Origin of the sequence: Porcibacter vitabionis (genome assembly GCF_046263795.1) — a bacterium.
Lineage (GTDB): Bacteria > Bacillota > Clostridia > Lachnospirales > Lachnospiraceae > Lachnocurva.
This window is the reverse complement of sequence record NZ_JBJYZD010000018.1, coordinates 1-42,574: the sequence shown is the minus strand read 5'-3', so window position 1 is coordinate 42,574 and position 42,574 is coordinate 1. Positions and strand designations below refer to the sequence as shown.

General features: G+C 48.6%; 34 protein-coding genes, 3 pseudogenes and 1 other annotated feature. Of the genes and pseudogenes, 17 read left to right on the top strand and 20 right to left on the bottom strand.

Annotated features, from left to right (window positions below; all coding sequences use genetic code 11):
• Positions 1–145 precede the first annotated feature (145 nt).
• The 8 genes from srtB to trpD form a co-directional block, all read right to left on the bottom strand.
• Positions 146–1,129 (bottom strand): class B sortase, encoded by a 984-nt coding sequence (gene srtB, locus ACKX2L_RS11085; protein WP_497551811.1) that lies wholly within the window; start codon positions 1,127–1,129, stop codon positions 146–148.
• Between the two features lie 126 nt (positions 1,130–1,255).
• The gene (locus tag ACKX2L_RS11080) at positions 1,256–2,995 is read right to left on the bottom strand and encodes an O-antigen ligase family protein (protein WP_497553307.1); all 1,740 of its coding nucleotides are present in this window, start codon (positions 2,993–2,995) and stop codon (positions 1,256–1,258) included.
• A gap of 129 nt (positions 2,996–3,124) precedes the next feature.
• Positions 3,125–4,858, bottom strand: a complete 1,734-nt coding sequence (locus ACKX2L_RS11075) for a hypothetical protein (protein WP_497551813.1) — start codon at positions 4,856–4,858, stop codon at positions 3,125–3,127.
• A 199-nt stretch (positions 4,859–5,057) separates the two neighbouring features.
• Positions 5,058–5,561 (bottom strand): DUF2798 domain-containing protein, encoded by a 504-nt coding sequence (locus ACKX2L_RS11070; RefSeq protein ID WP_497551814.1) that lies wholly within the window; start codon positions 5,559–5,561, stop codon positions 5,058–5,060.
• A 278-nt stretch (positions 5,562–5,839) separates the two neighbouring features.
• The gene (gene trpA / locus ACKX2L_RS11065) at positions 5,840–6,616 is read right to left on the bottom strand and encodes a tryptophan synthase subunit alpha (protein ID WP_497551815.1); all 777 of its coding nucleotides are present in this window, start codon (positions 6,614–6,616) and stop codon (positions 5,840–5,842) included.
• 35 nt (positions 6,617–6,651) lie between these two features.
• Positions 6,652–7,842, bottom strand: a complete 1,191-nt coding sequence (trpB, locus tag ACKX2L_RS11060; RefSeq protein ID WP_497551816.1) for a tryptophan synthase subunit beta — start codon at positions 7,840–7,842, stop codon at positions 6,652–6,654.
• Between the two features lie 16 nt (positions 7,843–7,858).
• Positions 7,859–9,274, bottom strand: a complete 1,416-nt coding sequence (trpC, locus tag ACKX2L_RS11055; protein WP_497551817.1) for an indole-3-glycerol phosphate synthase TrpC — start codon at positions 9,272–9,274, stop codon at positions 7,859–7,861.
• A 12-nt stretch (positions 9,275–9,286) separates the two neighbouring features.
• Complete coding sequence (gene trpD, locus ACKX2L_RS11050) at positions 9,287–10,309, bottom strand: anthranilate phosphoribosyltransferase (RefSeq protein ID WP_497551818.1); 1,023 nt, start codon at positions 10,307–10,309, stop codon at positions 9,287–9,289.
• A gap of 102 nt (positions 10,310–10,411) precedes the next feature.
• Positions 10,412–10,651, bottom strand: a binding site (T-box leader).
• Between the two features lie 592 nt (positions 10,652–11,243).
• Between trpD and ACKX2L_RS11045 the strand changes: the two genes are divergently transcribed.
• Both ACKX2L_RS11045 and ACKX2L_RS11040 read left to right on the top strand, forming a co-directional pair.
• A complete protein-coding gene (locus tag ACKX2L_RS11045; RefSeq protein WP_497551819.1) occupies positions 11,244–12,251 on the top strand; it encodes a carbon-nitrogen hydrolase family protein in 1,008 nt (335 codons plus the stop codon).
• A 90-nt stretch (positions 12,252–12,341) separates the two neighbouring features.
• Positions 12,342–13,226: a LysR family transcriptional regulator gene (locus ACKX2L_RS11040; protein ID WP_497551820.1), complete on the top strand. Its 885-nt coding sequence runs from the start codon at positions 12,342–12,344 to the stop codon at positions 13,224–13,226.
• Positions 13,227–13,232: 6 nt separating this feature from the next.
• On the opposite strand, the gene ACKX2L_RS11035 is transcribed toward ACKX2L_RS11040, so the two are convergent.
• Entirely contained in the window at positions 13,233–14,399 is a 1,167-nt protein-coding gene (locus ACKX2L_RS11035; RefSeq protein WP_497551821.1) for an MFS transporter, read from the bottom strand.
• 500 nt (positions 14,400–14,899) lie between these two features.
• On the opposite strand from ACKX2L_RS11035, the gene ACKX2L_RS11030 reads away from it, so the two are divergent.
• The 8 genes from ACKX2L_RS11030 to ACKX2L_RS10995 all read left to right on the top strand — a co-directional run bounded on the left by ACKX2L_RS11030 (position 14,900) and on the right by ACKX2L_RS10995 (position 26,603).
• The gene (locus ACKX2L_RS11030) at positions 14,900–15,838 is read left to right on the top strand and encodes a DUF4430 domain-containing protein (RefSeq protein ID WP_497551822.1); all 939 of its coding nucleotides are present in this window, start codon (positions 14,900–14,902) and stop codon (positions 15,836–15,838) included.
• Positions 15,839–15,972: 134 nt separating this feature from the next.
• On the top strand, positions 15,973–17,010 hold the full coding sequence (locus ACKX2L_RS11025; protein ID WP_497551823.1) for an energy-coupling factor transporter transmembrane component T: 1,038 nt from the start codon (positions 15,973–15,975) through the stop codon (positions 17,008–17,010).
• A complete protein-coding gene (locus ACKX2L_RS11020; RefSeq protein WP_497553306.1) occupies positions 17,007–18,821 on the top strand; it encodes an ATP-binding cassette domain-containing protein in 1,815 nt (604 codons plus the stop codon). Before ACKX2L_RS11025 ends, ACKX2L_RS11020 begins: the two co-directional genes overlap by 4 nt.
• A complete protein-coding gene (locus ACKX2L_RS11015; protein ID WP_497553305.1) occupies positions 18,818–19,696 on the top strand; it encodes an ECF transporter S component in 879 nt (292 codons plus the stop codon). Before ACKX2L_RS11020 ends, ACKX2L_RS11015 begins: the two co-directional genes overlap by 4 nt.
• 92 nt (positions 19,697–19,788) lie before the next feature.
• On the top strand, positions 19,789–21,465 hold the full coding sequence (locus ACKX2L_RS11010; RefSeq protein ID WP_497553304.1) for an outer membrane protein assembly factor BamB family protein: 1,677 nt from the start codon (positions 19,789–19,791) through the stop codon (positions 21,463–21,465).
• Positions 21,462–22,160, top strand: a complete 699-nt coding sequence (locus tag ACKX2L_RS11005; RefSeq protein WP_497553303.1) for a vitamin B12 dependent-methionine synthase activation domain-containing protein — start codon at positions 21,462–21,464, stop codon at positions 22,158–22,160. The genes ACKX2L_RS11010 and ACKX2L_RS11005 overlap by 4 nt, the downstream gene beginning before the upstream one ends.
• Positions 22,161–22,229: 69 nt before the next feature.
• Positions 22,230–24,758: a homocysteine S-methyltransferase family protein gene (locus tag ACKX2L_RS11000; RefSeq protein WP_497553302.1), complete on the top strand. Its 2,529-nt coding sequence runs from the start codon at positions 22,230–22,232 to the stop codon at positions 24,756–24,758.
• A gap of 12 nt (positions 24,759–24,770) precedes the next feature.
• Complete coding sequence (locus ACKX2L_RS10995) at positions 24,771–26,603, top strand: bifunctional homocysteine S-methyltransferase/methylenetetrahydrofolate reductase (protein WP_497553301.1); 1,833 nt, start codon at positions 24,771–24,773, stop codon at positions 26,601–26,603.
• A 94-nt stretch (positions 26,604–26,697) separates the two neighbouring features.
• On the opposite strand, the gene ACKX2L_RS10990 is transcribed toward ACKX2L_RS10995, so the two are convergent.
• From ACKX2L_RS10990 to ACKX2L_RS10980, 3 genes are all read right to left on the bottom strand, one after another.
• Positions 26,698–27,258: a transcription repressor NadR gene (locus ACKX2L_RS10990; protein ID WP_497553300.1), complete on the bottom strand. Its 561-nt coding sequence runs from the start codon at positions 27,256–27,258 to the stop codon at positions 26,698–26,700.
• 81 nt (positions 27,259–27,339) lie between these two features.
• On the bottom strand, positions 27,340–28,194 hold the full coding sequence (gene nadC, locus ACKX2L_RS10985) for a carboxylating nicotinate-nucleotide diphosphorylase (protein WP_497551831.1): 855 nt from the start codon (positions 28,192–28,194) through the stop codon (positions 27,340–27,342).
• A 22-nt stretch (positions 28,195–28,216) separates the two neighbouring features.
• On the bottom strand, positions 28,217–29,596 hold the full coding sequence (locus ACKX2L_RS10980) for an L-aspartate oxidase (protein ID WP_497553299.1): 1,380 nt from the start codon (positions 29,594–29,596) through the stop codon (positions 28,217–28,219).
• Between the two features lie 391 nt (positions 29,597–29,987).
• On the opposite strand from ACKX2L_RS10980, the gene nadA reads away from it, so the two are divergent.
• The 3 genes from nadA (at position 29,988) to ACKX2L_RS10965 (ending at position 32,209) form a co-directional block, all read left to right on the top strand.
• Positions 29,988–30,914: a quinolinate synthase NadA gene (nadA, locus tag ACKX2L_RS10975; RefSeq protein ID WP_497553298.1), complete on the top strand. Its 927-nt coding sequence runs from the start codon at positions 29,988–29,990 to the stop codon at positions 30,912–30,914.
• Between the two features lie 97 nt (positions 30,915–31,011).
• Positions 31,012–31,638 (top strand): chromate transporter, encoded by a 627-nt coding sequence (locus ACKX2L_RS10970; RefSeq protein ID WP_497553297.1) that lies wholly within the window; start codon positions 31,012–31,014, stop codon positions 31,636–31,638.
• Between the two features lies 1 nt (position 31,639).
• A complete protein-coding gene (locus ACKX2L_RS10965) occupies positions 31,640–32,209 on the top strand; it encodes a chromate transporter (protein ID WP_497553296.1) in 570 nt (189 codons plus the stop codon).
• A gap of 8 nt (positions 32,210–32,217) precedes the next feature.
• On the opposite strand, the gene ACKX2L_RS10960 is transcribed toward ACKX2L_RS10965, so the two are convergent.
• The 4 genes and pseudogenes from ACKX2L_RS10960 to ACKX2L_RS10945 all read right to left on the bottom strand — a co-directional run bounded on the left by ACKX2L_RS10960 (position 32,218) and on the right by ACKX2L_RS10945 (position 34,907).
• Complete coding sequence (locus ACKX2L_RS10960; protein WP_497553308.1) at positions 32,218–32,691, bottom strand: GNAT family N-acetyltransferase; 474 nt, start codon at positions 32,689–32,691, stop codon at positions 32,218–32,220.
• An 87-nt stretch (positions 32,692–32,778) separates the two neighbouring features.
• Positions 32,779–33,327 (bottom strand): annotated as a pseudogene (locus ACKX2L_RS10955) (PrsW family glutamic-type intramembrane protease); the annotation flags it as partial.
• Between the two features lie 225 nt (positions 33,328–33,552).
• Positions 33,553–34,045 (bottom strand): annotated as a pseudogene (locus tag ACKX2L_RS10950) (peptide deformylase).
• A gap of 4 nt (positions 34,046–34,049) precedes the next feature.
• Positions 34,050–34,907: a hypothetical protein gene (locus ACKX2L_RS10945; protein ID WP_497553295.1), complete on the bottom strand. Its 858-nt coding sequence runs from the start codon at positions 34,905–34,907 to the stop codon at positions 34,050–34,052.
• 126 nt (positions 34,908–35,033) lie between these two features.
• Between ACKX2L_RS10945 and ACKX2L_RS10940 the strand changes: the two genes are divergently transcribed.
• Positions 35,034–35,270 carry a transposase gene (locus tag ACKX2L_RS10940; protein ID WP_497553294.1) on the top strand — a complete coding sequence of 79 codons (237 nt, stop codon included), beginning with the start codon at positions 35,034–35,036 and terminating at the stop codon, positions 35,268–35,270.
• Positions 35,271–35,307: 37 nt separating this feature from the next.
• Here the strand turns inward: ACKX2L_RS10940 and yaaA are convergent, their stop codons facing one another.
• Both yaaA and bcp read right to left on the bottom strand, forming a co-directional pair.
• The gene (gene yaaA, locus ACKX2L_RS10935) at positions 35,308–36,102 is read right to left on the bottom strand and encodes a peroxide stress protein YaaA (protein ID WP_497553293.1); all 795 of its coding nucleotides are present in this window, start codon (positions 36,100–36,102) and stop codon (positions 35,308–35,310) included.
• Positions 36,099–36,554 carry a thioredoxin-dependent thiol peroxidase gene (gene bcp / locus ACKX2L_RS10930; protein ID WP_497553292.1) on the bottom strand — a complete coding sequence of 152 codons (456 nt, stop codon included), beginning with the start codon at positions 36,552–36,554 and terminating at the stop codon, positions 36,099–36,101. The genes yaaA and bcp overlap by 4 nt, the downstream gene beginning before the upstream one ends.
• A gap of 170 nt (positions 36,555–36,724) precedes the next feature.
• Between bcp and ACKX2L_RS10925 the strand changes: the two are divergent.
• From ACKX2L_RS10925 to mnmL, 3 genes and pseudogenes are all read left to right on the top strand, one after another.
• Positions 36,725–36,859 (top strand): annotated as a pseudogene (locus ACKX2L_RS10925) (IS256 family transposase); the annotation flags it as partial.
• A gap of 503 nt (positions 36,860–37,362) precedes the next feature.
• A complete protein-coding gene (locus tag ACKX2L_RS10920; RefSeq protein WP_497552078.1) occupies positions 37,363–38,907 on the top strand; it encodes an ATP-binding cassette domain-containing protein in 1,545 nt (514 codons plus the stop codon).
• 357 nt (positions 38,908–39,264) lie between these two features.
• Complete coding sequence (gene mnmL, locus ACKX2L_RS10915; RefSeq protein WP_497553291.1) at positions 39,265–40,173, top strand: tRNA modification radical SAM protein MnmL/YtqA; 909 nt, start codon at positions 39,265–39,267, stop codon at positions 40,171–40,173.
• Positions 40,174–40,208: 35 nt separating this feature from the next.
• Here the strand turns inward: mnmL and istB are convergent, their stop codons facing one another.
• Entirely contained in the window at positions 40,209–40,970 is a 762-nt protein-coding gene (istB, locus tag ACKX2L_RS10910) for an IS21-like element helper ATPase IstB (protein WP_410042591.1), read from the bottom strand.
• On the bottom strand, positions 40,963–42,246 hold the full coding sequence (gene istA / locus ACKX2L_RS10905; RefSeq protein ID WP_497553290.1) for an IS21 family transposase: 1,284 nt from the start codon (positions 42,244–42,246) through the stop codon (positions 40,963–40,965). The genes istB and istA overlap by 8 nt, the downstream gene beginning before the upstream one ends.
• Positions 42,247–42,574: the final 328 nt, after the last annotated feature.

Below are 42,574 nucleotides of genomic sequence, written 5' to 3'. Positions count from 1 at the left end.
GTATACTCTTATTCATAGAGAACATCTCCTTTGCAAGGTTTTTTGGTTTTCCGCTTAATACCTTATCACAGGTGATGTTCTCTTTTTATATTTTTTCCGACTAAAACTTTACGCTAGCATTTCTTGTGGCTGGGAGCACAGCTGCTTAGTTCTTCGAACCGCTCTCCTTCCTGGCTCCTTCAGCAGCCATATTCTGTGCATCGTTGGCATGATCGATGCCTGCTTTTTTTGCCTCATCCTCTGTCAAGAGTACCCCCTGGACAAGAAAGCGCTCTGTCTCCACACTATTACAAGTCGAAAGTGTCAGGATCTTATCATCCGAAACCAGGGAAGAAGCGATTGCATTATCAACATTCCCCTTGTAGAGTTGCTGGAAAGATTTGAGATAGGTATTCCAGACATCGTCCTCCTTAAAGTCATTAAAATACGCAAGGATCAGGCGATCATCATAATTATAGGCTGCAAAAACCTGGTAGACATACTTGGCATTTGGCGTATAGATATAAATATAGGGATTTTCCTTAAAGAAATTCTTATCTTCATACTTATGCAGGCTGGTAAACATAGTTCCATTCTTCATGTTGTGTCCGTAAAGTACGGTCATGCGGTCAGAAAAATCTTTGGCATTTCTTTTCTGAGAATAGATCGCGCCCGGATATCCGGATGCCTTATTCACCTGATGCATGAGATAGAAGTCTTCTTTCTCATTCTCAGAAGATTGCAGAACCGGATAGTTGACATTACTGTTCGGAACAACGATCCAAGCGTAAATGTCCGGGTTCAAAGCCTGTAGGGCCTTCCAGTCGATTTCCTCCGGAGCCGACTCGGCCTGTTCCTTCTGAGTGGGTACCACTTTTGAAATCTTCTGAACTTTGCGATTGGTCCGGTCCTTATAATAGCGGTATCCCTGGTAGCCGGCAAAAGCCAGAACCATCACTGCCACGATCAGAATAAAGGAAAGAATAAGATGCTTTTTTCCCTTTTTCCGTTCGGAAGCATCATTTTCTCCAGGATTCCCGCCAGAAATTCCACCAGTTTCCATCTTCTCAGCCACATTCTTATTCGCAATCGTCTCATTCATATCTCTAAGATCCAGATCCGACATCTTTGCCTTTTTATTCTCTTCCATGAAAATTTTCCTCCCGAATTGCATTATATCGCATCCGCTTGAATCTTGTCATTTGTCTTAGTCGAAAAAGCCCTTCCTGACAGCTTCCGACTTATTTGCTGAAATCCTTACATAAAAGCCTCTGCTTTATTCAGCATATGCCCTTAATATCTTCTCTGCATCCTCTGTCAATGTGAATTTTGGTTTGTCTTTGATCCTCCAAGCCAAAGGATTGGTCGAAGCTTTGGTATCTATCAGAAGCTTCTTTATTTCTGAAACCGCAGTGATTGCCTTGTCGCACTGTGCTGTCTCCCCGCTCTCCTTATAAGAATCAATCGCCTTTCCCAGTTTCTCCACATAATTGGAAAGGATCTCATTCTGATAAGGCGAAAGTGCTGCCGCCTTCTTCCCATATCGGATCATGGCCTGGTAATCCCCCTTCGCGTTCGCCTCATTCATATATAGCACATAGACGGAAGAATTGTATGGATCCAGTTTTAACACAGATTCTGCAAATTCCTCTGCTGTGTCATAGTCCCGCGCCGCATAGACCTGTGCCATGGCATACTTATAATCCAAGGGATAAATCTTCCAAGCGACATCCGGATGGCCGGCATAGTCCAGGGCATCTCCGATGCCGATCCATGCCGACAGGCAAATATAGACAAAACATGCCATAGTCAGGATACTCTTTGTCTTGAATCCGGACCACTCCCAAGAAAAGCACTTGCCATCTTCCCAAGGAAGCTCGAGTAAAAGGATCCAAATCATGGGGAAAAACTGCAGATCCCAGTCCATGATCATATGAAGTGAAATCAAAACCAAAAGCAAGCGCTGCAAACCCCGGGACTTCCTCAAACCATGTATGATCATGGTCACAAAACCGATCCCGCCGATCCATCCGTAATCCAGGAATGCCTGGAGATATTCATTATGGACAAACTTCACCTCATAATATCCATGCTGGAAAAGCCCCTCCATCTGATGATAGCCGAGATAGCCTAAGCCGAAAGGATGCCGGACGATCACCGGAAGTGCATCCATCCAGTAAAGAAGGCGGCCTACAAAAGTACTTGATTTCCCGGAAATGGTCACAAACCGCCCAATGGAAGTAACATTTCCTGTGACCAGGACATAAACAATCGCTGCTGCCAAGAGCAGACCGGTCAAAACAGCCAGCGTTTTCCTGGTCAATGGATACTTGATCAGAGACCATACGACAACAGCCAACGTCAGGAGAAATGTATACCGGCTCCCGGTCCACAGGATCCCGCCCATCAATGCAGCCGGCAGAAGAAAGAGGCGGAAAGCTTTCTTTCCCTTGCTTCCATCCTCATGGGATCGGTCTCCATTTTGCCAGAGCAAAACCGACAGGCAAAGCAAGAGATAGAGGGCACAGACATTGGCATACTGGAAGAGACCGTTCAAACGCCCGCTCAGAATAACAAAATTTCTTGTTTTGGGAAAAGCGCATAGAAACAAAGAGACAAGAAGAAGGGCAAAACCGGTCTCCGGCATGGTATGAAGTGCAGTCTTTCTCGTCTTCGGATCCACTTGCATCAGGAGGAAGCCAAATACGGCAGCTGACAAGATAACAGCAAAGCCCTCTAAGCCAGTTCCATAATCTACACCGAAAAAGATCGACAGGAGACTGCCCAGAAGAATCAATCCGCCGGCTAATGTCGTTCGATTCCAATAGAAGCGACACTCTTTTCTTGTTGCTATCAGGATCAGAAAACTTACTGCAACAAGGATCCCTGCAAAGAGACTGGTGTAGATGGATGCCAGGCCCAGAAGGAAGGGGCTGATCTCAAATAGGTAAACCAGGAGATTATCTCCGCCGGCTATCGATTGTGATTTTTTTGAATGTTTCTGTGAAGTTTTCATATTTTCATTCCAGAATAATGTACTGCATTTACAAGCATAGTATATCCCTGCAAGCTCATAAAAAAACTGCTCTGCAATCAATTCACAGAGCAGTTTTTCCTTCAAAGCAATCAGGGATGATAGAACATATTAAAATTCTCCGGTCTTCGGGGATTTCGTTGCCGGCTTAGCCGATTTTGTCTTGAGCGTCGTTGCCTTCGTTGCTGTAGAAGTTACTGTTGTCTTAGTTGTTGCAGAAGCTGTCGTTTCTGCAACTGTATTCTCAGCAATCTTCTTCTCAATAATCGTATCATTGGCAGCGGTCGCATCCTCTGCTCCCATGGGTTTGTCCGAAAGCACGATTACATAGTCGGATGCATGGGTGAACTTGAGTTTAGCATTTCCATCCTTGTCAATTTCAGATCGAGAGATGTATTCAAAGGTTCCATCCGGCTTATACCAATAGAGGTTAGCAAACTTGTCCTGATTTTCTTCTCCGACATTCCAGGTAAGGGTTGCATCGAAGCCAAGAGGGCCCTCATGCGCAAGGGAGATTTGCTTGGTAGCTTTTGAGCCTGCAAGGCTTGCAACAGCATCACTGGGAACAGCATTTTTCACACTGACTTCCAGATTAATATCAGATGTTTCCCTGATTTCCTTTCCATTAATTGTCCAATTGTATGCGCCCATATCCAGGTCAAGATCTATATCATGACCCTTGACTGCCTCTAGATATTCCTTCGGAACAACCGTAGCAAGTCCCATTGGAACATAGTATGGTATTGTTCCCTGGTTCGGATGACTCTTCAAATATTTCACTGTCGATTCTATGGAGCTAATATATTCCTCTTTCTGCTCCTTGGTCACTTTAAGCGGTTGATCTGTTTCCCAAACTGCCTGAAAAGACATATTGGAATGAACCGTATAAGTTGTGCCCGAAATCAATGTGTTTGATGGTTTAGAGCCATTGAAAGAAGTCACATTCAACCATCTTACTGCTTTTCCACCAATAGAAGATGGAAGGGTAATTTTCGAGCCTTCTTCAACAATCTGAGATTTCAATGTTTCAGAATCAGCCTTTGGTACATTCTCCAAGATAGTTTGCTGCGGATCATATACTTCATTCGGATCCAGAATATCATAGATTACCTGGAAATTTGTGGTTTTTGTATATACATATGGTAGCTTTGCGTCAGCAGTCCAGCTATAATTCAGGCCTGATGTCATATCATTCGGTGTGAAATTTTCCATTCCTTTAACAAAAGTCTGAGGATCATTTATATCCTTGTCTAGCAGGAAATAGTTCCAATCCTCTTTATATCCAAATCTGGCTTCTGCCGGATACACATAGTTTACGCCCCACAAAATCTTATCCCCATATGTAGGGTATGCAGAAAAATAATAATCTGGCAGAAAATCTTGGTCTGATTCAACGATTTCTCGTTTAAGTACATCCAAAAGCCCATTTTTATCTAAGAATCCACTATAATTACCCGTGAAATACATGGAAGGACTGTATACAAATCCGGTGAATTTTTCACCCTGATACGTCTGTGCTACTTCTGATTCCATTTGGTCTATTCCGAGCGCTTTATACAGATCCTCTGCTGTCATACCTTTCGTATAAGTAACATGTTTTTGATTCGAGGGTGAAATACCAACATTCCCACTCTTATCTACATAATATACATCCATGATTAGCGACTTATGCTTCGCGGGTCTATCTGTATTATCTGTCGGTGTATTGTACGTACTTCCTGTTGGCGTATTGTATGTACTTCCAGTCGGTGTTTCTGCATTTGCACCCGTTACATTAAAAACAAGGGTCAAAGCAAAAACAGCAGCCAGGAGCAAGGCAAAACGCTTTTTCATTCCTTCTTTCATCCTATCCTCCTTTTAAATGAAAAAATCTCATCCCTGAAAACGCTTTGTCAACATATGTATATTAGCCCCTCAGATAGTAATTTTCAATCGTTACTATGTAAATTTTTTCTACCTCTACCACTAATGGGAATCTTCTGTAAATAATGTCTAAAAAAAAGAACCTGTTCTACATTCCTTGTAGAACAGGCTCTATTTATACTCAATCTTCGATTTCTAAACTCTCCTGCCTTGCTGCAGTTTTGGCATCGGTCTGTCTTTCGCGGAAGATCAGGCGGAAAATCAGGCGAACCAGCGGGCCGCAGTAAAAGAGCTGATAGAGAATTGCCATCGGGAAGTTCATGCCCCAGGTCTGGATCCAGGTGGCAAAATTTTTGGTGTCTTTGAAGAGGATGGTTGCAATCAGGCTCATGGTCGGGCACATGATGCAGCAGATATTGATGGAGATCGCATAGGTGATAAACTGAGGGCGATCGGTCGGCCGCATAACGCGAAAAGCCAGTATGCGAGCAATTTTTCCTACGACAAAGAATTCCAGCACAAAGGCAATCGGCACCATGATGGGCATTTCATGAAATGCGGCAAGAAATGTCTCTGCTTTGACTCCTCCCATATTGAGGGCGACATTATAAACGATCATTCCATAAACCATGATTGTTGCCATAATGGCTGTGAAAACGACATCCTGAAATTTGTTTTTCGGCATAGATTCCTCCTTAGAAAATAACATTACACACGACTATGTGTTGTTCGTTATCCCTTAAGAGAAGGTCGTTTCCAATGAGACCATAGTCAAACGACAGAATGATAACACAATTTTACTTTCCTTGTAAGTACTTTTTTCTTACACCGCTCAATTTCACAGCAAATCAGTTCCCATCCTTGCTCTCACATGGGAAAGATTCCCACCGGCTTTAATCGGCGCAAACTTCAGCGCGTCCCATCCTTGCCCTCACATGTGAAAGATTCCCGGAATCACCGTCCTTATGCCCCATGCACAGCCTCTGCCATGGACCGGACATATTCCCGAATGGGGTCTGCCGCATCCCTGCCGTATTTTGCCAAAAGTTTCACAACTGCGGATCCTACAATGGCGCCATCGGAAAGACCTGCCATCTCCTTCGCCTGTTCCGGTGTCGAGATGCCGAAGCCGACGGCACAAGGAATCTTTGTCGCAGAACGGACCAGCTTTGTCATAGCTCCGATGTCCGTTGTGATCTTGTTCCGTGTGCCCGTAACGCCAAGAGAAGATACCATGTAAACAAACCCTTTTGCCTCTTTGGCGATCATAGAGATCCGGTTTTTTGACGTTGGCGCCACCATGGAGATCAGGTCGATCCCGTACTTTTTTGCCAGAGGAGCGAAATCCTCCTTCTCTTCATAGGGAACGTCCGGCAAAATCAGTCCGTCGACGCCGGCTTCCTCTGCCTTCTGCATGAATCGCTCCGTCCCGTAGGAGAAGACAACGTTGGCATAGGTCATATAAACCAGTGGAATATCGACCGTTTCTCTCAGTTTCTTTGTCAATTTGAAGACGGAATCCGTCGTGATTCCACCATCCAGGGCTCTCTTGTCGGCTTCCATGATGACAGGGCCCTCTGCTGTCGGATCGGAGAAAGGAATACCAAGCTCTATTAAGTCTGCTCCTCCCTCAACAGCCGCATGAACAGCCTTTTCAGTGGTCAAAAGATCAGGATCTCCTACGGTAAGGAAAACGATGAAAGCCTTCTTATTATTAAATGCGTTCTGAATTCGATTCATATCTGCTCCTTTTTTTGGTCTGCATTTCCCCTGAATCAATCGTGAATATCCTGGCCTCTGTAGCGGGCTATGGCGGCGCAGTCTTTATCGCCGCGGCCGGAGACCGTCACCATCAGAATCTGATCTCTCGACATTGTCGGTGCCAGCTTCATGGCAAAGGCCAGGGCATGGGCAGATTCGATGGCAGGAATGATCCCTTCGGTCCGGGAGAGATATTCGAAGGCATTGACTGCCTCGTCATCTGTAATAGCAACGTACTCGGCCCGACCGATCTCATGGAGATAGGCATGTTCGGGGCCAATGCCCGGATAGTCCAGGCCGGCGGAAATCGAGTAGACAGGAGCGATCTGGCCATATTCATTCTGGCAGAAATAGGATTTCATTCCATGGAAAATACCAAGTTTTCCTGTATTCATGGTCGCTGCGGTGTCACCTGTGTCGATCCCGCGCCCTGCTGCCTCGCAGCCGATCAGGCGGACCCCTTGATCCTTGATATAATGATAGAAGGAGCCGATGGCATTGGATCCTCCGCCAACACAAGCAATGACAGCATCCGGCAAACGACCTTCCTTCTCCAGGATCTGTGCTCTGGATTCTTTGGAAATGACGGCCTGGAAGTCCCGGACAATGGTCGGGAAGGGGTGGGGTCCCATACAGGAGCCGAGACAATAATGGGTGTCCTCGATCCGTGAGGTCCATTCTCTCATGGCCTGGGAAACGGCATCCTTCAGCGTTCCGGTTCCGTCTGTGACCGGGACGACATCTGCGCCCAAAAGCTTCATTTTATAGACATTCAAGGCCTGTCGCTCGCAGTCAACTTTGCCCATAAAGATCACACAGTCCATCCCGAGAAGAGCCGCTGCCGTTGCGGTGGCAACGCCGTGCTGGCCGGCACCGGTCTCCGCGATCAGTCTCGTCTTCCCCATTTTTTTCGCCAGAAGAGCCTGGCCCAGGCAGTTATTGATCTTATGTGCGCCGGTATGATTCAGATCTTCTCGCTTGAGATAAATCTTAGCTCCGCCCAAATCTTTGGTCATCTTCTCAGCATAGTAGAGTCGGGATGGGCGGCCGGCATATTCATTCAAAAGCCTGGTCAACTCCTGATTAAATTCCGGATCATCCTTATATTTCTGATAAGCTTCTTCCAGCTCTATAACAGCATTCATCAAGGTTTCCGGTATATACTGACCGCCGAAAATTCCAAATCTTCCTTTTGACTTTGTCATGTGTTTCCTCTCTTTCCTATTTTTCCCTGACCGCTTTTACAAAGCGCCGGATCTTTTCCTTATCTTTATAACCGTCCGTCTCCACAGAACTGCTGACGTCCACCCCATAGGGATGCAGTATTTTTATCGCCCGGTCTACATTTTCCGAACTAAGGCCACCGGCCAGAAGATAGGGCCGCTTCATTGTTTGGGCCAGGTTCCAGTCGAAGCTCCGTCCACTGCCGCCAGGCCCGTGATCCAGTAACACCAGATCCGCGGAAGACTTGTTTGCAGCCAAAAGATCGGCCGGGCTCTCGATTCGAAAGGCCTTGATGATCCGAATCTTTGGAAGCTTAGCGCGAAGATCTGCAATGTCCTTCTCGCTCTCCTGTCCATGCAGCTGAATGGTTCGGATCCCGGTCACCTGAACAGCCTTTCGGATCTCCTCAACGCTTGCATTGGCAAAAACGCCGACCGGCTCGATCCTTCGGTCCAAGTGTTTTATCAATTCGCATGCTTTCTCATATGAAATGAATCTCCGTCTCCCCGGGACAAATATAAACCCTGCCCAGTCGGGACACATCAGATTTACTGCTTCAATATCAGAGGGTCTTTGCATACCGCAGATCTTGATCTTCGTTTGGGCTTTTACGTCTGTGCCCAGAAGCTTTTGGATCTCCGCTCTCTGGTCTTTCGCCCGCATCAGCTGTTCGCCGATCAAGGCGGCATGGATATGATCCGCTTCCAGAGCCTCAATATCTTCTCTCGTATGAATCCCGCTTTCTGCCACAAAAATTGCACTTTCCGATGCATATTTCCTTAATCGTCCGGCATTATGGATATCCACGGTGAAATCTTTCAGATTCCGATTGTTGACGCCGATCACTCTGGCTCCTGCCAGGCCTGCCATTTCGACTTCTTTCTCATCATGGGCTTCGACCAGGGCGCTTAGCCCAAGAGAATCCGTGATCGCGATCCATTCCCGGAGGGTCTCTATTTCCAGAAGGGAACAGATCAAAAGGACGGCAGATGCGCCGAGCGTCTTTGCCTGGTAGATCATATAAGGATCCACCGTGAAATCTTTCCGCAAAACGGGAATTGAAACTGTTGACGCAATCTCTGTCAGATACCGGTCTTCCCCCAGAAACCACTTTGGTTCCGTCAGGCAGGAGATTGCCGATGCCCCGCCTTCTTCATACCTTTTTGCGATTTCCAGATATGGAAAATCCGGGGAGATCAAACCCTTGGAGGGGGAAGCCTTCTTACATTCGCAAATCAGCTGCATGCCGGGTCTTTTGAGATTCTTCTCAAAAAGAAACTTCTTTTCTTCCGAAGTCTTTTGTGCCATATCCTCTGCCTGTCGTCTGACTTCTTCCAACGGAAGGCTTTTCTCGGCAAGTCTTACTCTGTATCTGGCATGATCCGCCAGCTGATCGAGAATTGTTTCTGCCATGTCTCTGTCCTCTTACAAATTCGACTCACGAATGACATTTTCCAGAGTTTCCAGCGCTTTTCCGCTATCGATCTGATCAGATGCCAATTTGACTCCGGAAGCAATACTATCAGCCTTTCCTGCAATATAGAGTGCTGCACCCGCATTCATAAGAACAATGGTCCTCTTAGTTCCCCGCTCTTTTCCAGACAGGACCTCTCTTGTGATCCTGGCATTCTCTTTGGGACTTCCGCCGATGATGTCTTCCTTCCTGCCTCTGGTCAGACCGAAGTCCTCCGGCTTTATCACACTGGTTCGATAAAAGCCTTCCCGAAGCTCACAGACAGTTGTCGGAGCGGATGCGGAGATCTCATCCATCTGATCCTGACCATGGACGACCAGAGCCCGCTTCACTCCAAGGGAAGAAAGGACCTTGGCCACCGGCTCAACCAGATATTCATCATAGACACCAAGAAGGAAGAATTCCGGTTTTGCGGGATTGGTCAGAGGTCCGAGAATATTGAAAACCGTACGAATGCCAAGTTCCTTCCGAATCGGACCGACATATTTCATTGCGGAATGATATTTCTGGGCAAAGAGAAAACAGAAACCGGTCTTTTCCAGCATTTCCCGGCACTTGTCCGGATCTTCGTTGATATTGATTCCCAAAGCCTCCAGGCAATCGGCGGTTCCGGAAAGAGAACTTGCTGCCCGGTTTCCGTGTTTTGCGACCTTGACTCCAGTAGAAGCAATTACCATGGCGCTTGTGGTGGAAATATTGAAGCTATGAGATCCGTCTCCGCCGGTTCCGACGATATCCAGAACCTCCATGCCCGGATGCTCCACCGGAGTTGCAAGACTCCGCATAGCTTCTGCACAACCGGAAATCTCATCGATGGTTTCTGCTTTTGTTGACTTGGTGGAGAGCGCGGCAAGGAATGCGGCATTTAATACCGGTGTTGTTTTGCCGCTCATAATTTCCAACATGACCTCTTTCGCCTCGTCATAGGTCAGATCCTTTTTGTCGACGACTTTCTTAATTGCTTCTTCAATCATTTTGCTGCCTCCTTTGAAATAACGATCCAAGGGTCAGCTGGTATTTTCCGCCGCTGAATTTTCCCAATAAAAAAGTCCCTGACAGAAGTAGCCAATACTTCTGTCAAGGACGAATAAATTCGCGGTGCCACCTTGATTCACGGATCACCCGTGCACTTAGCAGGATACCAACATATCCCTGACCCTTAACGCAGGTCCTTACGTCACAACCTACTTCCGCAAAAATTACGATTCGGCCGTGCCCTCAGCGGTCCATCCACAGTCGGGTGTTCTGCCCGTTTCCATCCTCCGGGCTCTCTGTCAGATCCTCTTTCTGCTTCTTCTCCGCTTCAACGGTTTAAAGTGTTTCTGTTGTTGTCGCCTATTCTAGACTCCTTATTCGAAAAATGCAAGGGGAATTTTAAAAAGTTTAGTGAAAGCCAAAATGCGAAAGCCAAAATTCGGCTCGACTAATGTTTCGAATTACATTTGCTTCGAATGGAATTCGGTGCTTTCTTTTATGTTGCTATTACATTTTTATACTTCTTTATCTTATTTTATATTGATTTATATTAATTTGTATTTTCAGATGGTTTTTTATTTTTTATTTGGATTCTACTTCTGTTTTATATTAAATTTTATAAGCATTAACAAGAGTATTCATTACAAAGGATACTGTTTGCCATTCAAAGATGGAGACCGGTTCACACCACCAGAGACATAATTCAGTGGGCTATTATAGTCTTATCTGTCGATTCGAATGACTAGAATGAAACTAAAAGATGACAGGCATCAATCATTCGTTGCTTGAATTTTCCGAGAATTGAGATTATTTTTAAGTCAGTAAATGACAAAGGCGTCGGGAAGAGGATTTGAATTCCTCTTTGCGGCGTCTTTTTTGTTTCACCCCGGGGAGCAGATGGTTTTACTTTCTAAGAAATGGAGGAAGCGTCCTATGGCATCATATCCCAAGTATAAAGTAGCAGCAGTACAGGCAGCTCCGGTTTATCTCGATCTTCCGGCTACAGTTGACAAGTCCGTAAAGATTATCACGGAGGCAGCAAAGAACGGCGCTAAGCTGATCGGCTTCCCGGAAGGATTCCTCCCCGGCTATCCCTGGTTTGCATTTCTCGGAAGAGCACTGGATTACGTACCGAGATTCTATCATCAGCTGTATCTGAATGCGGTTGAAGTTCCCAGCGACGCACTGGCAAAGATCAGCCAGGCAGCCCGCGATAATGACATCTATGTCTGCATTTCCGGTTCCGAAAAGGATGGCGGATCTCTTTACCTGACCCAGTTCTGGTTCAATAATAAGGGTGATCTCATCGGCAAGCACAGGAAGATGCGTGTTTCCGTTGCCGAGCGTCTGATCTGGGGCGACGGTTCCGGTTCCCTGATGCCGGTATTCGATACCGAGCTCGGCAGACTCGGCGGATGCCAGTGCTGGGAGCATGATGTTGCTCTCGATGTCGCTGCCATGAATGCTCAGAATGAGCAGGTTCATGTTGCTTCCTGGCCCGGTTATTTCGATGACGATATTGCAAGTAAGGCATACGCCATCCAGACCGGCACCTTCGTTCTGATGACAAGCTCCGTCTATGATGACAGACTCTACACCATGCTCTGCACTGACGAGGATGGAAATCTTGAGGAAGACCGTCTGGCTTACTTCAAGACTCTGAAGCAGGGCCACACCGCCATCATCGGGCCGGACGGAAATCTCCGCAGTGACTATGTTCCTTCCGGCCAGGAGGGCATCGCCTATGCAGATATCGATCTGGAGGATATCATCGATTACAAGTACGGATTCGATGCAGCCGGCCACTACCGCAATCAGTATCTGACCCTGAACTTCTACCGCGAGCCGCATCCCTTCTGCAATTATGTCGGCGACGGCAAGCAGGAGCCGATTCCCTATGATGCACTGCAGCCCGGCAGCACAGAAGATTCTCAGGAATAATTGAATGAAAAGTAAAAAGTACTAGAATAAATGGGGAAGTCTGGAAACAGGCTTCCTCTTTTGTCATCTTAAAAAAGGAGGGTCAGACATATGAACCTATCGGATCTACGCTATTTTGTGCAGGTCTGCGACGACCACAGCATTTCACAGGCAGCGGAGCATTTCTTCATGACACCCCAGGGCATCAGTAAGGCTGTCCGCCGTATGGAAGAGGAAGTGGGTACGGATCTTCTGCTGCGAAGCCAAAGCGGTGTTCATATGACAGAATACGGGCAGATTTTCTACGACCATGCCATCCAGATTCTTCAGGAATCTGATCAGGCCCAGCAGGAAATTGACAGTCTGAAAGCGCAGAATCTAGGCCTTTTAAAACTTGTCTCGGCCTTCGGCATCCTCCGCTATCTGACCCCGGCCTTTATTCATGCCTTTACGGATGCAAATCCGGCCGTTCACCTCGACTATACGGAATTCCCGGATTCCTATATTGAAAATAAGGTTCTGGACGGAGAATACGATATCGGCCTGACGCCATTCAAGACGGAAAAACCGGACCTGGTCTATCTTTCCCTATTCTCCAAGGAAATTTACTTCATCGTTCATCCGGGGAGCCGCTTCTATGACAGAAAGGAAGTCTCGATTCGGGAGGTCCTTTCCGAGCCTCTGGTTCTAGAAAATGACCATTTTCTGATCCATCATCTGCTTTTTGATACTGCAGCCAGGGAAGGAGTCACCATCAATCCCTATTTCAACACCAGCGGATTCAGCCTCTGCTATAAGCTCTGCCTGAAAGGTGAGGCAAATACGGCCTCCATGGATTTCATCTTTGACGATATGGCTCAGGACGGCCTCCGCAGGATTCCTTTTACGGAGCATCCCATGTGGCCGGTCGCCCTGATTCATAAAAAGGATCTGCCGATCTCGGAGAGCATGAAGGCCTTTATAATGCATACGACGAAGTGGAAGGAGTGGCTGTAAGCTTAATCAGGCCTTCTCTTTTACTTTGATCATCCGATAGGCATACTCCAGCATGCCCAGATTCAGAACTGCAAAGATCAGAAGATAAACGGGCATAATCCCAATGCCGATCCACTGCTGGAGATTTCCGAAGGCCATGGGCATAAAGGTGCTACCGACATAGGCCGATGCCATCTGAAGGCCGATGACTGCGGCGCTGTTTCTTTTTCCGAAGTTAACCGGCGCCATATGCTGAATGGCCGGATATACCGGTCCCATTCCGGTACCGATCACTACAAATCCGACAGCCGCCAGCTGATAGCCCTGGACGGGAACCATGACCATCAGAATTCCGGCGAGCTCGATTGCAATACCGATCCGAATCCTTGCCTTGTCACCGATCATATTCGAGATAAAGCCGCAGATCAGCCGTCCCAGCATCAGGCCTCCGAAAACAAGAGACCCAAAGGATGCAATCTGCCCCTTGCTGAGTCCCTGCTTAACTCCGGCAAAATAGCTGGAGGTCCACAGAAAGCTGGTGGCTTCTCCGGAGCAGTAGGCAAAGAAGGCAATCAGGGTAGGAATGACGCCCGGAATGCGGATGGCCTCCCGGATGCCGCTGCTTTCTTCGACTTCTTCTCCATCTTTCGGATCATTTTTCTTCCAAAGGGGAAGAGATAAAATGCAGACCAGAAGGATACCTGTCTGAATATAGGCCGTCCACCAGTAGCCCTCATTCCATCTGGCCACCCGGAGAGCCTGACCCATGATCATCGGGCTGATGACGGCTCCGATCCCGTAAAAGCAGTGAAGGAAATTCATAACCGACCCGGAGAAATTGCTGGCCACATAGTTATTGATGGAGGCATCAATCGCACCGGCACCCAGACCATAAGGCACAGCGAAAAGGAAGAACATCCAGTAGGCATTGCATACAGAAAATCCCAGAAGCCCAAGAATGGTAAGAAAGATGGAGATGATCACAATCCACTTGGTATGAAGCTTCCTCATGATTCTCGGACTTACCAGTGCCGAAATAATGGTCATAAAGGATATGGTCATGGAAATATAGCCCGCATAGGACGAAGGCACTCCCAGATCCACATGCATGGCCGGCCAGCCGGAACCCAGAAGCGAATCCGGCAGTCCCAGACTGATAAAAATCAGATAAATAACCGCGATCAAAAGTCCCATAATCTTTCACCTCAAATTGATTATAAAGGAAATGTCTACCCGTATCATAATAAATTGAACTTCTCTGCCTAATATTGTTATAGTTGGAATTACTGATAGAAGGACAGCGACAGCCGTAAAAATTCTAATTTTGTGAGGGCTTTCATGATTAATTTTGAATCAATTACATCGCTGAACTCTTATGTACGCACAAACGAAATGACCAGAAAATGGTCAGAAAAGAAGATGACCGCAAAGGATGCGTTGGAACTGTATCAGCGCCGTGATGAATCCAAAAAGTTGTTCAGGGGAGATAAGTCATAAAACACGCATGATTTTCAAAAGATTTCATATATCGATTTTCCATACCAAAAAACATTCTTATGTGCTAACCTATATGATTAATAGAAACAGGTTATCTGCAAGGATCCCTGGATTTCTGCATCTTCGGATATCTTCGGGTTTCTCGGACTTGCATGAGAAATATAGACCACCCCTTCAATCATAGAAAAGGACAGCAATTGTTGGATCATTGGAAAAAGCAACTACAATTCATCTTACATAAAATCCCCTTTCGTCCCCTGATCATCATTCTCGTTCTTGCCGTATGCCTTGGATTTGGCATATCCAATATGAAGATCGAGCCGAAAAGTCAGGGAGAGAAAAACCAAAATCAGGTTGAGATCCTGAAAGGGCAAAATGACACGACTGGAAAAGACAAGAATACTGACAAAAATTCCAAAGGTATAACATCTGGTAAAGATAATAATAAAAACAAAGAAAATAAAGACAATAAAGACAATAAAGAGTCCTCTAACTCTGCAAATTCTTTGACCGAGTCCTCTAACTCTACAAATTCTGTGGCCGAGTCTTCTAACTCCACAAAATCTTTGACCGAATCCTCTGCCTCAAAAGGCTCCTCAAAAAGTGCCTCAATCTCTGTCCCTTCCGCTTCTTCTCCTACCCCTTCCGCTGCTTCTGCCGCCTCCCTAGGTTCTGACTCAAGTGTCTCCCCTCAAGCCCCAGGCAGTGCCAAACAAAGCGGATCCTCTGCCGAGACAAATGACTCTTCTCCTCAGGTCCCTGCCAGTTATCAGGTCAGTCTGGAGATCCAGTGTCGGTCCGTCAGCGGTGATAATTCACCAGTAACCGATCCGACTGCTCTGGAACGAATCCATGCCCTGAACCAGGGGGAGATTTTGAATGCCAATGTCACACTGTCTTCCGGCGAAAGCGTCTATACGGCCCTGGTCAAGGCCACGCAGGCAGCCAATATCGAAATGGGAGCCCGCGACACCCAATACGGGGTCTATATTTATGAAATTAACTATCTCCGGGAAAAGATGGCAGGCCCAGGCTCCGGCTGGATGTATAGTGTAAACGGGAAAATACCGAACAAGGGCTGCGGAGCTTACTATCCATCCGCCGGCGACCGGATCGTTTTCTTTTATGTGACCTGATGATAGCGGGGTATCCTATTCTGTGATAGGATTTTTTTATCTCCAATTTCATAAAATAAAAACGGGTGACAAAAGTACCTTTTGCAACTCATTGATGATCATTCGTAGTCTCCCACGCTGACAAGGGGATTTCTATGTCGACTTTGGAAAATTCTGCAAAAACAATAATTTCAAACCGGGATATCCACCCTCTCTCCCTCTTTTTCTTCTATCTCTTTGTCATTCTCTGCCCCATGTTCTCCCTCCACCCCCTTCTTCTATCCCTCTCCTTCGTCATGGGCGCAATCTATGTAAGGGTCCTCTTCGACCGGCAGACTCTGATGAAAAGTCTCCTTTCCTTCCCGCCTTTCGCCCTTCTTCTGGTCCTGATCAATGGCCTGACCAGCCACTATGGTGAAAGCATTCTTTTTTATATCAATGGAAACCGTATCACTCTGGAAGCCCTGCTTCGCGGCTTTTTCATGGCCCTGGCTCTCTGGGCCGTCCTGCTCTGGTGTCTGAACTTTCAAAAAGTTCTAAGCCGGGATAAATTGATCTGGCTTTTTTCTGCCTGGGCCCCTCGCCTGGGCTTAACCATCTCTATGGTCCTCCACTATCTGCCCAATCTACGAAGACGTTTCCAGGAGGTCCATGATGCAGAGCTTGCCATGGGCCACGAAGGTCATAGCCGGATGCAGAAGATCCGCCAGTCCTCGATCGAATTCTCGACAGTTCTAAGCTGGTCTCTGGAAAGTGCCATCGAAACCGGTGATTCCATGGATGCCCGGGGCTATGCCCTCCACCATAAGACAAGCTATAACCGCTTTCACTGGAATTCAAGATCCCTTTGCTTTCTGATCCTGACCCTGATCCTCGGCCCTCTTTCTCTGACGGGCACCATCCGCCTTCGCAGTGCGATCCGTTTCTACCCCACCTTCGCCTTATCCAAAGCCGGCCCCGGCATGGTTTTCACGGCCTTGGTCTATTTTTGCCTGACTGCCCTGCCCCTGCTTACGAGCCAGATGCCTCTTAGAGCCCAGACTGCCCTGCCCCTGCTCTCGAACTCCAGACAGGAGAAAGGGCCGGTCGATCCGGGCCTGCTTTCCAATCTTACCCGGGCAGACAGCCAGTCCACCCCTTCCCACAGATCGGATCGGATCCGACGGAAACCGCAGAAAGGAGGCCATCAATGAGTCTTCTGGAAATCAAAAACCTGACCTTCACCTACCCTGACCGTGACCAGCCGGCTCTTCGAAATATAGACCTCTCCTTTGATTCCGGCGAGTTCGTCCTTCTGACCGGACCATCCGGATGTGGGAAAACCACCCTCCTTCGTCAGATGAAAAAAGCGCTGATTCCTTATGGAAGAAGCGAGGGTTCGGTGACCTTTCATGGCGTTCCAATCAGCCGGTTAAGGGATCGGGAGGCAGCCGGTCAGATCGGATATGTCTTCCAGGATCCCGAAAATCAGATCGTAACCGACCGGGTCTGGCACGAGCTGGCTTTCGGCTTGGAGAATCTCGGTTTCCCAAAGGATGCTATGGATCGAAGGATCGCGGAAGTATCCAACTATTTCGGGATTGCCTCCTGGATGGAACGCGAAACTTCGGATCTGTCCGGCGGGGAAAAGCAGATCCTGAATCTGGCCTCGGTTTTGGCTATGGAGCCAAAGGTCCTCCTTCTGGACGAGCCTACCAGCCAGCTGGACCCCATTGCATCGGCCCGTCTCTATGATATGCTCCATCATATTCATGCAGAACTCGGTCTGACCATCCTTTTGTCCGAACACAGGATCGAGAGTCTCTATGCGATGGCGGATCAGGTGGTGCGAATGGAAGATGGAAGGATCCTTGCCCAGGGCCGGCCGGAAGAATTAGCAAGGTCCTGCAGGGAGGATTCTCTTGACTTTCCGTCCGCCACACGGATCTGGGCGGGGGTAAAAAATACCGGGTCATCTACGATGCCGCCCCTGTCCACCCGTCAGGGACGTGCCTTTCTCCGTGCACTCGCTCCCGAAGAAAGGCGAACTGCCGGAAGCGACAATAATAATGATCCAAATGTTCCAAATGTTCCAAATGTTCCAGATATTCCGGATGTTCCATCGAGAGAAATGGGTCCTGCTGAATCTTTTCCGGCGGAACGAAAGCAAGCGGTAGAAAAGCAGCAACTGACTTCCAAGCGGGCAAAGCTGGATCGGCCCGTCCTCCAGGCACGGGGCCTCTATTTCTCATACCCGAATTCACCTGTCGAACTTCTCCGCGGCTCTTCCCTGTCCCTTTCGTCCGGGCAGATCTATGCCATCGTCGGCGGTAACGGCTCCGGCAAGACTACCCTGCTCCGGCTCCTGTCCGGCCTGCTTCCGCCAAGCCAGGGGAAGTACTTCTGCTTCGATAAGAGAATTCGGTCGATTCGAGATATCAAGAGAGGTTCGAAAGGCCTGGTCCTGCTTCCGCAGGATCCAAAGGCTCTTTTCCACGGAATTACGGTAGAAGAAGAGCTGCGAGAGATGCTTCCAGTACCGGGGAGCGAAGAAGAGGCGGATCGATACCAAAAGAAGATCCAGGCCCTTCTTTCTTCTCTGGGACTTTTCGAACACTCAGAGGCCCATCCCTATGATCTGTCCGGCGGAGAGGCCGAGCGGCTGGCGCTGGGAAAACTCCTTCTTCTGGATCCCCGCCTCCTTCTTCTGGACGAACCCACCAAGGGCCTGGATCCCTGGAATAAGAAAATGCTGGGCCGGCTTCTTCGAGATCAGGCTTCCAAGGGAAAAAGTATCCTTCTGGTGACTCACGATCTCTCCTTTGCCGCGCATTACGCCGATTGCGTCTCCCTGCTCTTCGACGGACGGCTGACACCATCAGAAAAGCCCCGTGACTTTTTCCTCCGAAACCACTTTTATACCACAGCCCCGGCCCGCATGAGTGCCGACTGTCCCTTCCAGGGCATCACCGTCGAAGAAGTAGTCGAAAACATCAAAGCTCGGCGGAAAGGATGGACTCCATGATCTTACGAAATATAGACCATAGCGCTTATCTCTGTATCAGCCTCCTGGTCCTGGCCGTAAGCGTCCTTCCCTTCATTATTCACCTGGAAGGCCGGAGGATCCGGGCCCGCGAAGTAGCCATGCTGTCACTCCTGTCCGCAATGACCGTCCTTGGGGACCTCCTTTCTCAGACGGTGCTGCCCATTCAGATGGGAACCGCCATGGTCATTCTCTCCGGTATCGCCTTTGGTCCGGAAACCGGCTTCCTGGTTGGCTCTCTCAGCCGTTTCCTGGTGAATTTCTTCCTGGGGCAAGGAATCTGGACCCCCTGGCAGATGTTTGCCTGGGGACTTTTGGGCTTTCTTGCCGGGCTCTCCTTCAACAAGGTTTCTCCCAGCCTGAAAGACCCTTATGACCGCTGGAAAGCAAAAAACCAAAGGAACACCCGGTCTTTCCGCCTTCTGACGGGGCCCATGCTAAGCCTTTTTTCTTGTGAGCTTTTGGGCTACATTTCTTATCTGATCCTGCCCTTGGGAGATCATACTTTCTGGGGCTGGCGGGTCTATGCCTTCGGATTTCTCGGCCTTCTTCTCGGATTACTCTTCCAGCACAAGCGGCTGCCTGCGGATTCTGTCACCCTGACAGCCTTTTCCTTTGTAACCGTTCTCATCCTTTACGGAGGCATTATGAACCTGTCGACCGTATTGACGGCGAATACCCTGTCAGAACTCACGCCACGGGAGTTTTGGGACAGTGCCCGGGCTTACTATCTTGCCGGTCTGTCTTATGACTTGTGGCATGCCTTCCGAACTGCATTGATTGTCTTTCTCCTCGGAAATCGCGTGCTTTCACGACTGGAACGCGTTAAAATCAAATATGGCTTTTATCGAATTTAACTACTTCCGGTGCGAAAGAAAATAGAGTAAATTGGAAGCCAAAGGAAAAAGAAAAAAGATGATCAACACAAAACTGGAAAGGAAACTTGAAAATGAATCTTAGAATCGACCCAAGAACGGACTGGAAAAAGAAAACAGGAAGGGCAAGGCCAACTTTCACTACCCTGCTCCTGACTGCCCTTCTGGCAGTCAGCTTGTGCCTTGGAAATGCAGGACTTGCGAAGGCAGAAAGTCTTTCTTATCCCCGCGAACCTGAAAAGACTGAAGTAAAATGGCAGCAGACGATCAATTCAGATCCTTCATCCTATACAAACAATCCCAGCCAGGTTGTGGAACTCAATGGATTCCTCTATATTGTTGGGGGCGAATCCCTCTATAAAATAGATCCCAAGGATGGTAAGATCATTTTCAAAAAAGATCATGTAGCAAATGGTTACAATGTCTTTCTGACTTCGAACGGAAAGGATACGATTTTTGTTCAGGATAGTGGCTACGATTCCAGTGGGAATCAATACTGTAATCCTGTTCGTGCATATCAAACATCGGATCTTTCACTAAAATGGACCAGTGACATAAATAAATCCACTTCCTATTGCAACTCGCCATTAACTTATGCAGACAACTGTCTCTATGGGAACAACGTTAAAACCTTCTTTGCTCTTGACGCCAATAGTGGTAAAACTCTTTGGAGCGTTCAACCAAGTTCCGATATCAAGAATTCTGCTCCTCTGGTAATCGGCAATACCGTCATTTTCGGCGACAACTCCGGTACTCTCTATTCTTATAAAACAGATGGAACAAAGCTTGACACATTGAGCATCGACGCAAATCAAGCCATCTACTCTTCCTTCACCTATGATGATGGCAAACTCTATTACATCACCCATAATCCAAATGCCGGATGGGGTAATAGTGCCAGTCCTGAACTCCACCAGACTATGATCAATTCTACCACCGGTGTCTTTTCCAAAGATCGATCTGTTACGCTCAATGTCACTGATTCCACAACCACTCCCCTGGTAAAAAATGGAAAAATCTACGTTGGAGGATCCTATGGAAGCGATGGCATCGTAGCTTTGTATGATACAGATCTGAATCCTCTGGGATCCAAAACGATCTCCGGCATGGGAAAGACCTTTAATATCCAGGCCTTCGATGATCCCGATGATCCGGACAATACCCTCCTCTACAGTGCTGTCTTCGGTTCTTCGAACCCTTCTGACTATAGCGTCAAGGATCCAGGCACAGCGATCAGCCTGACCGAGAAGAATGGAAAACTTTCTAATCCGATAACCTATAGTTCTCTGACCGTATCTAAGGCTCCAAACTTCTCCGACGCCCAGATCACCCTGGGTTCCGATGGCACCCTCTACTACTCCAATGATTCCGGTGTCCTCCTCGCCCTCAAAGCCAAGGAAAGCCCTGCTTCTGCCAGCCAATCTGATCAGGAAAACGAAAATGCAAATGAAAAGCCGAAGACTTCTTCTATGAACGGCCAGGTGACAGATCCTAAGTCCGTATCTTCGACTGGAAACTCCGCTTCCGCTAACTCAACAGCCGGCCTATCAACGGCAGATTCCAAAGCCAACTCCCCTGCAGCCAAATCCCCTGCGACCGGAGAGACTCCTTCCTTCCCGCTTCTTTCGCTTGTCCTCTTCGGTCTGGCTGCCGCTGTGTTCGCGGCTAACGGCGCCAAAGGGTCCGAAAAGAAGAACGAAATAAAGGACGAAATGAAGGACGGAAAGAAGAACATGAGGAGATCCCTATGATCCCGATCGTAGATGACCGCATCCGATCCGTCCGGCTGACCAGGGAAGACCGAAGCGAAGTGCTCCGCTATCTCGGCTACCGGGGGCAGACGATCGGACCGGAATTAGATGCACTCTTTTCCGAAGCGATCAATAAAGTCAACCGGGCAGTCGATCCGCGTCTCATCTACTGCCGCTATCAAAGAAAAGCGGATGAGAGTCTCCCGGATGATCTATATTTCCTCACCGGGCGAGATATCACAGAGCATCTCAAAGGCTGTCAGGAGATCCTTCTCATTGCAGCCACGCTCGGATCCGGTCTGGATCGGGCCATCCATGTGGAGGAAGTTCGGGATACAACGAGTGCCCTCATTATGGATTCCGCCGGTTCGACTCTGATTGAAGCTGTCTTGGACAGTTACGAAGCAATGCTTCGGAGGGACCTTAGAAAGCAGGGGCTCTACCTCACCAGCCGTTTCTCTCCGGGCTACGGAGACCTGCCCCTGGCCAGTCAGAATCCTTTCGGGCAGGCGCTGGAGGTCCACCGGATCGGTCTCACCATGACCGCGGAACACATTATGGTGCCAAGGAAATCGGTGACTGCCGTTCTCGGCATCGCCAACCGGCCGCTTCATGAGAAGAAGAAAAGCTGCGCCAGCTGCAATCTGAATGCCAGCTGCCGCTTCCGTAAAGCCGGCGTCTTTTGCGGCGAATGAATAAAGGAAGTGCCTTTTTGAGAAGCCGGCATTCCATAAAAAACTGAAAAAGGCAAAAGAGAGATTGTTTTGGAAGAAGGACAGAATAAAAAGATGAAAAAGATCACTCTGCTGGACGGTGGCATGGGAACCATGCTGCAGGCCCGGGGACTTGCCCCGGGAGAACATCCGGAAGTTTTTGGTTTTAACCATCCGGATATCATAAGAACGGTTCATATGAGCTATATCGATGCCGGCTCCCGGATCATTTATGCCAATACCTTCGGCGCGAATCCGCGGAAACTGGCCGGCCAGCCGATCGACACCAGGACGGCCATTACGAATGCCATTCATTCTGCCCGGCAGGCTGCCGACACCGGAGCCGAACGCTATGGAGAGAAGGTTTCTGTTGCCCTGGACCTCGGTCCCATCGGAGAACTCCTGGAACCCTTAGGTACCGTCACTTTCGAGGATGCCTACGAAGCGTATAAAGAATCCGTTCTGGCCGGGAAAGAAGCCGGCGCAGACCTCATTCTATTCGAGACCTTTACGGATCTCTTAGATGCCAAAGCCGCTGTCCTGGCTGCGAAGGAGAATTCCGACCTTCCGGTCTGGATCACCATGACCTTCGAAGCATCCGGCCGGACCTTCACAGGAACAGCCCTCGGCGCTTTCGCTATGACCATGGAGGGCCTAGGCGTTGATGCACTTGGCATCAACTGTTCTCTCGGTCCTTCCGAGATCCTGCCCCTGGCCCGGGAACTCTCGGAATGGACCAGTCTTCCTCTGATCATCAAGCCTAATGCCGGTCTGCCTGATCCGGAAACCGGTGAATACCTCCTTTCGGCGGAAAATTTTGCAGAAGAAATGAAGGCCTATCTGGACCTTCCCCTGATTGCCATGGGTGGCTGCTGCGGAAGTAATCCCGACTTCATTCGAAGTCTTTGTCAGATGCTGGACCGGGAAGGGGTGAAAAGAGTCTGCTGGGACGACCACCGTCCGGAGGAATTCTTACGGTCCAAACCCATTCGTCGAGGCATCTGCTCTTCTACCGACATCTGTGAATTCGGCGGCGTCCGTGTGATCGGCGAGCGGCTCAATCCTACAGGTAAGAAGAAATTCCAGGAAGCCCTGCTTCGTCACGATATGGACTATATTTGTAAAATCGCCCTGGCAGAAGAGGATGCCGGAGCAGACATTCTGGATGTCAATGTCGGTGTCCCCGGCGGAGACGAAAAGGCTCTCATGGTCGAAGTCGTAAAGGCTCTCCAGGGCGTGATCTCTCTCCCCCTCCAGATCGATTCCGGCGATGCCGATGTCGTTGCCGCTGCCCTCCGCGTCTATGCCGGCCGGCCCCTGGTGAATTCGATCACGGCCGATAACGAACGGCTGGACCGCTTCCTGCCCGTTTTGAAAAAATACGGAGCCGCCACCGTCGGCCTCTGCCTGGATGAAGACGGCATTCCGCAGACGGCGGAAGGGCGATTCCAAAAAGCCCAATACATCCTGGATCGCTGCATGAGTTTCGGCATCCCGAAGGAAGACCTCTTGATCGACTGCCTGACTCTGACCGTTTCGGCCCAGCAGGACCAGGCCCGGGAGACCTTGGCTGCCCTCCGTATGGTTCACGAAAAGCTCGGACTCCATGCCTGTCTCGGTGTCAGCAATATCAGCTTCGGCCTGCCGGCCAGAAGTCATATCACAGAAAATTTCCTGATACAGGCCATGCAGTGCGGTCTGGATTTTGCGATCATTAATCCAAACACCCTGGCGCTCATGGATGCGGTCTCTGCTTTCAAGGTCCTGTCCGGTGAAGACAAGAACTGCGAAGCCTATATCGAGCGCTTTGCCAACCGGATTGAGCCGGCTGCGACAAGTCCGGGGCAAAACGGAAGCGGAAATTCTCCTGCAGGCGCATCTTCCGGGTCAGGAGCCGGCAAAACTTCTGCTGCCAGTCAGGCTGGCGGAGCCTCCACAGTTTCCGGCCCATCCTCCGAAATGACCGTGGAACAGGCGGTTTTAAAGGGCCTGAAACAGGAGACCCGGACCCTGTCCGAAGCTCTGTTAGCAGACCACAGCGAAGAAGATGTGATTAACAATTATCTGATCCCCGCCCTGGACAAGGTAGGCGACCTCTATGAGAAGCAGGTCATCTTCCTGCCCCAGCTCATTTCTTCGGCAAACGCCGCTACAGCTGCCTTCGACATGATTAAGGAAAGGATCCAGGCTCAGGGCAGCGGCGATGTCTCGAACGGCACGATCGTGATCTGCACGGTCAAGGGCGATATCCATGACATCGGAAAGAACATTGTAAAAGTTATTCTGGAGAACTACGGCTATCGTCTGATCGACCTGGGCCGGGATGTACCTGTCGAAAATGTCGTAAAAGCAGCCAAAGAATCCGGCGCCGGCCTGGTCGGCCTGTCTGCCCTCATGACGACGACCCTTCCGGCTATGGAGGAAACCATCCACGCCGTCCACGCGTCCTGCCCAGGCGTCAAAGTCTTCGTCGGCGGGGCTGTTCTGACACCGGAATATGCCCGGAAAATGGGTGCTGACTATTATGCAGCCGATGCCAGAGAATCCGTAGAAGTTGCGAAGAAGGTCTTCGGGAAATAAGGAGGAGACAAATTGACCGACATCCGAGACTACTTAAAGCAGAAGATCCTGGTTTTCGATGGTGCCTTTGGCACCTATTATCAGGAAGAGCTTGCCATGAATAGGCCCTGCGAGATGGGAAATATAGACCGGCCCGATCTCGTGAAGAAGATCCACAAGGACTATCTCTTCGCAGGTGCCCGGGCCATAAAGACCAACACCTTTGCCGCTTATTCTTTGAATTTGAAGGGAAAGGATGAAGCAGAATTCGTTATACAAAAGGGCCTTTCTCTGGCCAGACAAGCCATCTTCGAATGGAGAAAAGAGTCCGGTCATATATCAGAAGACGTAGATCCGGTCTACATTTTCGCCGATCTCGGTCCTGCTCCCGGGGACGGACCGAAGCAGAAGGCTTCTCAATATATCGAAGCCGTGGACACATTTTTAAAGGCCGGGATTTCATGTTTTCTCTTCGAGACACAGAGAGACAGCGAGGGCATCTTAGAGGCAGTTCAGTATATCCGAAAAGAAAACAGGGATGCCTTCATTGCCGTAACATATGGTGTGCTGCCCGATGGCTATTCAACCGAGGGCCAGTTCTATATGCGCCTGATCCAGGAAACTCTGGCCAGTGGCCTGGTTGACCTGTCCGGCCTGAACTGCATCTCCAATCCGGGATCCATGTTCCGGCTCCTGGAGAAGCTCCCTGCCTCGATCCGGCCCCGCCTGCTTGCCATGCCAAATGCCGGTTATCCGGTGGTCCGGGGATTCCGATCTTTCTTCGATGGAAATCCGGACTATTTTCAGACATCCATGCAGTCGATCCTGGATCTTGGCCTAAGGGCGGTCGGCGGCTGCTGTGGCACAAGTCCGGCCTATATTCAAAAGCTTTCTGCGATCTGCCAGGGGCGGAAACTGAAAGAAGTGGACTACAAGAGCCCAGGAGGCAGCTGGACGATCCCTTCGATTCCCGGCACAATCAAGAATCCCCCCTCTTCCAATAACCGCCTGCTTACAAAACTTCAAAGGGGCGATAAAGTAATTGCCGTAGAATTGGATCCCCCGAAAAATGCTGACCTCTCCAGCTTCATGGAAGGAGCCCGGGCCTTAAAGGCTGCCGGCGTGGACACCCTGACCATTGCCGACTGTCCCATTGCCCAGGCCCGGATGGATTCGACGCTTCTTGCCTGCAAGGTCAAGCGGGAACTCGATCTGGATGTGATCCCCCACATGACCTGCCGGGACCGGAATATCAATGCTACCAAGGCTCTACTTCTCGGCGGCCACGCCGAAGGCATTCGAAATGTTCTGATCATCACGGGAGATCCCATTCCCACTGCGGAACGGGATGAAGTTAAGACGGTCTATCAGTTTAACTCCCGGAAACTGATGGCCTTTATCGATTCTTTGAATCAGGAGGTCTTCGCCGGCGACCAATTCGGCATTTTCGGGGCATTGAATGTCAACGCCCGGAATTTCACTGTAGAATTGGGACGTGCCAGAGAGAAGATGAATCAGGGCTGTATCGGTTTCCTGACCCAGCCGGTTCTGACGGAGGAGGCCATGGAAAATCTCCGTCTGGCCCGCCGGGAACTTCCGGATGCCTATCTCCTCGCCGGTCTGATTCCGGTAATCAGCGAACGGAATGGGCGTTTTATGGATCAGGAGATCAACGGGATCTCGGTTCCCGAAGACATGATTCGATCCTACCACGGTCTGGACCGCGCAGAAGGAGAAGCCTTGGGACAAAAGTATGTGAATTCTATCTATGCCCGGATTCAGGATCTGGTCGATGGGGTTTACCTCATGACTCCCTTCCACAGATATCAGCTCATGACTCGGATCGTAAAGGATCTGAGAGGTTGAAAACCGTGAAAAACAGCCAGCCCCTGATATGTGTCCGGGATTCCGGGTACCTGTCAAGGGCTGACTTCTTTTTCATAGTAAATGCTTGTCTGTTTTAATTCTGCTTGGGCTTGGACCAGAAATCAACCGGCTCATAATCCTGTAACTTAGCCAGGAAACCTCGATCCGCCAGTTCCTTCTGAATGATATCCAGGATCTCTTCGCTGTCTGCCGTAACGGTATGATAATGATATCCGGCAGTGATATTGGAAAGCGGGGAACTCTTGCCTCCGGAGATCTCTTCCTCATAGCGCTTCACATCCAGGCGGGAACGGATATGCATGGGCGCCCGGATAATGCCATAAACCCTGTGATAGACAAAGACATCTTCGATCCTGCCTCCGCAGTCAACGATCAGATTCATCTCTTCCGAAGCTTCTTCCGGCATATGGTGAACCTTAAAAACACGGCTCTTCTGTGCCTTCACCTGATGGTCCAGGACATAACCCCTTGCAGCCGAGAGGATCGGACTTCCCTCTGCCCGAAGCAGGGCGATGTCCTGTACGATCACCTGCCTGCTTACTGCAAACTTTCTGGCAAGCGCACTTCCGGAAACCTGCCTGTCGCTCTCCTGTAAAATTTTAAGAATTGCCTCCCGGCGCTCTGTTCCCGTCAATTTCCTTTCACCTGCCCTTATTTACTCTGTTATCACAATCATCTGATTCGATACGAAACAGAAATATCCGAATGATGTTCTTCAGATCGCGTGAAGATGCTTCATAGAAATATCCAGAATCGGAGCCGAATGGGTCAAGGCTCCACTCGATATATAATTTACACCAAGATCCGTGAGACTTGCAATCTTTTCACATGTGACATTGCCGGAAACCTCGACCTCTGCCCTCTTATCAATGATCTTCATGGCCTCTGCCATCAGGTCATGACTCATATTATCCAGCATGATGATATCGGCGCCGGCTTCTACTGCTTCCCGAACCTGATCCAGATTTTCTACCTCGATTTCAATTTTTCTTACAAAGGGTGCATAGGCACGCGCCATCTCTACTGCCTGCTTCACACCGCCGGCTGCTCCGATATGATTGTCCTTCAAAAGGACTCCATCGGACAGATTATACCGGTGGTTATGACCATTGCCAATTCGAACCGCATATTTTTCAAAGATCCGATTGTTTGGCGTAGTCTTTCTGGTATCCAGAAGCCAGATATCCGTTCCTTCCAGAAGTGCAGCCGCCTGATGCGTATAAGTTGCTATTCCGCTCATGCGCTGCAGATAATTCAGTGCTGTCCGCTCCCCGGACAGGAGGACCCGGATATCGCCTTCAATGCAGGCGATCTTCTCTCCGTTTTCTACTTCATCGCCATCCTTTGCAAAAAAAGTCACTTTGGTCTCGGGATCCAGAATCGTAAAAACTCTTTCAAAGACGGGAAGTCCGCAGATGATCCCATCCTCTTTTGCTATCAGATCTACCGTTCCGGTCTTTCTATACGGCATGACACAATTTGTGCTGACATCCTCACTCGTAATATCCTCACGAAGGGCGCTTTCAATCAGAGGATCCACCTGCAATTTCATCGTAATCGGGTCTAACATTTTTCTCTCCTTATTTCCTTTCTTATACCGCCGCCTCGCCGCTTTCTTCCCGGAAGTCTTCCCGGTAAGCAATCCGGGCAGAAGACGGGCCTCCCAGAGCCTCGATCTCATTCCGGATCATAGCAGCATAATGTCTCTCCAGAGAAATCGGATCCTTGTATTCCGACAGATCCGGCGTGGCCAGGACGCTATTTTCTTTTTCATAAGTTTTTTCCATGTCACGTGCCGCCCTGCCTGCAAAGACCAGAGCCTCCAAAAGAGAATTGGATGCCAGCCTGTTTTTCCCGTGAACTCCGTTGCAGGCACATTCCCCGATGGCATAAAGATGCGGCATATCGGTTCTGGATTCATGATTTACCTTCACACCACCCATGAAATAATGCTGGGCCGGAACGACCGGTATACATTCCTTCGTCACGTCATAACCATTGTCCGCACAGTGCTGAATAATATTCGGGAAATGTCGAACCAGCTCGTCATGTGGAATGGTTCTAAGATCTTCCCAGACAAATTTGCTTCCATCCTTTTTCATCTGCTTTAAAATCTCCTGCGTCAGAAGATCTCTTGGCAGAAGCTCATTCGTAAAGCGCTGCATATCCTTGCCATAGAGCTTGGCACCCTCTCCACGTACCGATTCCGAGATCAAAAAGCTCCGCTCTTCCTCACGTTCTGTGTAAAAGGTCGTCGGATGGACTTGAATATAATTGACATGTTCCGTCGCAATCCCGTGTTTTAATGCAATCGCAACAGCATCACCGGTCAACTGGCGGAAATTGGTCGAATGACTGTAGAGACCGCCGACTCCTCCGGTTGCCAAGATGGTATAATCGGCCTCGATCACATCCAGTTTCCCGTCCGGAAGACGCACGACGGCACCACGGCATGTTTCCTTTCGCCCTACATTTCCCCGGGCCTGCCCCCGGTTCGCATCCGTCACGATATCCACCATCGTTGTATATTCCATCATCGTCACATTGGGAAGACGCTTGACCGCCTCCATCAGATGGCTGGTGATCTCTTTTCCCGTGATGTCCTCGTGAAAAAGGATCCGCTTATGGCTGTGGGCCCCTTCCCGTGTGAAGGCCAGGGCGCCATGGTCATCTCTTGCAAAGCGGACCCCGAATCCTATCAGGTCGCGAATCACGTCCTGGGAAGATCGGATCATAATATCGACCGAGACCGGGTCATTTTCATTATGACCTGCCTTCATGGTGTCCTCGAAATAGGATTCATAATCGGATTCATCCCGCAGCATGCAGATTCCACCTTGTGCCAGATAGGAATCGCTGCTTTCGAAGTCCGCCTTCGTAATGATAAGCACCTGCCTGTTTTTCGGAAGCTGCAAGGCGAAATATAAGGCTGCGCAGCCACTGCCGACGATCAATATATCCGTTTTCTTCATTTTTTCTTCTTTCCGCGGTCTCAGCCGCTTCTTTCGTCCATGATTTTTACTGATCAAGAACAATACCTTTACCGGCAATTTTACTGTTCATGAACAATGCCTTTACCCGCAATCTTACTGTTCATGAACAATATCTTTACCGGCAATTTACAATTTAGTGATGAGTATAACACCTGTTTGGATATATGACAAGACATATATTAACACATGTCTTGACAGTTACAGGATTCGTGCTATACTTTCGGACAAGACCTTGCGGAAATATGGCAGGGAAAGAAAATCCGGATGTACAAGAATCAAAGAGGGATTCAAAGAGGGATTAAAAGAAAGCCTGGGAAATCAAAACACCAATTTGCAGAAATCCCTCAAAACACTTGAAAAGGACTAAAATATGAAAACCATGACAACACGGGAAATGCAGGACCTCATTATTGAAGAAAAGAAGAAAAGGGATATCTGTATTCTGGCTCATGCTTATCAGAGCCAAGATATCTGGGAGGTTGCAGATTACATCGGAGACTCCTACGGCCTCAGTAAAGAGGCAGCAAAAGCGCCGCAGAAAACCATCCTGATGTGCGGAGTACGTTTTATGGCCGAGACCTGTAAGATCCTCTCTCCCGATAAGAGGGTTTTTCTTGCAAATCCCATGGCTGGCTGTCCTATGGCCATGCAGATGAACCGCGAACAAGCCTTACATTTGAAGAAAGAAAATCCGGGGCTGCCCCTGGTGGCCTATATTAATACGACAGCAAGTCTGAAAACGGTTTGTGATGTTGTCGTCACCTCCTCTTCCGCTGTTAAGATCATTCAAAATATGCCGGAAAAGGAGATGCTTTTTGTCCCGGATTGTAATCTGGGCGGCTGGATCAATGAACAAATTCCGGACAAGAAACTGCATCTGATTCAGGGAGGCTGCCCGACCCATATGCGAATGTCTGCAAACGAGGTCAGAATTGCTAAGGCCCAGCATCCCAATGCCCTGCTTCTGGTACATCCGGAGTGTCTGAAAGAAGTGGTCGACCAGGCCGATTATGTCGGATCCACAACCGGTATCATGAAATATGCCGAATCTTCCGATGCCAAAGAATTTATTATCGGTACTGAGAGCAGTATCGTAGAACATCTGCAGTTCTCCTGCCCTGAGAAGCGTTTCTACCTCCTGTCCAAGCAGTGCGTCTGTCACAATATGAAAATGACCACTCTTCCGGATGTGCTTCGCGCAGTGGAAGGAAAAAGCCCGGAAGAGATCCTTCTCCCGGACGAAACCATTCGTGATGCAAGAAAATGCATCGACCGGATGATCGAGCTCGGGGGTTGAGCTTTGTCCCGGATCCAACTGAATCCGCCGATAATGTTTTACACGGGAGATTTCCTGTCTTACAATAGGAATGATGCATAGGAGGAAAATCCTAACCATGGATGAGAAAACACTCAATGGAATTCATTCCACAACATCTCCCAAGAAGAAAAGCGCTGTTCTGAAGAAACTCTTCTTCGCAACGCTCTATCTTTCCACCTTTACTTTTGGCGGAGGATATGTAATCGTAACCCTTTTGAAAAAGAAATTTGTTGATGAGCTGCACTGGATCGATGAAGAGGAAATATTAGACCTCGTTGCCATTGCCCAGTCATCTCCCGGTGCTATCGCCGTAAATGGAGCGGTCGTCGTCGGCTACAAGCTCGCCGGTATCACAGGCGTCATGGTCTCCGTGATCGGTGCCATCCTTCCGCCCTTTGTCATTTTGACTGCCATTTCCTTTTTTTACGATGCATTTAAATCGAACTTTGTAGTACAAGCGATGCTGAAGGGCATGAATGCCGGTGTCGCCGCAGTCATCATCTCAGTTGTCTTCGATATGGCATCCGGCATTATAAAGGCTCGGGACGGACTGCTCCTTGCCGTCATGATAATATCCTTTGTCCTGAACTACTTTCTGCATGTCAATGTCGTCTGGATCATTCTATTCACTGCCGGCTTTGGTGCCCTCATGACCTTGATCCGCGAACACCATGCAAAGGATAGAAAGGATCCGGTATCGTAGGATGATCCAAACATATCTCGAACTTTTTCTCGCCTTTCTTAAAATCGGTGCCTTCTCTTTCGGCGGCGGATATGCAGCCATGCCCCTGATTCAGGCACAGGTGATCGACAAATACGGCTGGCTGTCCACCAGGGATTTTACAGATCTCGTCACTATCTCCCAGATGACACCGGGCCCGATTGCCGTCAATGCAGCAAGCTTTGTCGGAAATCTTGTCGGCGGCATTCCCGGCGCGATCTTCGCAACGCTTGGTGTTATCCTCCCTTCCATCCTCTTTGTCACGGCCCTGGCCTATCTCTATAATAAGTATCGTAACCTGTCCCTGATGCAGGGGATATTAAGTTTTCTTCGTCCAACCGTAGTCGCACTGATTTTCGCGGCCGGGATTGACATCCTCCTGCCCGCTGTTTTTCCAAAAGGCATGGTCTCCTTCGTCTCGGGCAATGTCGACGTCCGTATTGTCATCTACTTCATTGCAGCCCTGATTGCCTTGCGAAAATTCAAGGTCGGTCCGATCAAAGTAATGGTCGCCTGCGGACTCGCAGAACTTTTGGTGGAATGGATCCTGTGAACAGGGATTTATAGGATATACTCCATCTGCCTTTCCTTGGTCTTCATTCCCATTTTTTCATAGAACTTCTCCGCAGAAGTGTTGCCTGCCCATACATTCAGGGTCACCTCGTAGCAGCCCATTTTTTTCGCTTCCTGCTTCACATGCTCAAAAAGCGCCTCACCCACGTGTCTGCCCCGTGCGCTCTGATCCACGCACAGATCATCGATGAACAGAGATGTAAAAGGAACCATATTGTTCGAGAACGGCTGCTCCTTCTTCTGGCAGAATGCATAACCAATGCAATGATCCTGCTCGTCAGTCGCCACGTAAACCGGCTTTCTGTCATCCTTCAAAATCTCTCTCAGCTCATCCACCGTGTACTTCGTCGTTCCCGAAATAAAAATATCCGGCCGGATGCCGGCATGGATCTCCAGTACCTGGTTCAGCAACCCCAGCACTGCCGGTATGTCCTTCTCCTCAGCTCTTCTGATTTTTACCATTGTGTGACTATTCATCTTCCTGGTGCCTCCATTCTCTGATGTTCCGGCTGTATACACTTCCGGACTTCTGAAAAAAATGATTACTGGCAGTACAACCGCCGCTGCCAAAATTGCATTGAACAAATTTATATTTCCGATCGGTGAATCATACAAAAAATGATCTGCCACAACAAGGAGAATCCAGCCGATCCCCTTTCTTCTGTGGTTTCTTCCACTGGCTCTGACAATCAGATAGAGTCCAGCTGCGGTCACTGCGGAATAGCACCAGTGTGACCCAAGCGCGCCGGAGATCCGGTCCAGTGCCGTTGGAAACGCGTCGTTTACATTTTTGAATCCGCTTTCTGTAATGTACGAGATATCTTCCTCGATCTGAAAGCCCATGCCAAGGCACATTCCAACAAGGAGGTACTGTCTGAACGTTTTTCTGTTCCACACATACACTAGCAGTGCTATTGTGCCCAGTTTCAGAACTTCCTCTGCAATTCCCGCTTCGAGTGAGCCCAGCCATGCCTCGGAATAGGAATGGCCCATCATGGATTTCATCAGATGGTCAAAGCTGTCGTTCAACTCTCCGACAAATGCGGCGGGAATAAATGCTCCACAGAAAACAGCAGCCAGCAGTTCCCGGTTGCTCATCTCTTCCTTTGCACCGATCTGTTTCACAAAAATCCCAAAGGGTACAATATAGATCAGAAGCGGAAGAAAAGCGCTGTATACCTCCAGATACTGAAGCGCCGTCGTGTGACTTGTGCCCATGTAATCCGTTTCATTGATAAGAATTCCCAACCCTGCCAGCAGGATCAGTGCACCAGTCACAATCAGCTGCCGTCTCTGTTTCTTCTCATTCATTCAATTCTCCTGTCATATGATAATCCCCTCCAGATGATCGCACTCATGCTGGATGATCTGTGCAGTCCAGCCAGAAAATTTCTGAACATGCTTCTTCATGTCCAGATCCTGGTATTCCAGTTTAATTTCACGAAACCGCTTCGTCTTCCGGGTTCCAGTAAGAGAAAGGCAGCCCTCTTCCGTTTCGAATGGCCTGGTCTTCTTAAGAATGGCCGGATTCAGCATAGCTACGTTGACAAGGCCCATATTAACGGCGATAATTTGTTTCTTCACGCCGATCACCCATATGCTACGCATATGGGTCGCGGGCGCGCTCGAGAGCGTCCATGCAAGCATGGCGCTCTCTCACTTTGCCTTCGCGAATATTGGCCGCCATTCCGACGCACTCGTTTGCATGCGCTTCCAGCGTATCCAAAAGATCACGTGCGACCTGAAGATCAGCTTCCGTCGCCGGCTCCGATTTCTGTGCGAGGAAGAAGACATCCCTCATGATTTCTCTGACCATTCGTTTACTCCCTATTCTTCCCATGGTCTATATTTACCTGAATACATCTCTTGCCTTGGCTATATTCAAATGATTCCGGTTCTTTCCCGTCCTCGACATACCTCTCATATTCCTCCGGTGTCAGTTTTCGGATCAATTTCTTGGTCTTCTCCACCGGGAAGGGAGCCTCCTCCGGCTGCAGATACTCCACGTCCGTCACCCGAACGATCCTCTCCTCGTTGTCCTTTCCGGCCGGAGCCCAGGCAAAATCTCCCTTCTCATAGATATCCTCATCTGCGAGATAGGTGTACTCCTTCTCCGCATCTTGGAAGATCACCTTGCAGAAAATAAGATCCGACTCGCGGCGCTTTTTACGGCTATAGGCATCCTCATCGAAGAATTCACCCAGCTCCTCGATCCTGTCAGGACAGCCATCGAAGGCAAAAAGATCCTCGATCCCGGTTTCCTCTCTCACCAGATCCGACAGTTCATTGACTCCCGGGAAGGAATCATCCAGCAGGCTTCCGCTCCACCTGAACTTCTTTCCCTCTTCATTCGTCAGCTCCAGGTTCCAGCATCCGGCATCGCAGGCCATAATGATCTCATCTCCCGGATTTGCAAATGTCGTCTCAAATGCTTTCATGATATGCTCTGCATTTTCCGGATTGATCTGGAATCTAGATCTTCTCTTATCCTCATCTCTCCAGGCACTGATATCATCAATCGCCGGGCTAAATATAAACCGTGTCAGATATCCCCTGCCATCCCTCGTGATGGTCAGCTGCTGTCGTACCTCGGTCCCAGCATCCGGCATACAATAAAGGGACAACTCTGAAACGAGCCGTATTGTCTTCAGCTTTCCACAAAAATTCTCCGATTCCATAGAGTTATCCCTCCCTTAAAGATTAAACGCATCCGGCACAAGTTCCGTCGTTTCCGCGACAAGTTTTTTATCTCATCTGCAGATACGGGCTTTCCATTTTTCCGTCAGGCTGTTTGCGTTTTCCTTATGTCTCGTATTTTGCCACCGTACTATAAATTCATGACCGGTTTGCCTCGATGGTGTCTTCGTTTTTCTTTTGTCTCGTATATTGATACAGCAGTCTTTTGCCATAGATTGAACACCATACGGCTTGGCAGGAGCCACGCAAGGATCGAAGCAACCAACAACAAGATCAAGCTGATCATCCGGAAAACATATGGATTTTGCAGCATCCAGAACATGCTGGGTATGGTCTATTTGTAAAACATCCGGTAACAATGTGCATCTCTTCGATATATTTCTAGTGTTCCCTGTCAGCTGCATGGTTCTTAGCTGCTTTCTTTCCGGGAATTTCTGTGCGCACGAAAACAAATTCTGTATCCGACGAGCGGTCAGGATCAAAATGATAGCCGCTCCAGTTAAATGCTTTCATCTGCTCCGGGGCTTCGGCATGGATGCCTGCCATAAATCGAACCATTTCGCCCCTGGCCATTTTAGCATATACGCCCTTCTGGACAATCTTGCCTCCCTCCGGCTCACCGAAAACACAGGTAATAAACCGGTCCTCAGGCTTCAGATATTTTTCCAGACACCTGGAATATTCCTTCGAAGCCAGATTAATGATGATCCCGCTCTCGTCCCGCACTTCCCGATAAAGACTGTCACCCCAGAAGTCATACAGATTCTTATATTGGTCAAATGATACCTTTGCCTGCATTTCCAAACGGTACGGTACCACACCGTCCAGAGGCTTTATGACACCATAAAAGCCGGACAGGATGCGCAGATGCTCCTGTACATACGCATACTGACCATCTTCGAATACAGCAGGTGCCATATAAGTGTACTGAATCCCGTCATAAGCAAGAATCGCAGGCGTAAGATTCTGCCGCAGATCCATATGATGAAACCGCTCGGAGTTCTGAAGGGCGATCTTATCGTTACAGGCCCAGAGTATCTTCTGCTGCTCATAGGAAAGGCCGCTGATCCAGTCCTTTAATCTTCCTGCTTTCTCAAGAAACGGCGGAAGCTCTGTACACGTGAAGGAATCCGTGTCCACCCGCATCTGCTTCGCCGGAGAGATGATGATCCTCATGACAATTCGTCCAGCATCTGTGCAGGATTCTCGGCAGCCTTCACCTTACCGAAGGCTTTCACAATGATGCCATTCTCATCGATCAGGTAGGTCGTCCGGACAACACCCATCGAGACCTTGCCGTAGTTCTTCTTCTCTTTCCAGACATCGTACGCCTGGATCACTTCTTTTTCGGGGTCCGAAAGCAGAGTGAACGGCAGGCCGTACTTCTCCTCAAATTTCTTATGCGAAGCAACACTATCCTTGCTGACGCCGAGAACGACGGCACCCTTCTCCCGAAACTGCGGATACAGCTCGCCAAACCCGCAGGCCTGCCTGGTACAGCCTGCCGTCATGTCCTTCGGGTAAAAATACAGAATTACCTTCTCTCCACGATAGTCCGAAAGGCTGTGCATCTCTCCATTCTGGTCCGGCAGAGTAAAATCCGGTGCTTCTGTTCCAATATTCAACATCTTACATTCCTCCTATTGCATAATAAAGTCAGCTTACTGCTCCTGAAACTGCGATCGTGTAAAATATCTTGTGTAAATGTTAAAACATAAGTTCCTTGGGTCTGGAAAAAGGAACCGTTTTCTTGTAACGTCTTAAGCACCACCAAAACACAAAGAAAAGAGGTTCCTTTATATCTGACCATAACACAGAACTTACTGCAGCACTATTGGAAAATGAATCTTTGGATGAGTTTTTTCGTTCTCATCTCGAAACAGCCATGAATGACCTGCTAAAAACTGAACTCACTGCATTTCTCGGATATGAGAAAACAGCGTGTAATAGATGTGTTAAAGGTTCGTTCCATTATTTTAAATCAGAGGTGCCCGTGAAGAGCGAATGGGGATGAAGAATAATACTTTTTCAGCGCTGCAGTCAAACTCATTTCACAAATTTGTCCACACGCTTTCCGGGGGATCAGGATTGACGAAACCGCTTTGTTGTGATATAGTCCAGATGATTTTTTGAAAGGCACATGATCCTCATGTGATGGTGAAGCAATGATTAACAGATGATCGAATTCAGCATATGTAAACGATGGATGTTTTATGGGCGCAGTGTGTCCATAGCAGGTTTGCGTAGACTGAAGTGGGATTATCTGTTATTCGAGCGGATCTTTCGAGCGAATCTTTAAGGAAGAGATACCGATCGCAGTATACACACGGTTGCCGTTGATCTGTGCTCTTTCACGTCTTTTACGCAAACCAGGAACGCCCCGCTCTGACAGACAGACTCTTACCGGTCTATGCGTGTCAGAGAGGGGGCGTTTTTTTGTTACAAATCAAATCACTTACCATAACACACAGAAAAGACCTGAGAACGATTATACAGAATTTTGATTTTGTGTTGAATCGTGGGGACAAGGCAGTTCTGATCGGTGAAGAAGGGAATGGGAAATCCACCTTGTTAAAGTGGATCTATGATCCCAAACTTGTGAACTCCTATGCGGAAGCAGATGGGATCCGGACCCTTCAGGGCGAGCTGATAGGATATTTGCCGCAGGAACTTGCAGATGAGGAAAAAGAGAAAACCGTTTATGACTATTTTTCCGAGCAGCTGATGTTTCAGGAAACAAATCTGTACGAATTGGAAAAACTAGAGGCAGAGATAGGTCTTCCCAGCACTTTCATTTACACCGACCAGAAGATGCAGTCGCTTTCCGGCGGGGAGCGGGTCAAGGTTCAGATGGCAAGGCTGCTGCTTGTCCATCCGGACATTCTGCTGCTTGATGAGCCGTCCAATGATATTGACCTCTCTACCCTCCGGTGGCTGGAGGATACGATCAACCGCTTTAAAGGCAGCGTTCTTTTCATCTCCCACGATGAAACGCTGATTGAGCGAACTGCAAACCGGGTGATCCTGCTGGAGCAGCTGCGGCGTAAATCAATGCCCCGGGTGACCGTCGCCAATATGCCTTTTCGGACATTTATGGAAGAGCGGCAGCGGGCGTTTGATAAACAGAAACAAGAAGCCTGCAGCGAGCGGCGCGAAGAGAAAAAAGCCATGGAACGGTTCCGACGCATCGAACAGACGGTGGAGTCGGATCTTCGGAACATTTCCAGGCAGGATCCGCACGGCGGCAAGCTCCTAAAGAAAAAGATGAAGGCAGTCAAGTCTCTGGAGAAACGCTATGACAGGGAGCGTGGGGAAATGACCGAAATTCCGGAAATGGAATCCCCCATCACGATCCGATTTGAGCATCAGAGGCCCATGCCTGCAGGCAAAAATGTACTCGAATATGATCTGCCGGAGTTAATAGCCCCGGACGGCAGACGCCTGGCAGAGAACATTAGTCTGAAGGTGAGCGGACCGGAGAAGGTCTGCATCATCGGAGATAACGGAACCGGCAAGACAACCCTGATCCGAAAGATCGCGAAAGAGCTTCTCCCACGGCGGGATCTTAACCTCTTCTATATGTCACAGAATTATGAAGAAACCCTGCCTTTTGACCGGACTCCGACAGAGTATCTCGCGCCTTCCGGGAAGAAGGACGACGTAACGATGGTACGGACATACTTAGGATCCATGAAATATACGGCAGACGAAATGTCCCATTCGATCCGGGAACTGTCCGGAGGCCAGAAGGGGAAGCTGCTCCTCTTGAAGATCAGTCTGACAGAAGCGAATGTCCTGATCCTGGATGAACCGACGAGAAATTTCTCCCCTCTTTCCGGAGCGACTGTCCGGGCTGTTTTGAAACAGTTCTCCGGGACCATTATCAGTATCTCCCATGACCGGAAATATATCTCTGAAGTCTGCGATACCGTATACCGGCTGACATCGAAAGGTCTGGAAAAAGAGGAAAAGAGCAGATAATCCGCCCGGATTTTGCCCGGAAATACTCCTATTAAGCTTCTCTGCCGCCTCCGCAAATTTCTCCTCCGGACCACATAGGTGGAAAGAACAAAATGACGGAACTTTCTTTCCGCCTTCATGTCCACGGCATTGAACGGGATATGATGGTGTACCTTTTAATTGTTAAATCTACATCATTATAAGGGCATTACCCTCTTATAAGAGGCCGAGCGGGAAATACCGAAACATCTGGTGACAGGCACCAACTTGTGTAAGAAGTATTTCATGATACAGAGATGCCTCCGAAGAAGATTTGCATGTACTGTCACGATTGATATAAGATGAAAAAAACAGACCGCCGGTAAGATAGGATATCACATGGAAATCAGGACCATTTCAGAAGAGCTGAAAAAAGAATACGGGCAGAAGATTTACAAGCTGTCTCTTTCCTCCGGCTGCAGCTGCCCGAATCGGGATGGAAAGATTGGTTTCGGAGGCTGCTCTTTTTGTTCGGAGGGAGGCTCCGGTGATTTTGCCTCACCATTTCTGCCGATCGATGAGCAGATTCGCCTTGCCAGAGCACGTGTCGACCGGAAAATTCCGGCCAACATACCAGAAAACAAGAGGCGTTACATCGCCTACTTTCAATCCTTTACAAATACCTATGGTGATCCCAAGCGTCTGAAGGGTCTATATTTGGAGACAATCAATCGTCCGGAAATCGTGATCCTATCCATCGGCACCCGCCCGGACTGCCTGTCCGATGAAATCCTCCAAATGCTTATCGAGCTTTCCGAAATCAAGCCGGTATGGGTTGAGTTGGGGCTGCAGACGATTCATGAGAAGACAGCACAGAGAATCCACAGAGGCTATCCCCTTCCGGTTTTTGAAGATGCAATGCAAAAGCTGAAAGCCGCCGGACTGACGGTCATCGTGCATGTGATCATGGGGCTTCCCGGAGAGACACATGAAGATATGTATGAGACCATACGATATCTTTCGAATCTTGAGCCAAGACCTGATGGTATCAAACTGCAGCTATTGCATGTTCTGAGGGGGACTAAACTGGCGGACGAATATCAGGCGGATCCCTTCCACATCATGACACTGGAGGAATACACCGAGGTTTTGGTTCACAGCCTTCAAATACTGCCTCCGGAGATCGTCATTCACCGGCTCACCGGCGACGGGCCGAAAAATCTCCTGCTTGAACCGAAGTGGAGTGCGAATAAGAAAAAAGTTCTAAATACTTTGCATCAGGCAATCCGGGTGTTAACTGTCAAGTAAAAATGTACAAAAAATCCTAAATAAAAATGTACAGTTTACGGTGATGGTTCCTCCTGTTCAAAGTCCTTCAACCGATAGGATTTTCCTGTGATCGATATGACATGGGAATGATGTAGAACACGGTTCAGGATTGCATCTGCAACGACTGCATCATAAAAAATGCTGTCCCAATCTCCGAAATTGATATTCGTCGTCAGGATCGTACTTTTCTTCTCATAACGCATATCGATCAATTGGAAAAACAGGTTGGAATCCTCCTTGTCAATCGGAAGGTACCCGATCTCGTCAATAATCAAAAGTTTGTAGTGATTGAAATGCTTCAGCCTCGCTTCCAGACGGTTCTCCAGCTTTGCTTTTTTCAGTTGCTGCAGAAGATCGCTGCATTTGATGAAATAGGTAATGTTATGGTGTTTTGCTGCAGCAATCCCGATGGATGTTGCCAGATGGGTCTTACCGACTCCGCTTGATCCGAGAAAGACGATATTCTCCGCCTTCTCCATAAATCCAAGAGTGCAGAATTCCTGCATCTGGGCTTCGCTCACGGAAGGCTGGAAGCTGAAGTCAAAATCCGAAAGTGTCTTTACGAATGGAAACGCCGCCGCATGAATCGTACTCTGCGCTGCAGACTGTTCCTTGAAGTCTACTTCATAATTCGTTAGTTTCAAGAGTCCCTCCGTAAAAGAAAGATTCTTTGTTCCCACATCTCCGGCGACTTCTTCCAGATGAAGTTTCATCTGGTTCAGCCGGAGTGTTCCAAGGTTCTGTATCGTCTGTTTGTAGATGCTGCTGTTATTCATACACTGCTCCTAATGCCTTAAGATTTTCCTTTGCCCGTGCTGCGATATTTTCTTCTGCAAACGAATGCGTCCTGCAGATGAGATCCCGGTAATGGTCCTCTTGATAGTTGATCTTCTTTTCCGACAAGGGCTGCAGTGCGATGAGTTTCATGTTACAATACACATGGATGTAGTCATCGTAAACCTGCAGGGTAACGCTTTTTCCAATGTATTCCGGCGGTACGGAATACTGTTTTCCGCGATAGCGGAAGAGGCTGGCGTTGTCTATGCGGACTTTATGATCGACCAGCTGATAGGGATTCCGGATGGTCTGCTGTGGTAACGGGCTGAAGGAATCCCTTTCTTTTTTCAGATACATCAGCGGAATCTTCCCGGTCCCGGGGTGTACTTTCGAGTTTTCCCTGTCGTTGATCTTTGCCAGAAGTTCCACGAATCCAAGGTAAGTCAGTCGACCGTTGTATGCGCGGAGTTCATCGAGAATCCGCATCGGCGATTCCACTTTTCCTTTTGTCTTTGGCGTGGCGGCAATACATGGCTGGACTCGGAATCCATAATCATCGGCGAACTGCTGGAAGCGAATATTTATTTTTCCTTTCGATCCTCTTGTCCTTGGCTGATCCATGACCGTTTTCATGTTATCCGTCACAATCTCTTCCGGCACACCGCCAAACACCGTAAACGCGTCATCCAGGCAGAAGAAAAGTACATCCTGTGACTTTGTCGGTACCATCCGGTAAACGCGGTATCTGGAGAAGGATAGGATCAGGACGAAGATGTTCACCTCAACCCATCCGAGATCTGTCGTCAAAAGCCTTAAGGATTCCTTCCAGTCCAGCTGTGCCTGCTTTCCCGCCGGTGTCTCATAGCGGATATAGGCTTCTGATTTTGCCGGAAGTCTTTTACGAAAGTACGCGGCGAATTCCGGTTCCCTGGAAAGGTAATAGCAAAAGTTGCTGTAAGCGCCATGATAGCCATAGTTATCGCACAGATACTGCCAAAGAACGCGGCGGTAATAAAAGATCTGTTCGTTTTCATCCGAAAGAAGTTCTCGGATGATGTCCTTGTAAGGGGTCAGACAATTGCTCGATGCCCGATGCTCTGACTTATGAAATCCATTGATATATTTATCAACAGTTCTTCTGTCCACGTCCAGTTCTCGGGCAATCTGGCTTTTATTAATTTTCAGATTGGCTGATTCCATAAATGGTCTTAACTTGTATAAGTCCTCCAGTTTCTCAATTTTCAGATTCGTTGTAACAGGTGATTTGATAATCATCGAAAAGCCTCCTTTATCAGCTTTTACGATGATACCATTTGTACATTTTTATTCCGGAACTTTTGTACATATTTAATTATGACATAGCACCGGGAAGCAAAGAGGTGACCCCTGACTGCTCTCTCTGAGACCTGCGCCGTTACCTCATTATATTTTTGCGGATATCCGCATTTTTTTAATGTATCTTTAAAGAAGAACTGATTAAACGTAAGCGAGTTATCTTAGGGCGTCAGCCCTAGAAGAACACCGCTATTTCAGAATAGATCTGAAACGGCGGATTCTATTTTCATTCACATCAGATTTTCAATGGGTGTCCGGCAGACCCGCT

Coding starts and splice junctions, on each gene's coding strand:
- srtB (WP_497551811.1), bottom strand. CDS start 1,129: ATGGAAGAGAATAAAAAGGCAAAGATGTCGGATCTGGATCTTAGAGAT.
- ACKX2L_RS11080 (WP_497553307.1), bottom strand. CDS start 2,995: ATGAAAACTTCACAGAAACATTCAAAAAAATCACAATCGATAGCCGGC.
- ACKX2L_RS11075 (WP_497551813.1), bottom strand. CDS start 4,858: ATGAAAGAAGGAATGAAAAAGCGTTTTGCCTTGCTCCTGGCTGCTGTT.
- ACKX2L_RS11070 (WP_497551814.1), bottom strand. CDS start 5,561: ATGCCGAAAAACAAATTTCAGGATGTCGTTTTCACAGCCATTATGGCA.
- trpA (WP_497551815.1), bottom strand. CDS start 6,616: ATGAATCGAATTCAGAACGCATTTAATAATAAGAAGGCTTTCATCGTT.
- trpB (WP_497551816.1), bottom strand. CDS start 7,842: ATGACAAAGTCAAAAGGAAGATTTGGAATTTTCGGCGGTCAGTATATA.
- trpC (WP_497551817.1), bottom strand. CDS start 9,274: ATGGCAGAAACAATTCTCGATCAGCTGGCGGATCATGCCAGATACAGA.
- trpD (WP_497551818.1), bottom strand. CDS start 10,309: ATGATTGAAGAAGCAATTAAGAAAGTCGTCGACAAAAAGGATCTGACC.
- ACKX2L_RS11045 (WP_497551819.1), top strand. CDS start 11,244: ATGGCATCATATCCCAAGTATAAAGTAGCAGCAGTACAGGCAGCTCCG.
- ACKX2L_RS11040 (WP_497551820.1), top strand. CDS start 12,342: ATGAACCTATCGGATCTACGCTATTTTGTGCAGGTCTGCGACGACCAC.
- ACKX2L_RS11035 (WP_497551821.1), bottom strand. CDS start 14,399: ATGGGACTTTTGATCGCGGTTATTTATCTGATTTTTATCAGTCTGGGA.
- ACKX2L_RS11025 (WP_497551823.1), top strand. CDS start 15,973: ATGTCGACTTTGGAAAATTCTGCAAAAACAATAATTTCAAACCGGGAT.
- ACKX2L_RS11020 (WP_497553306.1), top strand. CDS start 17,007: ATGAGTCTTCTGGAAATCAAAAACCTGACCTTCACCTACCCTGACCGT.
- ACKX2L_RS11015 (WP_497553305.1), top strand. CDS start 18,818: ATGATCTTACGAAATATAGACCATAGCGCTTATCTCTGTATCAGCCTC.
- ACKX2L_RS11010 (WP_497553304.1), top strand. CDS start 19,789: ATGAATCTTAGAATCGACCCAAGAACGGACTGGAAAAAGAAAACAGGA.
- ACKX2L_RS11005 (WP_497553303.1), top strand. CDS start 21,462: ATGATCCCGATCGTAGATGACCGCATCCGATCCGTCCGGCTGACCAGG.
- nadC (WP_497551831.1), bottom strand. CDS start 28,194: ATGTTAGACCCGATTACGATGAAATTGCAGGTGGATCCTCTGATTGAA.
- ACKX2L_RS10980 (WP_497553299.1), bottom strand. CDS start 29,596: ATGAAGAAAACGGATATATTGATCGTCGGCAGTGGCTGCGCAGCCTTA.
- nadA (WP_497553298.1), top strand. CDS start 29,988: ATGAAAACCATGACAACACGGGAAATGCAGGACCTCATTATTGAAGAA.
- ACKX2L_RS10970 (WP_497553297.1), top strand. CDS start 31,012: ATGGATGAGAAAACACTCAATGGAATTCATTCCACAACATCTCCCAAG.
- ACKX2L_RS10965 (WP_497553296.1), top strand. CDS start 31,640: ATGATCCAAACATATCTCGAACTTTTTCTCGCCTTTCTTAAAATCGGT.
- ACKX2L_RS10960 (WP_497553308.1), bottom strand. CDS start 32,691: ATGGTAAAAATCAGAAGAGCTGAGGAGAAGGACATACCGGCAGTGCTG.
- ACKX2L_RS10945 (WP_497553295.1), bottom strand. CDS start 34,907: ATGGAATCGGAGAATTTTTGTGGAAAGCTGAAGACAATACGGCTCGTT.
- ACKX2L_RS10940 (WP_497553294.1), top strand. CDS start 35,034: ATGTCTCGTATTTTGCCACCGTACTATAAATTCATGACCGGTTTGCCT.
- yaaA (WP_497553293.1), bottom strand. CDS start 36,102: ATGAGGATCATCATCTCTCCGGCGAAGCAGATGCGGGTGGACACGGAT.
- bcp (WP_497553292.1), bottom strand. CDS start 36,554: ATGTTGAATATTGGAACAGAAGCACCGGATTTTACTCTGCCGGACCAG.
- mnmL (WP_497553291.1), top strand. CDS start 39,265: ATGGAAATCAGGACCATTTCAGAAGAGCTGAAAAAAGAATACGGGCAG.
- istB (WP_410042591.1), bottom strand. CDS start 40,970: ATGAATAACAGCAGCATCTACAAACAGACGATACAGAACCTTGGAACA.
- istA (WP_497553290.1), bottom strand. CDS start 42,246: ATGATTATCAAATCACCTGTTACAACGAATCTGAAAATTGAGAAACTG.